This window comes from Curtobacterium sp. MCBA15_016 (assembly GCF_001865105.1).
Taxonomy (GTDB): Bacteria; Actinomycetota; Actinomycetes; order Actinomycetales; family Microbacteriaceae; genus Curtobacterium.
Genome location: NZ_MJGR01000045.1, coordinates 10,951 through 65,350, shown reverse-complemented (window position 1 = coordinate 65,350; position 54,400 = coordinate 10,951). Strand labels below are relative to the sequence as shown.

General features: G+C 72.2%; 55 protein-coding genes. 28 read left to right on the top strand and 27 right to left on the bottom strand.

Annotated features, from left to right (window positions below):
* Positions 1-43 precede the first annotated feature (43 nt).
* Genes aztD through aztB form a run of 4 tightly spaced genes read right to left on the bottom strand, consistent with a single transcriptional unit; the run spans position 44 to position 4,213 of the window.
* A complete protein-coding gene (gene aztD, locus BIV03_RS16425) occupies positions 44-1,228 on the bottom strand; it encodes a zinc metallochaperone AztD (protein WP_071296461.1) in 1,185 nt (394 codons plus the stop codon).
* A 26-nt stretch (positions 1,229-1,254) separates the two neighbouring features.
* Entirely contained in the window at positions 1,255-2,169 is a 915-nt protein-coding gene (locus BIV03_RS16420; protein ID WP_083403496.1) for a metal ABC transporter substrate-binding protein, read from the bottom strand.
* Positions 2,166-3,338, bottom strand: coding sequence for a hypothetical protein (locus tag BIV03_RS16415; protein WP_071296460.1), 1,173 nt, complete (start codon positions 3,336-3,338; stop codon positions 2,166-2,168). Before BIV03_RS16415 ends, BIV03_RS16420 begins: the two co-directional genes overlap by 4 nt.
* The gene (gene aztB, locus BIV03_RS16410) at positions 3,335-4,213 is read right to left on the bottom strand and encodes a zinc ABC transporter permease AztB (RefSeq protein WP_071296459.1); all 879 of its coding nucleotides are present in this window, start codon (positions 4,211-4,213) and stop codon (positions 3,335-3,337) included. The genes BIV03_RS16415 and aztB overlap by 4 nt, the downstream gene beginning before the upstream one ends.
* 50 nt (positions 4,214-4,263) lie before the next feature.
* Between aztB and aztA the strand changes: the two genes are divergently transcribed.
* Entirely contained in the window at positions 4,264-4,890 is a 627-nt protein-coding gene (aztA, locus tag BIV03_RS16405) for a zinc ABC transporter ATP-binding protein AztA (protein ID WP_071296458.1), read from the top strand.
* A gap of 27 nt (positions 4,891-4,917) precedes the next feature.
* On the opposite strand, the gene BIV03_RS16400 is transcribed toward aztA, so the two are convergent.
* From BIV03_RS16400 to BIV03_RS16385, 4 genes are read right to left on the bottom strand one after another with little or no spacing between them, the layout of a single operon-like run.
* Positions 4,918-6,183: an MFS transporter gene (locus BIV03_RS16400; protein ID WP_071296457.1), complete on the bottom strand. Its 1,266-nt coding sequence runs from the start codon at positions 6,181-6,183 to the stop codon at positions 4,918-4,920.
* A 51-nt stretch (positions 6,184-6,234) separates the two neighbouring features.
* The gene (locus BIV03_RS16395; RefSeq protein WP_070417284.1) at positions 6,235-6,978 is read right to left on the bottom strand and encodes a copper homeostasis protein CutC; all 744 of its coding nucleotides are present in this window, start codon (positions 6,976-6,978) and stop codon (positions 6,235-6,237) included.
* On the bottom strand, positions 6,975-8,519 hold the full coding sequence (locus tag BIV03_RS16390; protein WP_071296456.1) for a M81 family metallopeptidase: 1,545 nt from the start codon (positions 8,517-8,519) through the stop codon (positions 6,975-6,977). Before BIV03_RS16390 ends, BIV03_RS16395 begins: the two co-directional genes overlap by 4 nt.
* Positions 8,512-9,696: an ROK family protein gene (locus BIV03_RS16385; RefSeq protein WP_083403495.1), complete on the bottom strand. Its 1,185-nt coding sequence runs from the start codon at positions 9,694-9,696 to the stop codon at positions 8,512-8,514. Before BIV03_RS16385 ends, BIV03_RS16390 begins: the two co-directional genes overlap by 8 nt.
* 215 nt (positions 9,697-9,911) lie before the next feature.
* On the opposite strand from BIV03_RS16385, the gene BIV03_RS16380 reads away from it, so the two are divergent.
* From BIV03_RS16380 to BIV03_RS16360, 5 genes are all read left to right on the top strand, one after another.
* Positions 9,912-11,708 (top strand): peptide ABC transporter substrate-binding protein, encoded by a 1,797-nt coding sequence (locus tag BIV03_RS16380; protein ID WP_071296454.1) that lies wholly within the window; start codon positions 9,912-9,914, stop codon positions 11,706-11,708.
* Positions 11,709-11,798: 90 nt separating this feature from the next.
* Positions 11,799-12,758, top strand: coding sequence for an ABC transporter permease (locus BIV03_RS16375; RefSeq protein WP_071296453.1), 960 nt, complete (start codon positions 11,799-11,801; stop codon positions 12,756-12,758).
* On the top strand, positions 12,755-13,654 hold the full coding sequence (locus BIV03_RS16370; protein ID WP_071296452.1) for an ABC transporter permease: 900 nt from the start codon (positions 12,755-12,757) through the stop codon (positions 13,652-13,654). The genes BIV03_RS16375 and BIV03_RS16370 overlap by 4 nt, the downstream gene beginning before the upstream one ends.
* Positions 13,654-15,414 carry an ABC transporter ATP-binding protein gene (locus BIV03_RS16365; protein WP_071296451.1) on the top strand — a complete coding sequence of 587 codons (1,761 nt, stop codon included), beginning with the start codon at positions 13,654-13,656 and terminating at the stop codon, positions 15,412-15,414. Before BIV03_RS16370 ends, BIV03_RS16365 begins: the two co-directional genes overlap by 1 nt.
* Entirely contained in the window at positions 15,411-16,337 is a 927-nt protein-coding gene (locus BIV03_RS16360; RefSeq protein ID WP_071296450.1) for an ROK family protein, read from the top strand. The genes BIV03_RS16365 and BIV03_RS16360 overlap by 4 nt, the downstream gene beginning before the upstream one ends.
* Positions 16,338-16,446: 109 nt before the next feature.
* On the opposite strand, the gene BIV03_RS16355 is transcribed toward BIV03_RS16360, so the two are convergent.
* Complete coding sequence (locus tag BIV03_RS16355; RefSeq protein WP_071296449.1) at positions 16,447-16,905, bottom strand: DUF4383 domain-containing protein; 459 nt, start codon at positions 16,903-16,905, stop codon at positions 16,447-16,449.
* Positions 16,906-17,091: 186 nt separating this feature from the next.
* On the opposite strand from BIV03_RS16355, the gene BIV03_RS16350 reads away from it, so the two are divergent.
* Both BIV03_RS16350 and BIV03_RS16345 read left to right on the top strand, forming a co-directional pair.
* Entirely contained in the window at positions 17,092-17,979 is an 888-nt protein-coding gene (locus tag BIV03_RS16350; RefSeq protein ID WP_071296448.1) for an SDR family oxidoreductase, read from the top strand.
* 9 nt (positions 17,980-17,988) lie between these two features.
* On the top strand, positions 17,989-18,288 hold the full coding sequence (locus BIV03_RS16345; protein ID WP_083403494.1) for a Dabb family protein: 300 nt from the start codon (positions 17,989-17,991) through the stop codon (positions 18,286-18,288).
* Positions 18,289-18,315: 27 nt separating this feature from the next.
* Here BIV03_RS16345 and BIV03_RS16340 read toward each other — a convergent pair whose 3' ends face one another.
* Together BIV03_RS16340 and BIV03_RS16335 are read right to left on the bottom strand one after the other, a co-directional pair.
* A complete protein-coding gene (locus BIV03_RS16340) occupies positions 18,316-18,948 on the bottom strand; it encodes a Pr6Pr family membrane protein (RefSeq protein WP_071296446.1) in 633 nt (210 codons plus the stop codon).
* Positions 18,949-18,989: 41 nt separating this feature from the next.
* Positions 18,990-19,835, bottom strand: a complete 846-nt coding sequence (locus tag BIV03_RS16335; protein ID WP_071296445.1) for a helix-turn-helix transcriptional regulator — start codon at positions 19,833-19,835, stop codon at positions 18,990-18,992.
* Positions 19,836-19,936: 101 nt separating this feature from the next.
* Between BIV03_RS16335 and BIV03_RS16330 the strand changes: the two genes are divergently transcribed.
* Both BIV03_RS16330 and pcp read left to right on the top strand, forming a co-directional pair.
* Complete coding sequence (locus tag BIV03_RS16330; RefSeq protein WP_071296444.1) at positions 19,937-20,635, top strand: SDR family NAD(P)-dependent oxidoreductase; 699 nt, start codon at positions 19,937-19,939, stop codon at positions 20,633-20,635.
* 73 nt (positions 20,636-20,708) lie between these two features.
* Positions 20,709-21,356 carry a pyroglutamyl-peptidase I gene (gene pcp, locus BIV03_RS16325; protein WP_071296443.1) on the top strand — a complete coding sequence of 216 codons (648 nt, stop codon included), beginning with the start codon at positions 20,709-20,711 and terminating at the stop codon, positions 21,354-21,356.
* Positions 21,357-21,378: 22 nt separating this feature from the next.
* Here the strand turns inward: pcp and poxB are convergent, their stop codons facing one another.
* Entirely contained in the window at positions 21,379-23,103 is a 1,725-nt protein-coding gene (poxB, locus tag BIV03_RS16320; RefSeq protein WP_071296442.1) for a ubiquinone-dependent pyruvate dehydrogenase, read from the bottom strand.
* Positions 23,104-23,213: 110 nt separating this feature from the next.
* Here poxB and BIV03_RS16315 point away from each other — a divergent pair, with 110 nt between their 5' ends.
* Complete coding sequence (locus BIV03_RS16315) at positions 23,214-23,939, top strand: phosphatase PAP2 family protein (RefSeq protein WP_071296441.1); 726 nt, start codon at positions 23,214-23,216, stop codon at positions 23,937-23,939.
* Here the strand turns inward: BIV03_RS16315 and BIV03_RS16310 are convergent.
* Positions 23,929-25,182 (bottom strand): multidrug effflux MFS transporter, encoded by a 1,254-nt coding sequence (locus BIV03_RS16310; RefSeq protein WP_071296440.1) that lies wholly within the window; start codon positions 25,180-25,182, stop codon positions 23,929-23,931. The genes BIV03_RS16315 and BIV03_RS16310 overlap by 11 nt on opposite strands.
* A 45-nt stretch (positions 25,183-25,227) precedes the next feature.
* Here BIV03_RS16310 and BIV03_RS16305 point away from each other — a divergent pair, with 45 nt between their 5' ends.
* On the top strand, positions 25,228-25,674 hold the full coding sequence (locus BIV03_RS16305; RefSeq protein WP_071296439.1) for a MarR family winged helix-turn-helix transcriptional regulator: 447 nt from the start codon (positions 25,228-25,230) through the stop codon (positions 25,672-25,674).
* A gap of 63 nt (positions 25,675-25,737) precedes the next feature.
* Here BIV03_RS16305 and soxR read toward each other — a convergent pair whose 3' ends face one another.
* The gene (soxR, locus tag BIV03_RS16300; RefSeq protein ID WP_070417265.1) at positions 25,738-26,226 is read right to left on the bottom strand and encodes a redox-sensitive transcriptional activator SoxR; all 489 of its coding nucleotides are present in this window, start codon (positions 26,224-26,226) and stop codon (positions 25,738-25,740) included.
* Positions 26,227-26,351: 125 nt separating this feature from the next.
* Between soxR and BIV03_RS16295 the strand changes: the two genes are divergently transcribed.
* A complete protein-coding gene (locus tag BIV03_RS16295) occupies positions 26,352-26,585 on the top strand; it encodes a hypothetical protein (RefSeq protein ID WP_071296438.1) in 234 nt (77 codons plus the stop codon).
* Positions 26,586-26,612: 27 nt separating this feature from the next.
* On the opposite strand, the gene BIV03_RS16290 is transcribed toward BIV03_RS16295, so the two are convergent.
* Positions 26,613-27,641: an aldo/keto reductase gene (locus BIV03_RS16290; protein ID WP_071296437.1), complete on the bottom strand. Its 1,029-nt coding sequence runs from the start codon at positions 27,639-27,641 to the stop codon at positions 26,613-26,615.
* A 188-nt stretch (positions 27,642-27,829) separates the two neighbouring features.
* On the opposite strand from BIV03_RS16290, the gene BIV03_RS16285 reads away from it, so the two are divergent.
* On the top strand, positions 27,830-29,074 hold the full coding sequence (locus BIV03_RS16285) for an MFS transporter (RefSeq protein WP_071296436.1): 1,245 nt from the start codon (positions 27,830-27,832) through the stop codon (positions 29,072-29,074).
* A gap of 60 nt (positions 29,075-29,134) precedes the next feature.
* On the opposite strand, the gene mnhG is transcribed toward BIV03_RS16285, so the two are convergent.
* The 7 genes from mnhG to BIV03_RS16250 all read right to left on the bottom strand — a co-directional run bounded on the left by mnhG (position 29,135) and on the right by BIV03_RS16250 (position 36,459).
* Complete coding sequence (mnhG, locus tag BIV03_RS16280) at positions 29,135-29,491, bottom strand: monovalent cation/H(+) antiporter subunit G (protein WP_070417261.1); 357 nt, start codon at positions 29,489-29,491, stop codon at positions 29,135-29,137.
* Positions 29,488-29,832, bottom strand: a complete 345-nt coding sequence (locus BIV03_RS16275) for a hypothetical protein (protein WP_070417260.1) — start codon at positions 29,830-29,832, stop codon at positions 29,488-29,490. Before BIV03_RS16275 ends, mnhG begins: the two co-directional genes overlap by 4 nt.
* Positions 29,829-30,416 (bottom strand): Na+/H+ antiporter subunit E, encoded by a 588-nt coding sequence (locus tag BIV03_RS16270; protein ID WP_070417259.1) that lies wholly within the window; start codon positions 30,414-30,416, stop codon positions 29,829-29,831. Before BIV03_RS16270 ends, BIV03_RS16275 begins: the two co-directional genes overlap by 4 nt.
* A complete protein-coding gene (locus BIV03_RS16265; protein WP_071296435.1) occupies positions 30,413-32,113 on the bottom strand; it encodes a Na+/H+ antiporter subunit D in 1,701 nt (566 codons plus the stop codon). The genes BIV03_RS16270 and BIV03_RS16265 overlap by 4 nt, the downstream gene beginning before the upstream one ends.
* Positions 32,110-32,520: a Na(+)/H(+) antiporter subunit C gene (locus BIV03_RS16260; protein ID WP_022907807.1), complete on the bottom strand. Its 411-nt coding sequence runs from the start codon at positions 32,518-32,520 to the stop codon at positions 32,110-32,112. The genes BIV03_RS16265 and BIV03_RS16260 overlap by 4 nt, the downstream gene beginning before the upstream one ends.
* Complete coding sequence (locus tag BIV03_RS16255; protein ID WP_071296434.1) at positions 32,517-35,405, bottom strand: Na+/H+ antiporter subunit A; 2,889 nt, start codon at positions 35,403-35,405, stop codon at positions 32,517-32,519. Before BIV03_RS16255 ends, BIV03_RS16260 begins: the two co-directional genes overlap by 4 nt.
* A 109-nt stretch (positions 35,406-35,514) precedes the next feature.
* Complete coding sequence (locus BIV03_RS16250; RefSeq protein ID WP_071296433.1) at positions 35,515-36,459, bottom strand: zinc-binding alcohol dehydrogenase family protein; 945 nt, start codon at positions 36,457-36,459, stop codon at positions 35,515-35,517.
* Positions 36,460-36,532: 73 nt separating this feature from the next.
* On the opposite strand from BIV03_RS16250, the gene BIV03_RS16245 reads away from it, so the two are divergent.
* The 5 genes from BIV03_RS16245 (at position 36,533) to BIV03_RS16225 (ending at position 39,925) form a co-directional block, all read left to right on the top strand.
* Positions 36,533-36,949, top strand: a complete 417-nt coding sequence (locus BIV03_RS16245; RefSeq protein ID WP_071296432.1) for a MarR family winged helix-turn-helix transcriptional regulator — start codon at positions 36,533-36,535, stop codon at positions 36,947-36,949.
* 99 nt (positions 36,950-37,048) lie between these two features.
* Positions 37,049-37,684, top strand: coding sequence for an SIS domain-containing protein (locus BIV03_RS16240; RefSeq protein WP_083403493.1), 636 nt, complete (start codon positions 37,049-37,051; stop codon positions 37,682-37,684).
* Complete coding sequence (locus tag BIV03_RS16235; RefSeq protein WP_071296431.1) at positions 37,659-38,177, top strand: HAD-IIIA family hydrolase; 519 nt, start codon at positions 37,659-37,661, stop codon at positions 38,175-38,177. The genes BIV03_RS16240 and BIV03_RS16235 overlap by 26 nt, the downstream gene beginning before the upstream one ends.
* 24 nt (positions 38,178-38,201) lie before the next feature.
* Positions 38,202-39,242: a D-alpha-D-heptose-7-phosphate kinase gene (locus BIV03_RS16230; RefSeq protein WP_071296430.1), complete on the top strand. Its 1,041-nt coding sequence runs from the start codon at positions 38,202-38,204 to the stop codon at positions 39,240-39,242.
* A complete protein-coding gene (locus BIV03_RS16225) occupies positions 39,215-39,925 on the top strand; it encodes a sugar phosphate nucleotidyltransferase (protein WP_139199417.1) in 711 nt (236 codons plus the stop codon). Before BIV03_RS16230 ends, BIV03_RS16225 begins: the two co-directional genes overlap by 28 nt.
* A gap of 28 nt (positions 39,926-39,953) precedes the next feature.
* Here BIV03_RS16225 and BIV03_RS16220 read toward each other — a convergent pair whose 3' ends face one another.
* Positions 39,954-40,754 (bottom strand): SDR family NAD(P)-dependent oxidoreductase, encoded by an 801-nt coding sequence (locus BIV03_RS16220; RefSeq protein ID WP_071296428.1) that lies wholly within the window; start codon positions 40,752-40,754, stop codon positions 39,954-39,956.
* A gap of 61 nt (positions 40,755-40,815) precedes the next feature.
* Between BIV03_RS16220 and BIV03_RS16215 the strand changes: the two genes are divergently transcribed.
* Both BIV03_RS16215 and BIV03_RS16210 read left to right on the top strand, forming a co-directional pair.
* Positions 40,816-41,538, top strand: coding sequence for an SDR family oxidoreductase (locus BIV03_RS16215; protein WP_071296427.1), 723 nt, complete (start codon positions 40,816-40,818; stop codon positions 41,536-41,538).
* Complete coding sequence (locus BIV03_RS16210) at positions 41,535-42,188, top strand: FadR/GntR family transcriptional regulator (protein ID WP_071296426.1); 654 nt, start codon at positions 41,535-41,537, stop codon at positions 42,186-42,188. Before BIV03_RS16215 ends, BIV03_RS16210 begins: the two co-directional genes overlap by 4 nt.
* Positions 42,189-42,191: 3 nt before the next feature.
* Here BIV03_RS16210 and BIV03_RS16205 read toward each other — a convergent pair whose 3' ends face one another.
* Positions 42,192-43,154 (bottom strand): glycosyltransferase, encoded by a 963-nt coding sequence (locus BIV03_RS16205; RefSeq protein WP_071296425.1) that lies wholly within the window; start codon positions 43,152-43,154, stop codon positions 42,192-42,194.
* Positions 43,151-44,119 (bottom strand): GDP-mannose 4,6-dehydratase, encoded by a 969-nt coding sequence (locus BIV03_RS16200; RefSeq protein WP_071296424.1) that lies wholly within the window; start codon positions 44,117-44,119, stop codon positions 43,151-43,153. The genes BIV03_RS16205 and BIV03_RS16200 overlap by 4 nt, the downstream gene beginning before the upstream one ends.
* A gap of 81 nt (positions 44,120-44,200) precedes the next feature.
* Between BIV03_RS16200 and BIV03_RS16195 the strand changes: the two genes are divergently transcribed.
* The 5 genes from BIV03_RS16195 (at position 44,201) to BIV03_RS20265 (ending at position 49,684) form a co-directional block, all read left to right on the top strand.
* A complete protein-coding gene (locus BIV03_RS16195; protein WP_071296423.1) occupies positions 44,201-45,349 on the top strand; it encodes a glycosyltransferase family 4 protein in 1,149 nt (382 codons plus the stop codon).
* 61 nt (positions 45,350-45,410) lie between these two features.
* Positions 45,411-46,289, top strand: a complete 879-nt coding sequence (locus BIV03_RS16190; RefSeq protein WP_071296422.1) for an SMP-30/gluconolactonase/LRE family protein — start codon at positions 45,411-45,413, stop codon at positions 46,287-46,289.
* Positions 46,290-46,360: 71 nt separating this feature from the next.
* Positions 46,361-47,506: a glycosyltransferase gene (locus BIV03_RS16185; protein WP_071296421.1), complete on the top strand. Its 1,146-nt coding sequence runs from the start codon at positions 46,361-46,363 to the stop codon at positions 47,504-47,506.
* Between the two features lie 7 nt (positions 47,507-47,513).
* Positions 47,514-48,665 (top strand): 23S rRNA (uracil(747)-C(5))-methyltransferase RlmC, encoded by a 1,152-nt coding sequence (gene rlmC, locus BIV03_RS16180; protein ID WP_071296420.1) that lies wholly within the window; start codon positions 47,514-47,516, stop codon positions 48,663-48,665.
* Positions 48,666-49,000: 335 nt separating this feature from the next.
* Positions 49,001-49,684, top strand: coding sequence for a transglycosylase family protein (locus BIV03_RS20265; RefSeq protein ID WP_071296419.1), 684 nt, complete (start codon positions 49,001-49,003; stop codon positions 49,682-49,684).
* Positions 49,685-49,748: 64 nt separating this feature from the next.
* Here the strand turns inward: BIV03_RS20265 and BIV03_RS16170 are convergent, their stop codons facing one another.
* Together BIV03_RS16170 and BIV03_RS16165 are read right to left on the bottom strand one after the other, a co-directional pair.
* Positions 49,749-50,963, bottom strand: a complete 1,215-nt coding sequence (locus BIV03_RS16170; RefSeq protein WP_139202030.1) for an LCP family protein — start codon at positions 50,961-50,963, stop codon at positions 49,749-49,751.
* 63 nt (positions 50,964-51,026) lie between these two features.
* On the bottom strand, positions 51,027-51,449 hold the full coding sequence (locus tag BIV03_RS16165; RefSeq protein WP_070417245.1) for a MarR family winged helix-turn-helix transcriptional regulator: 423 nt from the start codon (positions 51,447-51,449) through the stop codon (positions 51,027-51,029).
* Positions 51,450-51,525: 76 nt separating this feature from the next.
* On the opposite strand from BIV03_RS16165, the gene BIV03_RS16160 reads away from it, so the two are divergent.
* Both BIV03_RS16160 and BIV03_RS16155 read left to right on the top strand, forming a co-directional pair.
* Positions 51,526-53,652, top strand: a complete 2,127-nt coding sequence (locus BIV03_RS16160) for an efflux RND transporter permease subunit (protein ID WP_071296418.1) — start codon at positions 51,526-51,528, stop codon at positions 53,650-53,652.
* A gap of 12 nt (positions 53,653-53,664) precedes the next feature.
* The gene (locus tag BIV03_RS16155) at positions 53,665-54,315 is read left to right on the top strand and encodes a GntR family transcriptional regulator (protein ID WP_083295114.1); all 651 of its coding nucleotides are present in this window, start codon (positions 53,665-53,667) and stop codon (positions 54,313-54,315) included.
* Positions 54,316-54,400: the final 85 nt, after the last annotated feature.

Sequence of the window (54,400 nt, the reverse complement as noted above, 5' to 3'; positions counted from 1 at the left end):
ACCGCGCCTCCCGTCCGCCTGTCCGTTCGTCGGGTCCGCGTCGTTACGCGATCGCCATCTCGTTGGGCACGCCGGGCAGCACGTCGCTCGAGGCGATGGTCTCGCCGGTCGTGAGGTCGACCGCGTGGACCCGCCGCTCGGCAGGGTCGGTGACGTAGGCGACGTCGCCGGCGACCTTCAGTGCCGGGTGGGCGTCCTGCCACTCGGCCGGTCCCTCCCACGGGTCGATCACCGGGAAGGAGTCGAGCAGCTCGCCGGACGTCGTGTCGAAGGTGTGCAGCGCGCCGTCGTCCCCGAGCACGACGGCCTCGTCCTCGGGACCACGGGCGAGGTCCCGGAACGTGTAGCCGACGCCGTCCGGCACGTCGGCGACCCGGTAGGAACCGGATGCCGCGTCGATCAGGGCGATCTGGTGGAGGAGGTACCCCTCGCTGTCCGGGTCGTCGTTGTAGTCGCCGAGTGCGATCGAGGACGTGTCGGTCGTGAACAGGTTGCCGGTCCGGCCGTACTCGGTGGGGGCGTCGAGCTTCGTGAACGCGCCGTCGTCGTACACGAGTGCCCCGTCGGTGCACCCGAAGACCGCGACGTCGCCCTGGACCGCGCCCTCGCCGTGCACGTTCGGGCACTCCTCGGAGCGGGTGGTCTCGTTCCCGTCCGCGTCCAGCGCACGGACCCCGCTGCGGGACTCCTCGTCGCCGATGGTGGTGAGCAGCGTGCCGTCCTCCAGCACGATCGCGACGCCGTGGTGCGCGGCCTCGGACTCGGTCGTCTCGGTGTCGGGCAGTTCGGCGCCGTCGAGCTCGGTGTTGTCGAACGTCGTCACCTGGCCGGTGCCGTCGGCGAAGAGCGCCGTCCGGTCGCCGTGGACGACCGCGTGGCCCCCGGTGTCGGCGGGGAAGACCGCGTCGGTGAGGGCCGGATCGGCCGCGGTGTCGAGCACCCGGAAGCCGCTCGGCACCGTGACGAGCACGTGCCGTCCGTCACCTGCCGGGTTGACGCGGGTGAACCCGTCGACGGCGTCGTCGGTCAGGACGCGCAGATCGTCGTCGAGCACGAGGAGGCCGCCGTCGTACGTGAGCGTGATCCGGGTGCCGTCGGCGCGCTCGGTCGCGGTGCTCGTCGGCTCGGAGGGGGAGGGGTCGGCGGCGCAGCCGGTGAGGGCAAGGGCGGCCGCGCTGAGCAGGGCGGCAGGCAGGGCCGCGGTGCGCAGGGACTTGGTCGTCGTCATGCAGATCACTGTACTGATTCTCATTCTCAATTACGAACGGACAGTCCGTCGACGATCGCCTCGGTGTTCGACCGCATCATCCCGAGGTAGGTGGACGCGGGTCCGTCGGCCGTGAGCGACTCGGTGGCGAGGGAGCGGATCTCGACGTGGACGTCGACCTCGTCGGCCAGCACCTGCGCCAGGCGTGCGGGCTGGGACGCATCGGCGAAGACGGTCGGGACGCCCGCGCCCTCGATCGCATCGGCAAGGTCCCGCAGGTCAGCCGCGCTGGGCGAGGCGAGCGTCGTCCCGCTCGGGATGACGGCTCCGACGACCCGGAACCCGTACCGGTCGGCGAGGTACCCGAAGACGTGGTGGTTCGTCACGAGGGCCCGCTGCCCGGGGCTGAGCGCGCCGAAGGCCTGCTCCATCTCCCCGTCGAGCGCGTGCAGGGCGTCGAGGTAGTCCGCGGTGCCCGTCGCCCGGACGCCCACGTCGCGGAGGTCGTCGTCGAGCGCCTCGACGACGTCGACCATCCGTGCGGGGTCGGTCCAGATGTGCGGGTCCGGGCCGCTGTCGTCCTCGGTCGTCCACTCCAGGGCGTCGACCGCGTCGCCGGCGGTGAAGGCCGGGACGCCGTCGTCGGCCGCGGCCCGGACGTGCCGGGACACGCCCTCCTCGAGGCCCAGCCCGTTCTCCACCACGAGGTCGGCGGTGCGGAGTCGCGCGGCCTCCTGCGCGGAGACCTCGAACGAGTGCGGGTCCGCTCCGGCGGGCATGAGCACCATCACCTCGGCCGCGTCGCCGACGACCTCCGAGACGACGTCGCCGAGGATGTTCGTGGTGACGGCGACGAGTGGCCGGTCCTGCCCGGGAGCAGCGGTGCACCCGCTCGCGCCGAACGCGACACCCACGACGGCGAGGACCGTGACGACGACGGCCCGTGTGCGTGCCCGCGTCACAGTCCGACCTCCGCGAACGCGGCCGGGGCCACGCCGAGGTCGATGGTCCGGGCGACCCGCGCGCCGTCGGCGAAGTCGATCTCGTGCACGGTCCCCGTCCCGCGGTCGGCCAGGTAGGCGCGGTTCGCGTCGAGCTGCAGCAGGGGCGGGGCGTCGTCGGCGACGAGCGGGTCGGTCGCGACGATCGCTCCGGTGGCGAGCGTGTGCACCACCACCCGCCCGGTGTCGTCGACGCCGATCACGTGCTCGTCGGCGTCGTCGACCGCGGCGACGGCGCGGAGCGGGCGCTCGGTCGGCACCAGGCGCCACGAGTGTTCGCGGCTGTCGAGCAGCCAGAAGCCGGCGTCACCGGCCAGGCCCGCGACCGTCGGTCGTCCGGCGCGGGCGGCGAACGAGGTCGGCCGTTCGGCGCCGTCGGGCAACGGCACCGCCGTCGCGCCGTCGTCGTCCACGACCACCGCGCCGTCGGAACAGCCGACGACCGAGCCGGCCCGGGTGACGATGCCTCCGGCCGGGTCGGTGCACGCCGCCTCGGTGCCGGTCGGCGAGCCGTCGGCGTCGAGTACCCGGACGACGTCGTCGGTCGCGGCGACGAGGCGGTCTCCGTCGGGGAGCAGGACCCGTGCGTCGATCCGGGTCCGTTCCTCGACGGTCCCCTGGCCGAGCGCGGCCCGGTCGAGGACGACCGCCTCGTCCCGCTCCGGCCAGGTGATCGTCGTGGTCGTCTCGGAGGAGTGCACCTCGACCGGACCGCCCCCCGCCATCGTGCCGACGACCCGCGGCTCCGCCGCGTAGTAGTGGGTGTGGTCGCCGTGGTCGACCGTCCAGGCGCCGCCGTCCACGATCGTGGTGCGGCTGTCGGAGCTCGTCACGAGGAACCGGCCGTCGGTGGCGGAGTACGTGGGCACGTCGACGTCGTCGAGCGCCGTCGTCTCGCTGCTGAGCAGGTCGTGCAGCGCGGTCTCGCCCGTCCCGGAGACGGCCAGGAGGCGCAGCTGCGGTTCCCGGGATTCGCTCGCCCCCTCGACGAAGCCGTGTGGCCGGGCGGTCGCGCTGGGGTCGCCGGGGGCCGTGCCCGACGAGCAGCCCGTCGTCGCGACGGTGAGTCCGACGACGAGGCTCGTGGTGAGCAGGGTGCGCGTGGGAGCGCGCCGGGTGGAGTGGGTCATGCTGCCTCTCGAGGTGCTGGTACTGCTGTCGGTGGTTCTGTCCCGGGGGTCCGGTCGCGGACCCGGGTGCTGAGCGACGCGGCCGTGCGCGAGAGGCCGACCCCGGCGACGGCGACGGCGGCGATGCTCGCTCCCGCGGCGGTGCCGAGGTGCCACGAGACGAGCAGCCCGACGAGGACGGCCGCGATGCCGATCCCGGCGGCGAGCACCATCGTCGAGCCGACGTGCCGGGTCCACGCACGGGCGGCGGCTGCCGGGGCGAGGAGCAGTCCGACGACGAGCAGCGTGCCCACCGCCCGGTACGAGGCGACGACCGCGAGCGTGACGAGCCCGACCAGCACGATCTCGGCGGCCCGTGGGCGGAGGCCGAGGGTCGCGGCCTTCCGGACGTCGAACGCCGCTGCCGTGAACGGACGGTGGAAGAACACCGCGGTCCCGAGCGCCACCGCGACGGCGATCGTCAGGCCGGTGAGATCCGCACGGGTGACGGCGAGGACGTCACCGAACAGGATCGCGGTGACGTCGGTCGCGAAGGACCTCGAGGAGGAGACGATGATCACCCCGAGAGCGAGCATGCCGACGAACAGGAGCCCGATCGACGTGTCGTACGAGAGCCGGGCCCGACGGCGGAGTGCGCCGACCCCGAGCACCATCACCGCGGCGCTGGCGGCGGCGCCCAGCGCGACGGGGAACCCGGTCAGCGAGGCGATCGCGACGCCGGGGAGCATGCCGTGCGACAGCGCTTCGCCGAGGAAGGCCATGCCGCGGACGAGGACCCACGTGCCGACGACCGCGCAGAGCACCGCCGCCAGTCCGCCGCCCACGAGGGCACGGACCATGAAGTCGACGGAGAGGGGATCGGTCAGCCAGGTCACGGTCGGAGACGCTACATGAAAATGACTATCGATACTGATAGTGTCCTCAGGTGCCCACGACGACCGACGCTGCCACCCTCGACGTCGCCGGACTCGTCGTCCGACGCGGCGACCGGACCGTCCTCGACGGGGTCGATGCGACCTTCCCCGCCGGTTCGGTCACAGCGCTGACCGGGCCGAACGGCTCCGGAAAGTCGACGCTGCTCGACGCGCTCGCCGGGGTCGTGACGCCGGATGCCGGCGCGGTGACGCGCCGCACCTCCGTCGGCGTCGCCTACGTGACCCAGTCGGTTCCGCCGAGCGCGCTCCCGCTCACCGTCCGTGCCACGGTCCGCATGGGCCGGTGGTCCGGCCGTCCGTGGTGGCGACCGCTCGTGCGTGCCGACCGCGACGTGGTCGACGAGCAGCTCGACCGGATGGGGATCGCTTCCCTGTCGGACCGGCCGCTCGACGAGCTGTCCGGTGGGCAGCGTCAGCGGACCCTCGTCGCGCTCGGACTCGCGCAGCGGGCGGGGGTGCTCCTCGTCGACGAGCCCACGGCCGGGGTGGACGCCGAGTCGGGTCGCCTCGTGGTCCGCGCGCTCGCCGACGAGGCAGCGTCCGGGGTCGTGGTCGTGCACGCCACGCACGACCCGACGGTCATCGCCGGAGCGGACCGGGTCGTCCGGCTCGGCTGACCGTGGCGGCGCCGTCCGTCGGGACCATCAGGGGCAGGCGACGGCGACGGAACCGGTCGCGGTCGTCTCCGCCGGAGCGGTGGCACCTGCCGGATCGGGGACCGCGGGAGCGGTGACCTGCGCCGGGGCGGCGCTCGAGCGGCGCGCACCCAGCGTCACGAGCACGATCGCCCCGACGACCGCGACCCCGCCGGCGAGCCAGAAGTCGACGGCCAACCCGAAGGACGACACCGCGGCGCCGCCGAGCACCGACCCGGCCGCGATCGCCAGCTGGATCGTCGTCACGAACAACGCGAGCCCGGTCTCCGACCCCGCGGGCGACGACGTGGACATCCAGGTCTGCATGCCGAGCGGCAGTGCTCCCCACACGAGGCCCCACACGACCAGCAGGACGAACACCCCGACGACCGAGTGTGCGAGCAGCGGGAGCAGGACGACCGCGCCGGCGAGGACGAACTTCGCGGAGCCGATCGTGCCGAGGACGCTCCGGCCGAGCGTGAACCCGGCGACGAAGTTCCCGACGATGCCCGCGATGCCGAAGACCAGCAGCGCGATCGTCACGGTGTCCGCGCCGACCCCGACGAGGTCCTGCAGGTACGGCGCGATGTAGGTGTAGGCGGCGAACTGCGCGGTGAAGAGGAACGCGGCACCGATCAGGCCGACCCGGGCCCTGCGCACACCGAGCAGCGACACGAGCGTGCCGAACCGGACGCGCTGCTGGGCGGGGATCCGCGGGAGCATCGCGAGCTGCAGGCCGAGCGCGACGAGCCCGAGCACGCCGCCGATCACGAACGCCAGCCGCCACGTGGCGAGGGACGACACGAGTGCGCCGAGGGGCAGGCTGACGACGGTCGCGACCGAGACGCCCGCGGTGATGAGGGACGTGGCGCGGATCACGGACTCGGGGCGGACGAGGCGTCCGGCGATCCCGGCGCCGATCGCCCAGAAGCCGCCGATGCCGACGCCGAGGAGCATCCGGGCCACGAGCAGTACCCAGAACGAGGGCGCCACCGCTGCGAGCGCGTCCGCGACGACGAGCAGCACCGTCAGGCCGACCAGGACGACCCGGCGGTCGAGCGCGGACGTCCACACGGTGACGACCGGCGCGGCGACCGCTCCGACGAGGCCGGTCGCGACGACCATGAGCCCCGCGGTGCCGACACCGACGTCGAGGTCGGCGGCGATGGCCGGCAGCAGGCCGATCGGGAGGAACTCGGACAGGACGAGGACGAACGATCCGAGTGCGACGGATGCGACGCTGAGCCACCCACGGCGCGTTGCTGACGAGGTCATGCGGGCGTCAAGCACGCGCCCGCGCGGTCCATTCCCGCGTGACGGGTTGGGTCAGGCGTCGAGGGCCCGGCGCGCGGCGGCGACCACCTCGGCGTCGGTGACGAAGTGCGCCGAACCGTCGTCCGCGCCGCCCATCGGCACGCCCGCGTGGGCGCTGTCGGCGGCGGGTCGCTTCGCCGAGAGGTGCACGGCGGCGGCCCCCGTCGCGACCAGGGCGGGGACGTCGGCCGGGGTGACACCGGCGCCCGCCATGACCTGCACGGGCCCGGCGGCGTCGACCATGCGCGTGATGGTCGCGGCACCGGCCACCGCGGTGGGCGCTGCCCCCGAGGTCAGCACCCGGGTGAACCCGAGGTCGGCGAGGGTGGCCGCGGCGGCGACGGGGTCGGCCGCGTGGTCGATCGCCCGGTGCAGGGTGACCTCGGCGGTCGCGCTGACCGAGCGTGCGGCGTCGACGAAGCGCCGGAGGGCGTCCTCGTCGAGCGTGCCGTCCGGACGCAGGGCACCGACCACGACGCCCGCTGCCCCGGAGCGCAGGACCGTGCGGACCTCGCGCACCATGAGCTCGACCTCGTCGGGGGTGTGCACGAAGCCGCCGGGACGGCAGCGGACGAGGGCGTGCGCGGGGATGCCGGTCTCGTGGGTCGTCTCGACGAGCGCCTGGGACGGCGTGAGGCCACCGAGCTCGAGCCCGACGCAGAGCTCGACACGGTCGGCGCCGCCGTCCCGTGCGACGATCGCGCCGGCGGGTGAGGTGACGGCGATCTCGAGGGCGACGGGGGCGGCGGTGGTCACGCGATGGCTCCGAGCGGTTCGTTCGACGGCGGGATGATCCGGGCGCCGAGGTCCGGCGCCGACGGGAACACTCGATCGTAGGGGAACATCGGCCGGACGATCCTGTGGTGTCCGAGCCGCTCGAGGTCCTGGTCGACCCCGCCCGGCGTCAGCGCGAGCATCCAGTCGGCAGCCATGTCGAAGAGCTCCGGCTCGAGGTACCCGATCTTCACGATCACCACGTCGGCGTCCCGCGGGGCGAGGTCGAGGTCGGTGAAGTCGTGCTCGTGGTGGTACGGCTTGCGGAGCGTCGTCAGGATCGCGAACACACTGCCGACCTGCAGCACCACCTCGGTCTCGGCGTCGCGGTCGCCGTGCTTGATCGCGTGCACGCGGCCGGTCATCGTGATCGGCCCGGCGTGGACGGCGTCGACCGACGCCCCCGCCGTCACGGTGACCGTCGCACCGACGCCGGCCTCCACCGCCGCCGCGACGGCCGCGGGGCCGGGAACGCTCGCGTAGATCACCGTCGGGCCGTCGGGCTCCGCGAAGGCCGGGTTCGCCAGCACCTGCGTGAGCCCCCACGTCATGTCGCCCGAGCCACCGGCGGTCGGGTTGTCGCCGGAGTCGGACACGAAGAACGGCCTCGCGGCGCCCGGCGCGAGCGCAACGGCGAGGCACTCGTCGAACGTGCCGGTCGGTGCGACGAACACGAAGTCCTCACGCACGTCCCAGAAGGCCCGCGCGAGTCGTTCGGCACCCGCGGCGACGGCGTCGGCGTCCCAGCCCGTGACCACGGTGACCGCGCGGTCGCGGGGCTGGTCCGCCCAGGCGTAACCGACCCAGATCGCCGCGTCGAGCACGCCCTCGGTCTGTTCGACGAGCGGCACCTGCGCGTACAGCGACGCCGCGGGCTCGATGCGCGTCGAGGTCTGCTCGCCGGGCAGGAGCACGGGGATCGGCACCCAGGCCTTCACCGGGCGCTGCTGCCCGACCGCTCGGGTGGTGAGCACGTCGACCAGGTTCCGGACGGCGCGCTCCTTCGTCTCGAGGGCGTCCTCGTGCGGGGCCATCCGGTAGCAGGTGACGAGGTCCACCTGGTGCGCGAGCTCCGCCGTGACGTTGCCGTGCAGGTCCATCGACGCCGACACGATGACATCGGGACCGATCACCGCGCGGATGCGGCCGAGCAGGTCGGCCTCGGCGTCGTCCAGGCCCTCGACCACCATCGCGCCGTGGATGTCGTACCAGAGCCCGTCGACGTGCTCGGCCTCGACGATCGCTTCCAGCCGCGAGACGATCTCCGCCGCGAGCGACTCGTACGAGTCACGGTCCACGATCCCGCCCGGCAGCGCGTGCCCGATGAGCGCCCCGCGGAAGTCGGCGTGCGCCGACAGCGGCCCGAGGAAGTCGTAGCGGGCCACGACCTCGTCCCCGCGGTCCGGGTGGAACGCCGGTGCGTGGGTGCGCGTCGGCGTGAACGTCGAGGTCTCGATGGCGAGACCGGCGATCGCGATGACCGGGCGGTGGGTGGCGGGTGCGGTGGACACGGGCTCAGACACGGACGTTCCTGTTCCTGGTGGTGGACTGGGGGATGGGCGCGGACAGTTCCTCGAGCGACGCGGCGAGACCTCGCTGCAGGGCGAACTGACCCGCCCCGACGAGCCCTGCGTCCGCGCCGAGCGAGACCGGCTCGATGACGAGGTGCTGCGTCATGAGCGGGTGGCAGCTCTCGTACAGCTGGCTCCGCACGGCGGCGATGAACGGGTCGAGGGTGGAGAGGATGCCGCCGAGGTACACGGCGTCCGGGTTGAAGAAGTTGACGTTCGCGGCGAGCACCTCGCCGAGGTACCGGCCCGCGAGCCGCACGGCCCGGGTCGCCTCGGGGTGGGCGTCCGAGGCCAGGCGGACCACGTCGGCGGTCGAGGAGACGTCGACCCCGGCGTCCGACAGGATCCGCACCAGGGCGGCTCCGGACGCGACGGTCTCGAGGCACCCGGTGTTCCCGCACGAGCACGGGGTGTCCCCGGCAGCGTCGATCCGGACGTGCGTGATGTCCCCGGCCGAGCCCGTCGCCCCGCGGTACAGCCGTCCGTCGATGACGATCCCGGCCCCGATCGCCGAGCCGGCCTTGATCGTGATGGTCTGTCGCCGGCCCGGGTCCTGCACGGTCTGCTCGCCCGCCGCCATGCAGTTCGCGTCGTTGTCGACGACCGCCGGCAACCCGAACCGCTCGGTCAGCCACGACGCCACCGGGAACCCGTTCCACCCCGGCATCCGGCTCGGCAGGTCGACCACGCCGGCCTCGACGTCGACCGGGCCCGGGAGGCTGAGGCCGACGCCCCGCAGCCCGTCGCGACCGCGCTCGTCGGCGAGCCGCTCGAGCAGGGCGGCCAGCCGCTGGAGTCCCGCGGTCGGGCCGTCGGAGAGCGCGAACGGGACGTCCGCGACGGACTCGAGCGCGCCTCCTGGCAGGACGATGCCGATGCGCGCGTGCCCGCCGCCGACGTCCGCGGCGACCGCGTACTCGTCGACGCCGCCGATGCGGAGCACCTTGCGGGGGCGGCCGCCGGTCGAGACGTCGGTGCCCTCCTCGGCGAGCAGCCCGTGCGACAGGAGCTGCGCGACCACGTGGGACACGGTCGAGGGGGCGGCGCCGAGCAGCGCGGCGATCTCCGTCCGACTGGAAGCCTGCCCGGACGCGACGAGCTCCAGGACGCGGGCGCTGAGGTCCGGCACGACTTTCTCCAATCCGGGCGGAACGCGGCGGGTGACCACCGACTGCCGCGAGCCTAACCGGCAGATCGACCGGTCCACCCTTTCGTCCGAACGGCAGAAACGAACTATTTACACGGAGATGTTTGTTTTTCCAACGGCTTTGGACATTGACTGTCCCCGTGCCGCTCGGCACGCGTGCTCCACACCCCGAACCTCCCACGCACCAGGAGACACACATGACCAAGCCCCGTCGCTGGGCGCTCCTCACCGGAGCCGCGATCGCCGTGAGCGCGCTGCTCGCCGGCTGCTCCGGGGGCGGCAACGCCTCGTCCGGCAGCAGCTCCGACACGATCGACTACGCACTGCCGGCCAACTTCACGCCGAACTGGATCCTCCCGATCGGCACCGCAGCGCACCTCAACACGAACAACGGCTCGATCGCGCAGTCGCTGTACGAGCCGCTCGTCGCCTACGACGGCTCCACCGGCAAGATCGCGTGGAACAAGGCCGGTTCGGTCGCGACGGACGCGACGTTCGCGAGCGACTCGAAGAGCGTCACGGTCACCCTCGGCGACCGGCACTGGTCCGACGGCAAGCCGATCACGAGCCGGGACGTCGAGTTCTGGTTCAACCTGATCAAGGCGAACAAGGACGAGTGGGGCTCCTACTCGAAGGGCAAGGCGCCGGACAACTGGACCTCCTTCACGGCCGACGACGACACGCACTTCACGATCACGTTCGACAAGGCGTACAACCCGGACTGGATGCTCGCCAACCAGCTGAGCCACATCATCCCGCTGCCGCAGCACGCCTGGGACAAGACGAGTGCGAGCGCGAAGGTCTCCGACGCCGACGAGACCGCGTCCGGTGCGAAGCAGGTGTGGAAGTACCTCAACACCGCCGCCGGCAAGATCTCCGACTACGCCAGCGACGACCTGTGGAAGACCATCTCCGGGCCCTACGGCGTGAAGACGTTCACCACGGCGGGCAAGGTCACCCTGACGGCGAACACGAAGTACGACGGCGGCGAGAAGCCCTCGATCACGACGGTCAACCTGCTGCCGTTCACCACGACGGACGCCGAGGTGAACGCGGTCCGCTCGGGGGAGGTCGACTACGGCTACATCAACGCCACCGACATGGACCAGAAGTCGTCCTTCACGTCGAAGGGCTACGACGTGCAGCCCTGGACCGGCTGGGCGATCACGTACATGCCGTACAACTTCAACAACCCGGACATGGGCGCCGTGTTCAAGCAGCTGTACGCCCGCCAGGCCGTGCAGATGTCGATCGACCAGACCTCGCTGTCCAAGGTCGTCTTCAACGGCACCGCCACCTCGACCTACGGGCCGATCCCGCAGGCGCAGGAGTCCGACTACGTGTCGAGCACGCAGAAGGACAACCCGTACCCGTTCAGCACGAAGAAGGCCAAGGCGCTGCTCGAGTCCCACGGGTGGGCGGAGCAGGGCGGCACGATGGTCTGCACCGACCCCGGTACGTCCGACAGCCAGTGCGGCGAGGGCGTGAAGCAGGGCACGAAGTTCACCATGAACGTCCTCTCGCAGTCCGGCTCGACCGTCACCGACAACATGATGAGCGCGATCCAGTCCTCGCTCGCGAAGACCGGCATCGGCTTCACGATCAAGACCGCGCCGGTGTCGAGCGTCCTGTCGCAGACCCCGACCTGCACGAGCGACGAGGCCAGCTGCGACTGGGACCTCTCCTTCTTCGGCACCGCGGGCAGCTGGTACTTCCCGGCCTACCCGACCGGTGAGTCGCTCTTCCAGACCGGCGGTTCGGCGAACTTCGGCTCGTACTCCAACGCCGACGTGGACAAGCTCATCGACGCGACGACCACGTCGCCCGACGCCACCGCCGTGCAGGACTACAGCGCCGCGGTCGCGAAGGACCTGCCGGTGATCTGGCTGCCGAGCCCGGACTACCAGATCTCGGTCGTCAAGCAGGGGCTGACCGGGTTCGACCAGGACTCGCTCGCCAACTTCCACCCGGCCCAGTGGAAGTGGTCGAAGTAACCACCTGACACCCCCGGGAGGCGCGGTGCGGGTCCGACCCGCACCGCGCCTCCCGGGGCCCACCGCACCAACCCAGACGACGGAAGCCGCATGACCACAGCTCTCTACCTCACCAGGCGCGTCCTGCAGGCGCTCGCGGTGATCCTCATCGTCACGATCGTCGTGTTCTGCCTGCTGCACGCCCTGCCGGGCGGGCCCGCCCGCGGCGTCCTCGGCGTCTCCGCGACGCCCGCGCAGATCGCCGCGTTCAACACGGCGCAGGGGCTCGACCAGCCGCTGCCCGTGCAGTACCTCCGGTTCCTCGGCCGCCTCCTCACCGGCGACCTCGGCACGTCGTACACGCTCAACGAGCCGGTCTCGCAGCTCATCACGGAGCGGCTGCCGAAGACCCTCGTCCTCACCGGGATGTCCGCGGTGCTCGGCATCGTGCTCGCGATCCCGGTCGGCATGTGGCAAGCGGTCCGGCGCAACGGCGCGGTCGACTACGCGGCCACCGCCCTGGCCTTCGTCTTCTACTCGACGCCCGCGTTCTTCCTCGGGCTCGTCCTGATCATCGTCTTCAGCCAGCAGCTGCCCTGGCTGCCGTCCCAGGCGCCGAGCGGGAACACCCTCGCCGAGGTCTTCCAGGACCCGGCCGGGCTCGTGCTCCCCGTCGTCACCGGTGCCCTCGCCATGATCGCCGTCTTCAGTCGGTACATGCGGGCCTCGACGCTCGAGAACCTGCAGGAGGACTACGTCCGCACCGCCCGCGCCGGCGGTGCCTCGACCGCGGCGATCCTGCGCCGGCACGTGTTCCGGAACTCGCTCACCCCGGTGGTGGCGATGCTCGGGTACTACCTGCCGGTGCTGTTCGGCGGGGCGCTCGTCACGGAGCAGCTGTTCAACTACCCCGGCATGGGGCTCCTCTTCTGGAACGCCGCGCAGACCTCGGACTACCCGACGCTGCTCGGCTGCGTCCTCGTCATCTCGATCGCGACCGTGGTGGGCACGCTGCTCGCCGACGTCGCGCAGTCCTTGATCGACCCCCGAGTGAAGGCAGGCCGCGCATGACCGCACAGCTGGCACCCGAAGCCCCCGGAGCGGCGTCGCTCGTACAGCCCGTCGCCGCCACCGGCTGGCGCCTCGCCGTCCGCCGCTTCCGCCACAACACCCTCGCGGTGATCGGCCTCGTCGTCATCGTCGTCATCGTGCTGTTCTGCTTCGTCGGCCCGTTCCTGTACCCGACGGACCAGACGCACACCCAGCTCTCCCAGGCGAACCTCGCCCCCGGCGCCGCGCACCTGCTCGGCACCGACGCCGTCGGGCACGACGTGCTCGGCCGGCTGATGTTCGGCGGCAAGGTGTCGCTCATGGTGGGCATCGCCGCCGGCGTCCTCGCCACCGTCGTCGGCACCCTCTGGGGCTCGATCGCCGGGTACGTCGGCGGTTGGGTCGACGCGGTGATGATGCGCGTGGTCGACGCCGGCATCGCGATCCCGGCGCTCTTCATCCTGCTCGTCATCTCGGCGATCACGACGCCCGGCGTGTGGGGACTCATCGTGATCCTCGGCTTCGTGTCGTGGCTCGTGCCCTCCCGGCTCATCCGCGCCGAGACGCTGACGCTGAAGAACCGCGACTACGTGCTGACCCTCCGCGCGATCGGCGGGTCGCACGCCCGCGCCATCGGCCGCCACCTGCTGCCGAACTCGGTGTCCACGATCGTCGTCGCCGCCACGTTCCAGGTCGCCGACGCGATCCTCCTCGTCGCCTACGTCTCGTACCTCGGGTTGGGCGTGCAGGCACCCGCGACGGACTGGGGTGGCATGCTCTCGGCAGGACTCACCGCCGCCTACTCGGGGCGGTGGTGGCTCATCGTGCCACCGGGTCTCGCCGTGATCCTGGTCGTCTGCGCGTTCAACGCCGTGGGCGACGGGCTCCGGGACGCCTTCGACGTGAGGGGCCGTTGATGTCCATCCTGACGACCACCGACCTCGGGGTCTCCTTCAGCACGGAGTCCGGCACGGTCGACGCCGTCCGCGGGGTCTCCCTGCACGTCGAACCCGGTGAGACGCTCGCGCTCGTCGGGGAGTCCGGTTCCGGCAAGTCCACCGTCGCCCTCGCCGCGATGGGGCTGCTGTCCGGCAACGCCGCCGCCACCGGCAGCGCGGTCGTCGACGGCCACGAGATCGTCGGCGCCGCCGAGCCCGCCCTGCGGTCGCTCCGCGGCAGCACCGTCTCGATGGTCTTCCAGGAGCCCGCGACCGCCCTCGACCCCCTCACCCGCGTCGGGGCGCAGATCGCCGAGGTCATCCGGAACCACGGCGACGTCTCGGCAGCGGACGCCGCGGCACGAGCCGTCGACCTGCTCGACCGGGTCGGCATCCCCTCGCCCGCGCAGCGCGCCAGGGCGTTCCCGTTCCAGCTGTCCGGCGGCCAGCGGCAGCGCGTGGTCATCGCGATGGCGATCGCGAACTCGCCGAAGCTCCTCATCGCCGACGAGCCGACGACGGCCCTCGACGTCACCGTGCAGGCGGAGATCCTCGAGCTCCTGCGTCGCCTGGCGGCCGACACCGGCACGGGAGTCCTGCTCGTCACCCACAACATGGGCGTCGTCGCGGACTTCGCGGACCGGGTCGCGGTCATGCTGCAGGGGTCGATCGTCGAGACGGGCTCCGTCGAGGACGTCCTGCTCCGGCCGGAGCACGAGTACACGAAGCGGTTGCTCGCGGCGGTGCCGCGGCTGGCCGTGGCCGAGGCCGGTGCGGCCGTCGCGTCCGGTGCGTCCGGCGTGGCCGTCACGTCCGGTGCGGCCGTCGCGTCGGGTGCGTCCGGCGTCGCCGTCGCGTCCGGTGCGTCCGGTGCGTCCGTCGCGGGCGGTTCGGACGGGAGGCGCGGCGCGGCCCCGGTGGTCGACCTGCGGGACGTCTCGGTGACGTTCGGGCGCGGGGCGCGCGCCGTCCACGCGCTGCAGGGCATCGACATCGCCGTGCACGCCGGCGAGACCGTCGGCCTGGTCGGGGAGTCCGGTTCCGGCAAGTCCACCGCGGCCCGGGTCGCGCTCGGCCTCGTCAAGCCGACGTCCGGCAGCGTGCACCTGTTCGGCTCCGACCTGCGGACGGCGCGTGGTCGCGACCGCCGAGCGCTCCGGTCGGGCATCGGCGTCGTGCTGCAGGACCCGGTGGCGTCGCTCGACGCCCGGATGTCGGTCGCCGAGTGCATCGCCGAACCGCTCGCCGTGCACCGTCGCGGCATGTCCTCCGCCGACCGTCGGAAGCGCATCGACGAGGTCCTCGACGCCGTCCGGCTGCCCCGGGCCCTGGCGTCGCGTGCACCCCGGGAGCTCTCGGGCGGGCAGCGGCAGCGCGTGTCCCTCGCCCGGGCGCTCGTGCTCTCGCCGCGGTTGCTCGTCGCTGACGAACCGACCAGTGCGCTCGACGTCAGCGTGCAGGAGACGGTGCTCGAGGTCCTCCGCGAGCTGCAGGACGACCTCGGGTTCGCGTGCCTGTTCGTCTCGCACGACCTCGCCGTCGTCCAGCAGTTCGCCGAGCGGGTCGTCGTGATGCGCCAGGGCGTCGTCGAGGAGCAGGGCACGACCGGTGCCACCCTCATGCACCCGACCACCGACTACACCCGACGGCTGCTCGCCGCCGTGCCCGTCCCCGACCCGGTGGTGCAGCGGCAACGCCGGGTCGAGCGACTCGCGACCCTCGGGGCGGTGACCGCGTGAGCGAGGTCGTCGCCGGCGTCGACGTCGGCGGGACGAACACGAAGGTGGTCCTCGCGACCCCGGCGCTCGAGGTGATCGACCGCATCGACCTGCCGACGCCCGCCCACGCGGGTGGCGCCGCGATCGTGACGGCCGCCCTCGGTGCCGTGACGGACCTGCTCGACCGGCACCGCGCCTCCGTGACCGGTGTCGGGGTGGGCGCTGCCGGCGTCGTCGACGCGAGCACTGGGACGGTGCTCGTGACGGGCAACTCGTTCACCGGCTGGGCTGGTTACGGCGTGACGGACGCGGTCACGTCGGCCCTCGGCGTCCCCGCGACGCTCGACAACGACGTGAACGCGTTCCTCCTCGGCGAGGTTGCCGCCGGTGCCGTGGCGGGGGAGCCGGACGTGCTCGGCATGACGCTCGGGACCGGGGTCGGCGGCGCGCTCGTGCTCGGCGGCTCGCTGTTCGCCGGGCCCCGCGGTGCGGCGGGCGAGATCGGCCACGTCCCGGGCTTCGGCGACGCGGTGTGCACCTGCGGGCAGGTCGGCCACCTCGAGACCATCGCCGGGGCGCGCGGCATCGCCGACCGCTACGCCGAACGGACCGGGCGCCGGGCCACCGTCCGCGAGGTCGCCGACGCCGCACGCGCCGGGGACCCCGACGCCGCCGCGGTGTTCGAGACCGCCGGCTGGGGGCTGGCGCGTGCTGCCCTGCTGACGGCGGGGATCCTCGACGTGACGACCATCGTCATCGGCGGGGGGATCGCGCGGTCATGGGACCTGCTCGAGCCGGCCATCAGCGCCGCCATCGCGCTGGAGCCCCCGGTGAGCGGGGCGCCGATCCGGCTGGCCCTGTCGTCGCTGGGGTCCGACGCCGTGGCGCTCGGGGCCGCTGCGCAGGTGCGGGACCTGGTGCTCGGGAGTGCGCCCGCGCGCTGAGGCGACCGCTTCCCGGAACGACGAGGAGCCGGCCTGGACCACCTGATCGCGTGGCCCAGACCGGCTCCGGTCGTGGGTGCTGTCGGCGGGAGGACCGCCGACGGCCGGGTCAGACCCGACGGGCCCCGACGCGGGGGAGCAGCAGCCCGAGCACGATCATCGCGACGGCGAGCACCAGGTGCAGGACGTTGTCGGCGCTGTTGAGCGGCACGAAGTTCGCCGGGTCGGCCATGCCGGCGGTGAACAGGCCGTAGACGAACAGGACCGCGTAGACGATCCCGCCGACGAGCAGGTAGAGCCGGGCGCCGCGGGCGCTGCGGGCCGCGAGGAGCCCGACGACGCCGAACAGCAGGTGGACGATGTTGTGGAGCACGGACACCTGGAACGTGCCGAGCAGGAGTGCCATCGAGCCGTGGCCGGCCACCGACATCGTGCCCATGTCCATCGTGAGACCGGGGATGAACCCGGCGATGCCGACGATGAGGAAGACGATCCCGAAGACCAGGGCGCCCTTCTGTGTCCAGGTGGAGCCGTTGGCGGTGCGGTTCGTTGCTGCGTTGCTGGTCATGATGCGACCTCTCTCTCAACGAGGGCCGGAACGCCGGTGCGCCGGTCCGGGCGCTCATGACGCCCACAGTGCATTCGGAGCATGTGCCCGGTCGGTTTGCAGGTACTTCGCGACCCACACATCCGCGCGCTGGCCGTGCCTGGGGCCTGAGCCGTCGCGGAGGGGACGCCGGGCATCGTGGAGCGCATGAGCCAGTACGACAAGCGCGATCCCAAGACCCTCTACCCCGCCCCGCCGTACCCGGAGCAGGAGCAGTCGCTCCCCGGGGCCGCGTGGAAGATGGACCCGAAGCCCGACCACGGCGAGGAGAGCTACGTCGGGCTCGGTCGCCTGAAGGGCTTCCGGGGCATCGTCACCGGCGCCGACTCGGGCATCGGCCGCGCCGCCGCCATCGCACTCTCCCGCGAGGGCGCCGACCTCGTCCTCTCCTACCTGCCCGACGAGCAGGAGGACGCCGAACAGGTGCGCGACCTGCTCGAGGGCGAAGGGCGTCGTGCGGTGCTCTTCCCCGGCGACATCTCCGACGAGCAGTACTGCACCGACCTCGTCCAGAAGGCCGTCGACGAGTTCGGTGGCCTCGACACCCTCGTCATGGTCGCCGGGCGGATGGACAGCAACGACGACATCCTCACGCTCACGACCGAGCACTTCGACTCGACCTTCAAGACGAACATCTACTCGCTCTTCTGGCTGACCAAGGCCGCCGTGCCGCACCTCGAGCCGGGATCCACGATCGTCACCACCGGGTCGATCCAGGCGAGCACGCCGTCGCCGGACAAGATCGACTACGCGGTGTCGAAGGGCGCGATCAAGCTCTTCACCGAGGCCGTCGCGCAGCAGCTCGCGCCGAAGGGCATCCGCGTGAACTCGGTCGCTCCCGGACCGGTGTGGACGCCCCTCCAGCCGGGGTCCGACGACGCCGAGACCGTGGCGCACTTCGGCGAGCAGTCGCCGTTCGGCCGCCCCGGTCAGCCCGCCGAACTCGCTGCCGCGTACGTGCACCTCGTCAGCCCCGAGTCCAGCTACCAGTCCGGGTCGACGATCACCATCGCCGGCGGCACCCCGGCCTTCTAGGAGGACACGATGAGCGGGACGACACACGTGGTCCTCGTCGCCTGGGACGGCGACGCAGCCGACCGGTCGGCGCAGGCCGATGCCATCGTGCGCGAGCACCTGCCGCGGATCGACGGCGTCGAGTCCGTGCGGTCAGGCGAGAGCATCAGCACCGAGGGGCTCGAGGGCGGTTTCGACTGGATGCTCGTCGTCCGGTTCCGGGACCGCGCGGCGCTCGCCGGGTACCTGCCGCACGAGGAGCACCAGCCCGTCGCCGCGTACATCCAGGGCGCGAGCGAACGCGTGGTGGTCTTCGACGTCGAGGACTGACGTCGGGGTGGTCGTCGGGCGTGCCGATCAGCGCGACCCGACGACCGCCGTCCGCCGGGCCATGGCGTTGCCCGATGCGCGCACGAGCACGGCGATCACGAGGAAGCCGACGAGCAGTGCCGCGCAGTACAACGCGACGCCGCCGTACCCGCCGACACGGGCCGGGTTGAAGAACGGGTAGGGGTAGAACCCGACGACCGCGCCGCGGACCAGCGTGTACGCGGTGTAGACGGCGGGCACGATCGCGGCCGCCCAGACCATGGTGAACGGCTGCCGGTGGCGGGGACGGTCCACGAACCAGTCGACCACGACGGCCGCCGGGATCACCATGTGGTGCACGACGTTCACCCACGGCAGGAGTTCGCCGAGGTCGGCACCGGCCAGCAGCGTGTTGAACACGATGCCGACGAACGCCAGGTAGACGACCGCGGCGCCGCGCGCGACCTCCCACCCGCGCGACGACGGGACACCCCGCAGGAGCCGGACGGCGCCGATCACGAACACGGTGCTGGCGTAGAGGTTGCCGAGGATCGTGAAGTAGCTGAAGACGCTCACGAGGCTGAAGTCCACCCGCACGCTCAGCACGACCTGGGTGACGACTCCGGCGACGGACGCGGCCGCGAGCGCGAGGCGGACGGCAGCCAGGACGGTCGTCTTCATGGCGCCACCCTACCGATCGCCGGCACTCCCGGACGGATCGGTCACCCGACGAGCGACTGCGTCCCGAGCACGACCGCCAGCGCCAGCCGCTCGGCATCGGCACTGCCCGGCTCCGCGGTGTACGCGAGCACCGTCAGGTCATCGGTCGCGATCCTCAGGGTGTCGCAGTCGAGGGCGATCCGGCCCACCGCCGGGTGGTCCACCACCTTCCGCCGGCCGGAGCTCTGCGGCGGTGCGGTGTCGCCGGTGTCCCACAGCTCGACGAACCGTTCGCTCGCGGCACGGAGGTCCCGCACGAGCTGCCGCAGCCCGCGGTCGAGCGGGTACCGGGCGACCGTGAGCCGGAGCTCGGCGACGACCGAGGCCTCGAACGCCCGCTGCTCGGCGTCCGAGTGCACCGCCCGGCTGCCCGGTCCGACGAGGTGGCGCCACGCGGTGTTCCGCTCGTGCCCACGGAGCGCACCGACCGGCCCCATCAGCGCGTCGTACGGCCCGTTCGCGGTCAGGATCGTGCCAGCGGCGTCGAGCACCGCGACCGGGGTGTCCGACAGCCGGTCGAGCAGCCGCTGCACGCTCGGCGGGATGCGCGAGGGCACGACGTCGGCGCCCGGGGCGGCGTGCCCGGCGAGCCGGAACAGCAGCTCGCGCTCCGCGTCCGCGACCCGGAGCGAGCGGGCCAGCGCCTCGACCACCTGCGCGGACGGCGAGGTCGCCCGCCCCTGTTCGAGCCGGGTGAGGTAGTCGGCCGAGATCCCGGCGAGGGCGGCGAGCTCCTCGCGACGGAGGCCGGTCGCGCGCCGACGGCTCCCCGCGACGACGCCGACGGTGTCCGGCGCGACGTGGTCGCGCAGCCGACGGAGGGTGCGGCCGAACTCGGTGTGTTCCACGGCTCCAGTCTGCGACCCGTCGCGCCCGCTGTCCTGGGTCCAGCAGTCCTACGACAGCGGGACGGCTCCCCGAGGGCGCTCGCCGGAGCGACGCTGGGGCCATGACAACGACATTCGTCACCGGGGCCACACGCGGCCTCGGCAAGGAGACCGCCCGCCAGCTCGCCGCCGCCGGCCACACCGTGTGGATCGGCGCCCGCGACCTCGACACCGGCCACGCGGTGGCCGACGAGATCAGCAGGGGACCGAACGCGGTCCGAGCCGTGCAGCTCGACGTCACGGTCGACGCCTCGGTCGCCGCGGCGTTCGCGACCATCGGCGCTGCCGGCGGGCTCGACGTGCTGGTGAACAACGCCGGCATCGGCAAGCTCGGGCTGGACGGACCGGAGGCGCTCGAGGTGTTCGACACGAACGCCGTGAGCGTCGTCCGGACCACCGAGGCCGCGCTGCCGCTGCTGCGGTCCTCGGCCGCCCCGATCGTCGTGAACATCTCGAGCGCGCTCGGTTCGTTCGCGGCCAACCACGACCCGGAGAAGCCGGCGTCGCAGTACCAGGCGATCGTCTACGGCGCGAGCAAGGCGGCGGTGTCGATGCTCACCGTGCAGTACGCCCGTGCCGTGCCGGAGGTCCACTTCGTCGCGGTCGAGCCCGGGTACACCGCGACCGAGTTCGGGGGTGTGCCGAACCCGCACGGCCGTCCGGTCGAGGTCAGTGCGGCGACGGTCGCCGCGGCGGCCGCCGCGGGCCCCGACGGTCCGACGGGCGTCTTCCTGGAGGACGGTGCGCCGCTCGGATGGTGACCATCCGACGAACGGGAGGCGCAGGGCGGCTGCGCACCGCGCCTCCCGGCCCGCAGGTCCCTACGATGAGGACGTGGCTGACGCGACCGAACCGACCGTCCTGCTGACCGCCTTCGAACCGTTCGGCGGCGACGCCGTGAACCCCTCGTGGGAAGCCGCGCAGCGGCTCGCGGCCACGTGGGACGGACCGGCGACCCTCGTCGTCGAGCAGCTGCCGGTGGTCTTCGCCGAGGAGCGGTCGCGGCTCGCCGCAGCGATCGCGAAGCACCGTCCCGCCGTCGTCATCGCGACCGGGCTCGCTGCCGGACGGGCCGCGGTGACACCGGAGCGCGTCGCGATCAACGTCATGGACGCCCGGATCCCGGACAACGCGGGCGCGCAGCCGGTGGACGAGCCGATCGACCCGTTCGGTGCCCCGGCAGCGTTCAGCGGACTGCCGATCAAGCGGATCGTCCGGGACGTCCGGGCAGCCGGTGTCCCCGCTGCGGTCTCCAACACGGCGGGGACGTTCACCTGCAACCAGGTGTTCTACGAGCTCATGTCGTTCGCCGACCGCGAGGGCTTCCGAGCCGGCTTCGTGCACGTCCCGGCCACCCCGGACATCGCCGGGGACGGCCCCTCGCTCGACCTCGACCGGATCGTCACCGCGCTCGACGCCGTGGTCCGCGCCTCGCTCGACCCGGCGCCGGACATCGTCGCCGAGGGCGGCGCGGAGTCCTGACCCGCGCCGCCCTCGTCGTCGGTCAGATGAACTGGCGGAAGTTCGTCGACGCGAGGTCGAGCAACTCGTCGCCGCGACCGGACAGCACGGTGCGGATCGCGTAGAGCGTGAAGCCCTTCGCCTGCTCGAGGGTCACCGCCGGCGGCATCGAGAGCTCCTGACGGTCGGCCTTGACCGACACGAGCGCGGGGCCGTCGTGCGCGAGGGCGGCGGCGAGCGCGTCCTCGAGCTGGTCGGACTCGTCGACGCGGAAGCCCGCGATGCCGATCGCCTCGGCGACCTTCGCGAAGTCGGGGTTCTGCAGCTCGGTGCCGTAGGTGACGAACCCGGCCGCCTTCATCTCGAGCTCGACGAAGTTCAGGGACGAGTTGTCGAACACGACGATCTTCACGGGCAGCTTGTTCTGCACGATCGTGATGAGCTCGCCGAGCAGCATCGCGAGGCCGCCGTCGCCGGCCATGGCGATGACCTGCCGGTCGGGGAACGCCGCCTGCGCACCGATCGCCTGCGGGACGGCATTCGCCATCGTGCCGTGCACGAACGACCCGATCAGCCGCCGGTCGCCGTTCATGGTGAGGTACCGCGACGCCCACACGACGGGGGAGCCGACGTCGGGGATGAACACGGCGTCCTGGTCGGCGAGCCGGTCGAGCGCGCGCGCGACGTACTGCGGGTGCAGCGGCTTGTGCTTGCCGGCCGGCACGGCCAGGTCGTCGAGCTTCGCGCGGGTCTTCGCGTAGTGCTTGCGCGCGTCCTCGAGGTGCTTCGTGGGGTGCGACCCGGTGAGCAGCGGGATGAGGGCGAGCGCCGTGTCCTTGACGGTGCCGACCAGGCCGATGTCGACCGGGTGCCGCTTGCCGAGCTGTTCGCCGCGGATGTCGACCTGCACGTGCTTCGCCTTCGCGGGGAAGAACTGCTGGTACGGGAAGTCGGTGCCGAGCATGAGGACCACGTCGGCGTCCTCCATCGCGCGGTACCCGGAGGCGAAGCCGAGGAGCCCGGTCATGCCGACGTCGTAGGGGTTGTCCCACTCGATGTGCTCCTTGCCGCGCAGGGCGTGCACGATCGGGGCCTGCAGGCGTTCGGCGAGGGCGATGACCTCGTCGTGGGCACCCGCGACGCCGGCGCCCGCGAGGATGGTGACCTTGTCGGCGCCGTTGAGCAGCTGCGCGGTGCGCTCCAGCTCGGCCTGTGCGGGGATGATCCGCGGCTCGGCGCGCTCGATGGTCGTGACGCGGGGCGCGACGGCCTCGGCGAGGAGCACGTCGCCCGGGATGACGAGCACGGCGACACCGCGCTTCTCGACCGCGGCGCGCATCGCGATCTCGAGCAGGCGCGGCATCTGGGACGGGTCGGCGACGTACTCGACGTAGACCGAGCACTCGCGGAAGAGCTCCTGCGGGTGGGTCTCCTGGAAGTAGCCGGAACCGATCTCCGCCGTGGGGATGTGCGCCGCGATCGCGAGGACCGGCACGCGGGAGCGGTTCGCGTCGTAGAGGCCGTTGATCAGGTGCAGGTTGCCGGGACCGCAGCTGCCCGCACACACGGCGAGGTTCCCGGTCAGCTCGGCCTCGGCGGAGGCGGCGAACGCGGCCGCCTCCTCGTGGCGGACGTGCTCCCACCGGATCGTGCCGTCCTTGCGCAGCGCGTCGGTGAAGCCGTTGAGGGAGTCCCCGGGGAGACCGTAGACCCGTTCGACGTCGTTCTGACGGAGGGTGGCGACGATGTTCTCGGCAACGGTTGTCATGGCTTCGTGTCTAGTCCTGGCGGCTGATCCCCGCCGTTCACTGAGCGACCTCTGATCGTCCGACACCGAACTCGGGGCCGTCCGGACGCCGCACCTGCGACGATGGGCGGATGTCCGACCACGATCTCCGCCCCCGCCGACGAGCGTCCGACGAGTACGGGATCCTCGACCGGAGCCGCTACCCGCTGGCGTCGGTGGCGATCGCCGTCGTCGCCGTCGTCCTCATCACGATCGTCGGGTTCACCCTCGGCACGGTCGACCTCGGGCTCTCGAAGGCGCTCAACGGGCTGCACACCGGCGCCCTCGGGGCGTTCACGACGGCGGTCTACCACGTCATCAGTCCCGCACCGGCGATCGGGATCACGGTCGTGGTCGTCGCGGTGATCTGGTGGCGGACCCGCGACCTCCGCCCGGCGCTGGCGTTCGGGGGCACGATCGCGATCACGTGGGTGCCGTCCGCCGTCGTCAAGGAGATCGTGCACCGGGCACGTCCGGACGTCGCCGTGCTGCCGCACCCGTTCCCGGTGCAGCCGGACCCCGGCTACCCGAGCGGGCACACGGTCTACATCACCGCGTTCGTGATCGCGCTCATCTGGCTGCTCCGCGACACCCGGTGGCACCGCCTCGCGCTGGGACTCGGGGTCGTGGCGATCGTCGTCGTGTTCTTCGCGGTGTCGATCGACGCCGTGCACTACCCGACGGACGCCGCCGCGTCGATCCTGTGGGCGCTCGCCGTCGCGCCGGGCGTGCGGGTGGTCTGGGTCGACTGGCTCATGCCGAAGATCCCGTTCCTGCGGCCCCGGGGTCCCGCGGCGCAGCGCGAGGTCACGCGCTGACGCCGCGCCGACCGCGCGCGGCCAGCAGCGCCACCACGGCGACCACCGCGGCCGCGAGCATCACGACCGCGAGCGGCGCCGCCGTGCCCTCGCCGCCGATGCTCACGAGCGGCGACACGAGCGCCGCGAGCCCGAACTGCAGGGCACCCAGCACCGCCGAGGCGCTCCCGGCAGCCTGCGGCACCGCCCCGAGCGCGAGCGCGGTCGCGTTGCCGAGCACGAGGCCGAGCGACCCCACGGCGGTGAACAGCGGGACGGCGAGCCAGAACACCGGTGCGGACGTGACGACGAGCAGCGCGAACGCGACGGTCGAGGCCAGCACGAGGACGATGCCGAGCGCGAGCACCCCGGTGACCGAGCGCGTCGCCGTGAGCTTCGCCGAGAGGATGCTCACGCCCATCAGTGCGAGGGCGTTGCAGCCGAACGCGAGACCGTAGCCCACCGTGCCGAGCCCGAGCATGTCCTGGTACAGGAACGGTGACGCGGAGATGTACGCCATCATCACGGCGAACGCGAAGCCGAACACCGCGGTGTACCCGACGAACGTCCGGGAGCGGAGTGCCCGCAGCGGCGAGCCCGTCGTGCCGGACGCCCGTCGCTCGGCACGCAGGGCATCGCGGCGCGAACGCAGGTGCGTCTCGCGGACCACGGCGAGCACCGCCACGAGCATGAGGACCGACAGGCCGAGCACGATGGTGAGGAGCCCGCGCCAGCCGATCGGCCCCGTCAGGAGCCCTCCGAGCAGCGGCGCGACCACCGGGGCGACCCCGCCGACGATCATCATGAGCGAGAACGCCCGCGCCGCCGGCTTGCCCGTCGCGAGGTCGGAGATCACCGCGCGACCGATCACCATGCCGGCCGCGCCGCCGAGGCCCTGCAGCAGGCGGGCGACGACGAGCACACCGACGTTCGGCGCGAGCACGGCCGCGGCGCTCGCGAGCACGCACAGTGCGGCACCGGCGAGGAGCGGCGGCACCCGGCCGAACCGGTCGGACAGCGGCCCGAAGACGAGCTGTCCCGCGGTCACGCCGACGAGGAACGCGGTGAGGGTGAGCTGCACGGTCGTCGCCGACGCCTGCAGTTCGGTGGTCATCTGCGGGAAGGCCGGCAGGTAGAGGTCGGTCGCGAAGGGCGCGACGGCGCTCAACAGGCCGAGCACGAGCAGCAGGCCGGTGGTGATGCCCTGCTGTCGGGTCGTGGGTGTCGCGGCGTGCGCGCGGATGGAGCCGGTGTCCGTGGTCATGATTATGAAAGCATAACTGATGCGGGACGTCGGTAGGGTGACGGCATGGGATCCGCGCCGTCCGACGACCTCCTCGCCGAGCTCGCCGACGTCGTGCTCCGGATCTCGCGCGAGATCGACCCGCACGGTGCGAGGTCGCTCGACATCGTGCCGCTCACCGGCACCGAGGCCCTCGTGATGCGCTGGGTCGACCGGAACCCCGGGTCGACGCCGAGCGCGGTGGCCGAGGCGACGGCCCTCAAGCGCAGCAACCTCAGCGTCGCGGTCGGGTCGCTCGTGGCGAAGGGGATGGTCGAGCGTCGGCCCGACCCGGACGACGCCCGGACCGTGCAGCTGTACTCGACCGAGCTCGCCGCGGGCAGCATCGAACGGCTGCACGCGCACTGGGCCGGCATGCTCCGGCAGGCGCTCGGGGGCGACGACGAGGGTGTGGCGGCGACGTTCGCCACGCTCACGCGCATCGACGACCACCTGCGCGACGCGACGCGCTGACCGCGACGCGACCGGTCGACGGCCTGGAGGCGCGGGTCGGGCCCGCACCGTCCCTCCCGGCCGTCAGACGGTCCGGTCCGGCACCTCGTCCGCGATCGGCAGCAACCGACGGGCTCCGTGCCCCTCGGCACCGAGCTCGTCGCCCGGGTTCATCACGAGGCAGGCGTTCAGCGACACGCAGCCGCAGCCGATGCACTGCGTCATCTCCTCCTGCAGGCGCTCCAGTTCGAGCTGCCGGGCGCGGAGTCGCGCCCGCCACCGTTCGTTCAGGCGGTTCCAGTCCCGCAGTGAGGGCATGCGGTCGGACGGCAGCGTCTCGAACTGCTCCGCGACCTCGCTCAGCGGGATCCCGAGCCGTTTGGCGACCTGGATGATCGCGATGCGCCGCTCGACGTGTCGTGGGTAGAGGCGGGTGCCGCCGGCGGTGCGCTCGGGGTGGATGAGGCCCTTGCGCTCGTAGAAGTGCAGGGCCGACGCTGCGACCCCGGTCCGGGCGACGACCTCGCCGATCGTGAGGAGGTCGGTCGGGCTCGGACGCGGGATCTCCACCATGGTCGAGATCCTACGACGCGGGAGTCGTCGAGACCGCGTGACATAGCAGTTGACATGAGAACTGATGTCCAATATGTTGTGTACCACGAGCCGCGAGGGGCGGCTCCCGACCCGGAGGTCCGACCATGACCACGATCCTGCAGCCCCGCACCGCCCGCACCACGACCGCCCGTCCGGTCGCTCCCGCACGCGCCACCGGCACCGCCGACGCGACCGACGCGACCGGCGCCACCCGCCAGCCGCTCGCCCTCGACGGCGTGCTCGGTCGGCTCGAGCGCGCCGCCGCTCGGCTCCCGCACGCACTGGCCCTGCCGGTCATGGTCGCGCACGCCGCGGTCAGCACGGTCGCGTACCGCTGATCGCCTCCCGCTGACGCGGTCCTCGCGTCAGTGGGTGAGGACGCGGCCGCGGAGCCGCTCCCGGCTGAGCCCCGGCAGCTCCACCCCCGTGTCGCGTTCCAGCACGTGCGTCCCCGGCGGCACGACCCGGTCGATGGCGTCGAGCACCTCGTCGTCGAGCACCACCTCGGCCGCCTGCGCGTACGCGTCCACGTGCGAGACCGTCCGCGGACCGATCACCACGCTCGACACGTCCGGGTGGGTGAGCGCGAACCCCACCGCGAGCTCGAGCAGGGTGAGCCCGGACTCGTCCGCGAGGTGCCCCAGGCGGTCGGCGACGTCGAGCTTCCGACGGTTCGCCGGGGCGCCGATGTCGTACGCGTGCGGCTGCTCCACCACCCGCGGCGACCGGGGCTGCACGGTACCGTTCCGGTACGCACCCGCGAGCCAGCCACCCGCGAGGGGCGCGGCCGCGAGCACACCGAGCCCGAACCGTCGGGCGACCGGGAAGGTCGTCCGCTCCGCCGTCCGGGTGAGGATCGAGTACGGGGCGTGCGTCGCGCTGGCACTCTTCCCGCCCGACCGGAGCCACTGCGCCTCGACGAGCTCCTCGGCCGGGAAGCCCGGGATCCCGAAGGCGCGGATCTTGCCCTGCGTGACGAGGTCGGCGAGCGCGTCGAGGGTCTCGTCGAGCGAGGTCGCCGGGTCCGGGTGTGCCGGCTGGTAGAGGTCGATGACGTCGGTGCCGAGCCGTTCGAGACTCCGTTCGACCGCGCGGAACATCCACCGCCGTCCGTTGCCGTGGTGCGACGGGTCCCGGTCGACCGGGTCCCCGAACCGCACCGCCAGGAACACGTCGTCGCGGCGGTCGCCGAGTGCGGCACCGAGGACGGTCTCGGCGAGGCCCGCCCCCTCCGCGTCGGACACGTCCACCGCGGTGACCCCGCGCACGAGCGCCTCGTGGACGAGTCGGACGGCGTCGTCCACGTCCCGCTCGGCGACCGTCGACACGGCACGGCTCCCCAGGGTCAGCGCGCTGACGGGAGCCCCCGTCCGCCCCATGCGTCGCTGTTCCATGGCGGCCACGATAGGAGGACGCCCGTGACACCGGGCCCCGGGTGACGAACCGTTACCGCTGGTACCCTGGGGCCGTTCCACCAACACGCAGTGTGTATCTACCGGCCGTCGACACCCCGACGGACAACGGCGGCACCCGATGGGTCCGCCCCAGGAGATCCCCGGCCGGGCCGAGAAGGCACACCTCCATGCTCCACACCCGTTCCACCGCGCCCGCGCCCGCCACCACCGACGACCGCTCGCTCGTCGCCCACGCCGGACGCTGGTACTTCCCCGTCGCGTTCGTCGCCCGGCTCCCCTTCGCGATGATGGTCGTCGGCGTGCTGACGCTCGTCGTCTCCGCGCGCGACTCCGTGGCGCTCGGCGGCGTCAACTCCGCGTCGGTCGGCATCGGCGCCGCGGTCTTCGGCCCGCTGGTCGGTGCCGCCGCGGACCGCTTCGGCCAGCGGAACGTGCTCGTCCCCGTCGGGCTGGTGAACGCCGTGCTGCTCGGGGTGTTCCCCTTCGTGGTGGACGGCACCGCTCCGGACGTCGCCGTGCTCGCACTCGCGTTCTGCATCGGGGCCTCGGCGCCCCAGGTCGCCCCGATGTCCCGGACCCGGCTCGTCGCGATCATCGGGCAGCGGATGGCCCCGGCACGTCGCGGCAAGGTCCTCAGCGGCACGATGGCCTACGAGTCCGCGGCCGACGAGACCGTGTTCATCATCGGCCCGTTCCTCGTCGGGATCCTCGCGAGTGCGATCGCGCCGTGGGTCGCCGTCGCCGGTGCCTCCGCGCTGACGTTCGTCTTCGTCACGGCGTTCGCGCTGCACCCGACCGGCAAGCTCGTCGTCGGCCGGCACGAGGAGCTCGAGCAGGCACCGGCCCGTCAGCTCCTGCGGCCCCGGCTCGTCGTGGTGGTCCTCGGGATCCTCGGCGTCGGCCTGTTCTTCGGCTCGACGCTCACCGCGCTGACCGCCTTCATGGAGACCCACGGCGAGCCCTCGCAGGCGGGATTGCTCTACGGCCTGATGGGCATCGGCTCCGCGGGGCTCGCCCTCGGCTCCGCGGCGTTCCCGCGCGGGTTCGCCCTCGGGTGGCGGTGGCTCGTGTTCGGCGTCGTGCTGCTCGGCGGTGCCGTCTGGTTCTCGCAGGCCGGTTCCGTCGTCGCCGTGGGGGTCGTGCTCGCGGTGATGGGGATCGGGATCGGTCCGACCCTGGTCGCGCAGTACAGTCTCGGTTCCGACCGCTCACCCGTCGGGCGCTCGGCGACCACCATGACGATCCTCGGTTCCGCCGTGATCGTGGGGCAGTCCATCGCGTCGGCGATCACGGGCGACGTCGCCCAGCAGCACGGGGCCGACGCCGCGATGCTGCTGCCGGCCGCGTCCGCGGCGGTCGTCGTGCTCGCCGCGGTGGCGAACCTCGTGCTCTCGCGTCGCGCACACGCGTGACCGCTTGACGGCCTGGAGGGACGGTGCGGGCCCGCACCGTCCCTCCATTCCGTCACCTGGTCACGACTCCGTGTCGTCGACCAGCAGGTCCTCGTGGCGGTAGTCGTCCGCCCGCAGCCCCGCGCGGGCGATCATGTGCGTCGACACCGGCACGAGGAACAGCTGGAACACCATGATCGGCAGGACGACCCACAGCGCCGTCCACGTCCACACGGCGACCACGATCGCGGCGAGGGCGAACGCCAGCCCGAGCACCTGCGGCTTCGCCATCGCGTGCAGCCGGACGAGCGGGTCGGGGAACCGGACGATCCCGACGCCGGCGCCGAGCGACAGCACCGCCCCGACGAGCAGCAGCCCGACGGCGATCCACGCGCGGACCCCGGCGCCGTCGATGAACCCCTGGATGATGTCGATCACTGGGGACGCTCCTGGTCGTCGGCGTGCTCGGGCGTGGTCACGGTCAGCCCCTCGTCGGACGGATCGGAGGACGGGGTGACCGCACGGGCGACGGCGATCGTGGCGAAGACGCTCGTCGCTGCGATCACCACGAGGACGGGTACGGCCGTCAGGTCCCGCCGGATCACCATCGCGGCGCCGATCACCACGAGCGCGGTCGTCAGCACCATGTCCGAGCCGATCATCCGGTCGAGGATGGTCGGGCCCCGCACGATGCGGAGGACGGCGAGCACGAGGGTGGCCCCGAGCAGCGCGAGCACCAGGGCGATCGCGATGCCCATGACGACGACTGCGGCGCTCATCGCGTGACCTCCGGCAGGGGTTCGGACAGTTCGGAGAGGTCCTGCTTCGACCCGAGCGCCCGGATGACGAGCGTCTCGATGCCGAGGGCCTCACGGCGGGCCGCGTCGACCTGCTCGACCCGCTCGGTGTCGAGGACGTGCAGGAGCAGCCGGCGGCGTCGCAGGTCGACGTCGGCGACGTACGACCCCGGCACGAGGGAGATCGCGAGCGTCGCCAGGGTGAACGTCATCTCGGAGGTGGTGTGGAGCTGGACGAGCGTGATCGAACTCCGCCGGACCCCGCGGGGGCGGAGCGCGACCCAGGCGACCCGGAACGAGGCGAGCACGACCAGCCCGGACCACACCACCAGGAACCACGCGGCGTGCGGGATCGAGAACCGGGCGGACAGCGGCACCGGCGGCAGCGGGAGCAACTGCGTCACGAGCAGCGCGACGACGATCCCGCAGAGCAGGGTCAGCGGCGTCCACGAACCCCAGAGCAGCGCCCAGAGCACGGTCAACCCGGCGACGAGCGGGACGTCGTAGCGCCACGCGACGGCGATGCGCCGCGCGTTCGTGATCCGACGGGTGCTGTCCGCGGTCATCGCGTCCCCCCGAGCACGGCCTGCACGTAGCGGTCCGGGGACTCGAGCGACTCCGCCGCGCGGGTCGCGTAGCCGTACAGCGGGCCGGCCACGACGGTCAGGGCGACCGACCCGAGGACGGCCACGGTCGTCACGCCGACGAGCATGCGCGGCAGCTTCACGCGCGCGGGGGCTTCGCCGACGCCGTCCTGCGTGGCCGTCGGTGCGGTCTCCGGACTGGAGGCGCGACTCGCGTGCGGTGCGTCGGTGACCGTCACCGAGCCTCCTGGGTGGAACGCCTTGCCCGTGTCCTCGGACACGGTCAGCGGCGCCGGTTCCGGCGACCGCAGGTGGGCGTGCGGCTCTGCGGTGCTCGCGTGCGGGGCGGCTGCCTCGGCCGCGGGCTTCGGACGCCAGAACGCGGCGTCCCAGACGCGCATGAGCGCGTACAGGGTCAGGAGGCTCGTCACGACACCGGCGGCGATCGTCGCGTAGGCGAGGGGCGAGCCGTCGATCGCCGCGGCACGGAAGAGGCCGAGCTTGCCGATGAAGCCGGAGAACGGCGGGATGCCACCGAGGTTGAACGCCGGCACGAGGTAGAGCGCGGCGAGCAGCGGGGCGGCCTTGAGCAGCCCACCGAGCGATCGGGTCGAGGTCGTCCCGCCGACGCGTTCCATCAGCCCGGAGACCAGGAAGAGCGTCGTCTGCACGACGATGTGGTGGACCGTGTAGAACACCGCGGCGGCCGTCCCGGCGACCGAACCGAGGCCGACACCCATGACCATGAACCCGATGTGGCTGATGAGCGTGAAGGACAGCAGTCGTTTCACGTCGGTCTGCGACACCGCACCGAGCACGCCCACCACCATCGTCAGGATCGCCACGATGAGGAGCACGGTGTTGAGCTGCGGTCTCGGGAAGATGATCGTCTCGAGCCGGATGATCGCGTAGATGCCGACCTTCGTCAGCAGGCCCGCGAACACCGCCGTCACCGGGGCCGGCGCGGTCGGGTAGGAGTCCGGCAGCCAGAACGCCAGCGGGAACACGGCGGCCTTGATGCCGAACCCGATGAGCAGCATCGTGTGGAGGAGCAGCTGCACGTGCTCGGGCAGGGCAGCCATCCGCTCGCTGATCTGGGCGATGTTGACCGTGCCGGTGGCGCCGTACACGAGGCCGATCGCCGCGAGGAAGATCGCCGACGCGATGAGGCTCGTCACGATGTACGTGGTGCCCGCCCGCACGCGCTGCTCGCTGCCGCCGAGGGTGATGAGCACGTAGCTCGCCACCAGCAGCATCTCGAACGCGACGTACAGGTTGAAGAGGTCCCCGGCGATGAAGGAGTCGAGCACGCCGGCGGCGAGCACGAGGTACGTCGGGTAGAAGATCGTGACCGGCGCCTCGCCGTCGTCGGCCGCGAGACCCTGTCCGATCGAGAAGAGCAGGACGACGAGGAGCACGCTCGCGCTCACGGTGAGGAGCAGCGCGCTCAGCCGGTCGACCACGAGCGAGATGCCGTACGGCGCGTCCCACCCGCCGACCTGCACCACGATCGTGCCGTGCTGGTCGACGAGCACCATGAGTGTCGCGGCGACGGCCAGGGCGACGACGAGCACCACGACGGTGATCGCGCGCTGCAGCTTCTGGTGGTTGAGGAGTCCGAGCGCGACCGCGGCGCCGAGCAGCGGGACGAGGACGAGGAGCGGGACGAGCCAGGTCATCGGGTCGCCTCCTGTTCTGCGTCGGTGGTGGTCTCGGGGTCTTCGTCGGCGGGTTCGTCGCGTTCCCGACCGATCGCGACGTCGGCCTCGTCGACCTCGACCTCGTCGGCGCGGGAGAGCTTCCACGAGCGGTGGATGAGGGCCAACAGGAACGCGCTCACGGCGAAGGTGATGACGATCGCGGTCAGGGCGAACGCCTGGGGGAGCGGATCCGTGATGCCCTCGGAGCTCTTGCCGATCGGCGGGTTGCCGGCAGCACCGGACATCACGAGGAGCAGCAGGTTGAGGGCGTTGCCGAGCAGGAGGAAGCCGAGCAGCATCCGGGTCAGCGAGCGTTCGAGGAGCAGGTAGACCCCGCAGGAGAACAGCACCGCCATCGCGATGACGAGCACGAGGGTGACGGTCACGTGGCGCTCCCTTCCGGGGTGGGGGCTTCGGTCATGTCCTGCACGGGCGTCGAGGCGTCCTCGAGGCGCTGCCGGTCGACCTCGGCGCCGAGGCTGCGGAGGACGTCGAGCACGAGGCCGACGACCACGAGGTACACGCCGATGTCGAAGAACGTGGCGGTGACGAACTCGACGTGGCCGAGCACCGGGACGGTGGCCTCGAAGAACTCGGAGTACAGGGCTTCCCTGCCGAAGAACATCGGCACGAGGGCGGTGATCGCGGCCGTGGCCACACCGAGGCCGAGCAGCCGTCCGGCACGGACCGGGGCCGCGGCGCCGAGCTCGGCCGGGCCACCCGCGAGGTACCGGGCCGCGAGGGCGATGCCCGCGACGAGACCACCGGCGAACCCGCCGCCCGCCGCGTTGTGCCCGGCGAAGAGCAGGTAGACCGACAGGACGATCAGGCCGTGGAACAGCAGGCGGACGACGACGTCGAGCAGCGCCGAACGGCCGGTCGGGATCGCGGCGCTCGTCGGCAGCCAGGCGCGGGGCTCGCCGTCCGTGCGCTCGTCGCGGTCGGCGGTCAGACGGGCCGGCAGGTCGCGGAGGCGGGGGAGCGTGTCCTCGCGGGAGTTCACGAAGATCAGGCTCGCGACGCCCGTCGCGGCGGCGACCACGACGGTCAGCTCGCCGAGGGTGTCCCAGCCTCGGAGGTCGACGAGGGCCACGTTCACGACGTTCAGGCCGTGCCCGAACGAGCTCGTCAACGCCGGCAGGTCCGGCCAGAGCGGCTCGGCCGTCCGTGCCGATGCGGCGACGACGACCACGATCGCGAGGGTCAGCCCGGCGAGGCCCGCGAAGAGCGCCCGCACGACCCGGAAGCGGGACGGGTTCGCGGTGGCGATCCGCGGGGGGAGCCGGCGCAGCACGAGCACGAACGCGATGAGCGTCACCGTCTCGACCACGAGCTGGGTCAGCGCGAGGTCGACCGCTCCGTGCAGCACGAACAGGACGGACATGCCGTACCCGGTCACACCGACCAGCACCGCCGCGGCGAAGCGGGTCTTGGCGGTGAGGACGGCGATCGCGGCGATCGACATGACGAGGACGACGGGGATCTGTCCCCACGAGTCGGCGAACCGGACGTGGAACGCCCACGGTCCGCCGATGACCAGGTTGACGAGCGCCCCGGCGACGAACACCGACAGGATGACGGTCAGGTAGTAGGGGAGCGAACCGCGCTGGACCCCGGCGGTGAGGCCCGTCGCCACCCGGTCGAGCCCGCGCATGAGGTGCCGGTAGATGCTCGACGCGCTGGGGGAACCCGCGAGGCGGTGCTGGAGCGCCTCGACCGGGCGGCGCAGGGCGAACAGCGCGAGCCCGCCGACGAGCGTCACCGCGGAGAGGCCGAGCGCCGGCTCGAGACCGTGCCAGAGCGCGAGGTGCGGGACCTCGCCGGGGAGGGCGGCGGCGTGCGCGGCGGGCTCGATGCCGTGCGCCACGAGGGGCGTCGCGAGGCCGAGCGCGAGACCCGTGAGCGCGAGGACCGACGGGACGACGCCGAGGCCGTGCAGGCCGTGCGGTTCGGTGTCGGGCACGCCGGGCTTCCGGGCGAAGGCGCCCCACAGGAACCGCAGCGAGTAGGCCACGGTGAGCACTGAGCCGATCGTCACGCCGACGAGCGCGAACCACGCCCACCCGGCGTCCGGGCCGTGCAGCGAGTCGATGAAGCCGGTGAGCACGGCCTCCTTCGCGACGAAGCCGATCGTCGGCGGGATGCCCGCCATCGACAGCAGTGCGAGGACGGCCACGACCGTCAGCCAGGGCATCCGGCGTCCGAGACCGCTCAGGCGCGCGAGGTCGCGGGTGCCCGTGACGTGGTCGATCGCCCCGACGACGAGGAACAGGGTCGACTTGAACGCCGCGTGGGCCACCAGCAGCGCCACCCCGCCGAGGGCGACCTCGGGCGCGCCCCACCCGGCCGCGAGCACGAGGAAGCCGAGCTGGGCGACCGTGCCGTAGGCGAGCAGGAGCTTGATGTCGGTCTGCCGGAGCGCACGGTACCCACCGATGAGCATGCCGAGCACCCCGAGCACGGTGATGGTCTCGCGCCACCCGCCGAGGAGCGCGAACGCGGGGGCGAGCCGGGCGACGAGGTAGATGCCGGCCTTGACCATCGCCGCGGCGTGCAGGTACGCGCTGACCGGGGTCGGGGCGGCCATCGCGGCGGGGAGCCAGAAGTGGAACGGCACGATGGCGGACTTCGTCAGCGCGCCGAGCAGGACGAGCACGACGGACACCGAGACGATCGTCCCCGACGGAGGGTCCTGGACGATCCCGGAGAGCGACGTCGTCCCGGCGGTCACCGACAGCACCACGAGACCGGCGAGCATCGCCAGACCACCGGCGGTGGTGACCACGAGCGCCTGCATCGCCGCCGCGCGACTGGCACGCTTCACCGAGTCGTGGCCGATCAGCAGGTACGAGAAGACCGTCGTCGCTTCCCAGAGGACGAACAGCACGATGACGTCGTCGGCGACCACGAGCCCGTACATCGACCCGGCGAAGGCGGTGAGGACCCCGGCGAACCGACCGAGTCCGGGTTCGTCCGGCCCGAAGTACGTGGCGCAGTACACGAGCACGAGGGCACCGACCACGCTCACCACGAGGGCGAGGACCCACGAGAGGGCGTCCATCCGCAGGGCGATCGCGAGGTCGAGCTGCGGCACCCACTGGAACCGCTCCGTGACCGCGCCGTGCAACGCCGGACCGGTCTGCGCGACGGTCAGGACCGCGGCTGCTGCCGGTGCGAGGGCCGCCACGTAGAAGACGCGGCGGCCGAGGACGGGGGTCAGGGCGGGGACGATCAGGGCGACGATCGCGAACGCGACGAGGACGATGACCATCGGGCACCTCCTCGGGGTCGGGCTGCAGTCCGGCTCACTGGGCCCTCACAGCCTACGGAGAAGGGGATGTGGAGTTCCTGAGTGGGCGGACAGGGAGGCCGATCGAGGATCAGGCTTCCAGCACCACTCTGCCCGCCGAAGCACCGACCTGTCCGGCCCAGGCCGCCTCGACCTCCGCCATGCGCACCGCCGTCGCGTCCACCCGGATGGTCCCGTCGGCGATCGCCGCCACGATCCCCGGGAGCTCCGCGACGAACGCCGCCCGACCGACGGAACCCTGGCCGCTTCCGACGATGGTCAGGCCGGACGCACGGAGCGCTGCGGAGGGGATCCGCGCCTCCTGGCCCGCCGTGGAGCCGATCGCCACCCAGTCGAGCCGGCGTCCGCGCTCCTGTCGCGCCGTGACGAGTGCGCGCATGACGTCCGCGGCGGGCTGGCCCCACACGTAGTCGATCACGACGTCGACGTCCGCGGCTGCCGTACCGACGGCGTCGACGTCGTCGAGCGGGACCACGACGTCCGCGCCGAGTGCCGGCAGCGCTCCGAGTCGTGCCGCGTCCCGTCCGCTCGCGACGACGTGCTCGGCGCCGAGGTGCTTCGCGACCTGCACCGCCGCGGAGCCGGAGGCGCCCGTCGCGCCGAGTACGAGGACGCGGCTGCCGGCGGCGAAGTCGATGCGGCGTCGGAGCGCGACCCACGAGGACATGACCGGGTTCGCGCCGGCGGCGACCGCCACCGGGTCGGCGCCCTCGGGCAGGACGACGCTCGCCCGCGGATCCACGGCGACCCGCTCGGCCATCGTGCCGCGGGTGTCGCTCGCGACGGCGAAGTAGCGGAGCGTCCCGTCCGGGAACCGCCCGACCGCGTCGACGCCCGGGACGAGGGGGAGCGCCCCCTCGCTGGTGTAGTGCGACCCGTCGGCCTGGGACCGCACCCGTGGGTGGAGTCCGGCGGCGACGACGTCGACGACCACCTCGTCGGCGGTGGGGACGGGGTCGGTGAACTCCTGCCAGACCGGGGTCCGGCCGAACTCGGTGACGACGGCTGCGTGCATGACTGCCTCCTGAAAGGTTCGTGTTACGAACAAAGTAGTTCGTAACACGAAGTGAGTCAAGTAGGCTGACGGCATGCAGGAGATGACGGAGGACGAGCGGCTCGTCGACGCCCTCGGCGAGAGTGCGTTCCGGACGATGGGTGCCCTGACCGGCATCGCGGCGGATGCCGGGCTGTCGCTGACGCAGCTGCGGGTGCTCGCGATCCTGCGTGACCGGCGGATGCGGATCGGCGACCTGGCGCAGTACCTCGGCCTCGAGAAGTCGACGATGACCGGGCTGGTGGCGCGCGCGTCGGCCAAGGGGCTGCTCGGGCGGGTGCCGAACGCGGAGGACGCCCGGGCGGTGGACGTCGTCATCACCGATGCCGGGCTCGACGTCGCCCGATCGCTCGAGGCGGCGATCCGGGAGTCGCTGCTGCCCCTGACCACCCGGTTGTCCGTGGGGGAGCGGGGGGAGCTGCGGGTGTTGCTGGAGCGGATGCTGCGCTGAGTCTTCGAATATGAAATGCTTGCGTGTGATATTTCGACAAGGTAGCATGGTTCCGCACCCACCTCCGGTGCGCGAACGAGAGGCAGCCCGATGCGCAGCATGGAACGAATCTTCCGCGACACCATCGCAGTGAAGGAGCGAGTGCTCCAGGATCGAACGCTGCTCGACGCGGCCGATGCAGTGGCGGACGCCATGATCGCCACCTACCGCAGCGGCGGCCGCGTCTACTTCTGTGGCAACGGTGGCAGCGCCGCCGACGCGCAGCACTTCGCGGCCGAACTGAGCGGTCACTTCATCTTCGACCGACCGCCCCTCGCAGCCGAAGCGCTGCACGGCAACGCCTCTCACATGACCGCGGTCGCCAACGACTACGACTACGAGAGCGTCTTCGCCCGGGCGCTGACCGGCTCCGCACGTCGAGGCGACCTGCTGGTGGCCATCAGCACCTCGGGTGACTCCGCGAGCATCGTCCGCGCAGCCGAGGCCGCACGGGTCCACGGGGTCTCCGTCGTCGCCATGACCGGTGCCGGTGGCGGCGCACTCGCAGCCCTGGCCGACATCGCGCTCCGCATCCCGTCGAACGAGACCGGCCGGATCCAGGAGTCGCACATCGTCTTCGTCCACGCGATCTCGGAGCGTGTCGAGCACGTGCTCTTCGCCGACGAGTACAAGCTCCCCGCCGAGCGCCCCTGCGCCTTCGAGTCCGCCGATGTGGCCGCTCTTCCTCGACCGTGACGGCGTGGTCAACCGGCGGATCGCCGGTGACTACGTCCGGAGCGTCGAGGAGTTCGAGTTCCTCCCGGGGGCGCTCGACGCGCTCGTGTCCCTCGCGTCCTGGGCACCTCGGATCGTCATCGTCACGAACCAGCAGGGCGTCGGGCGCGGGATCATGTCGGCCCGTGCCGTCGACGAGGTGCATGCCGAGATGACCGCTCGGGTCGCCGCCGCGGGTGGGCGCATCGACGACGTGCTCGTCTGCCCGCACCTCGCCGGTACCTGCCGGTGCCGCAAGCCGCTCCCCGGGATGCCGCTCGGCTGGCTCGCCGACCACCCTGAGGTGGACCCCAGCCGGTCGACCATGGTCGGTGACTCCGACTCCGACATCGCGATGGGACGAGCCCTCGCACACCATACCGGCGGGTGCCGCACCGTCCGCATCGGGGTCGGGGACCCCATGGCAGACCAGTCCTTCCCCTCCCTCGCCGCGTTCGCCGCGTCGATCGCCTGACACCCGCCCGAACGGAGACCAGCCATGCACACCATCCGCAGTCGCGCACCCCTCCGCCTCGGTCTCGGCGGTGGCGGCACCGATGTGTCGCCCTACTCCGAGGACTTCGGCGGGCGTGTCCTCAGCGTCACCATCGACCGCTACGCCTACGCGACGGTCTCCCCGGCAGCGTCCGGTGTCGAGTTCCACTCGCCGGATCGACAGTGCACCGGCCGTGCCGCGCACGCGGACCTCGACGCGCTGCTCTCCGACTTCGGGCTCCACGTCGCCGTGTACCGCCGCATGGTCCGCGACCACAACGGCGGCCACGACGTCGCGCTTCGCCTCGCCACCGAGGTCGATGCGCCACCGGGGTCCGGGCTCGGGTCGTCCTCGGCGCTCGTCGTCGCGATGGTGCAGGCGATGGCAGAGTTCCTCGGCGTGAGCCTCGGCCAGTACGAACTCGCCCGCACGGCCTGGGAGATCGAGCGCGTGGACCTGGGGCTCGCCGGCGGTTGGCAAGACCAGTACAGCGCAGTGTTCGGCGGTTTCAACTACATGGAGGCCGACCGTGAGCGCGTCGTGGTGAACCCCTTGCGGATCCCGCGTGAGGTGCACGCGGAGCTCGAGGCGTCGCTCCTTCTGTACTTCGGTGGAGTGTCCCGAGACTCCGCCGTGGTCATCGAGCAACAGCAGGGGAACGTCGTCGCCGGTCGCGAAGACGCCCTCGCCGCGACCCACACCGTCCGGGCCGAGGCTGAGCGGATGAAGAACGCGCTCCTCGTCGGCGATGTCCCGGAGTTCGCCGCGAGCCTGAACGACGGCTGGCTCGCGAAGAAGCGGACGGCGGCGAGCATCAGCAACGCCGCCATCGAGCGAGCCCACGAGGTCGCCTCACGGCACGGGATGATCGCCGGCAAGGTCTCGGGAGCCGGAGGAGGTGGCTTCATGATGCTCGTCGTCGATCCGGAACGCCGGCTCGAGGTGGCTCGTGCGCTCGAATCAGAGTGCGGCGGCACCGTGACGGGAGCCCACGTGACACACCACGGCGTCGAGTCGTGGCCCGTCACGAAGGCGGTGCGCTGATGCAGGTGGTGGTGCTCGCCGGGGGCCTCGGGACCCGGCTCCGCGGAGTGATCCCGGACAGCACCCCGAAACCGATGGCGACCGTTGCCGGTCGGCCGTTCCTCGAGTGGCTGCTCGAGGACTGTGCGCGAGCGGGCGCGACCGAGTTCGTCCTGCTCGTCGGGCACCACGCGGACGTCATCCGTGACCACTTCGGCTCCGCGTTCGCCGGCGTCCCGGTCCGGTACTCGACGGAGACCGGCCCTCGGGGGACCGGCGGAGCGGTCCGGGACGCCCTCCCCCTGCTCCGCGATCGCTTCGTCGTGATGAACGGCGACACGTACGGCGCCGCCGAACTCCCGATGCTCGTCGCCGCCCTTGACGACGCCGACTTCGCGATGACCCTCGCCACCGTCCCCGACGTCGGGCGTTTCGGCGGGGTCGACACGGACGGCGCGCGCGTCGTGGCGCTCCGCGAGAAGGGATCGACGGGGCGGGGGCGGATCAACGCGGGTGTCTACGGCATGCGCAAGCGGTTCGTCGAGACGTTCCCGGCCGACCCGTTCGTCTCGTTCGAGCGCGACGTGATGGAGGTCAGGATCCCGGAACTCCGGCCGCCCTTCGTCGTCGGGGGTGCGACCTTCTTCGACATCGGGGTCCCGGACGACCTGCGCGCGGCCGACGCCTGGTTCCGCGAGCGCTGACGGACGAACGGGCCGTGGGACAGCGCCCTCAGCGCCCGTGCGCCCGCGCCGGGATCTGGGTGGCCAACTTGCCGCCGGACACGTCCAGCAGCGTCCCCGTGATGTACCCGGCGGCGTCGCTCGCCACGAACACGAGCAGGTCGGCCACGTCGTCGGCCGTCTCCCACCGACGGAGCGACAGGGTGTCGAGCAGGCGGTCCTGTGCCTCGGCGGGCATCGTCGCGAAGCCGTTCATCGCCGTCGGCACCATCCCCGGGGCGTACGCGTTCACGGTGATGTCCCACGGGCCGAGCTCCGATGCGAGCACCCGGGTGAACGCGACGACCGCCGACTTCGACGCGGCGTAGGCAGCGCTCCCGACACTCGGTACGATCGCCGCGAACGACGCCGCGTTGATGATCCGTCCGCGCCCGGCGGCCTGCATCACGGGTGCCACGGCCTGGCTCATCAGGAAGGTCCCGCCGAGGTTCACGTCCATGCAGCGGCGCCAGTCGTCCCACTGCAGGTCGGCGACGACACCCTCGACGTTGATGCCGGCGTTGTTCACGAGCACGTCGATCGTGCCGTGCCGGGCGACGACCTCGTCCACGGCGGCGCGGACGGAGTCGGCGTCGGCGACGTTGCAGCGCACCCGGTCGACCGGCAGCGCGGCGCCGGCGGCGGCCTCGTCCCCGGAGGCGGGCGCGTCCGCGGCAGCGGGTTCGTCGAACGCCAGGTCGAGCGCGACGACCCGGCACCCCTCAGCGTGGAACCGCGCGGCGATCGTGGCACCGATGCCGCGCGCGGCTCCGGTCACGACGACCACGCGGTCGGTCAGGTCGAGGTGCATCGTCGCTCCCGTCGTCGGTGCGGCCGTGGTCCGGTCGCAGCAATAGGCATACTATTCCCCCATGAACGACGCACGCGTGCTCTGGATCACCGGCGGCGGCAGCGGCATGGGAGCGGCGAGCGCTCGTGCGGCGGCCCGCGACGGCTGGACGGTGGTGCTCAGCGGACGCCGGGCGGACCGGCTCGCCGCGGTCGCGACCGAGATCCGCGACGAGGGTGGGACGGCGGACGTGCTCCCCCTCGACGCGAACGACCCGGAGGCCGTCGCCGCTGCCCGCGACACCCTGCTCGCGCAGTACGGGCGGCTCGACGGACTCGTCCTCGCCGCCGGGCTCAACAGCCCCGAGCGTCGGTGGGACGACCAGTCGCTGCCGGACTTCCGCGCCATCGTCGACACCAACCTCACCGCCGTCGTCACGGTCGTCGACGCGGCGCTGCCCGCGCTGCGCGAGTCCGGCGGGATCGTCGTCGTCGTGTCCTCGTACGCGGGCTGGTCGTTCCAACCCGGGGCCGGGGTCGCCTACTCGGCGTCGAAGACCGCGCTCGGCTCCGTCGTCCGGACGCTCAACCAGCAGGAGGCCGGGCACGGCGTCCGAGCGACCCACCTGTGCCCCGGCGACGTCGCCACCGACTTCCTCGACCAGCGCCCCTCGGTGCCGGACGCGGCCGCACGCGCGGTCATGCTCCAGCCGGAGGACATCGCCCGCTCGGTCTCGTTCGTGCTCGAGGCCCCGTCGTACATGCGCGTCGACGAGCTCGTGGTCAGCCCGGTCTCCCAGCGGTGATCTTCGACCGGGTGCTCGACGGGCTCGGCGCCGCGATCGTCGACGGATCGCTGCCGACGGGGCACCGCGACAGCATCGACGGGTTCGTCACCCGCACGGGCTCGAGCCGCAGCATCGTCCGCGAGACCGTCCGCGTCCTCGTCGGTCTCGGCCTCCTCAGCGCCGGTCGTCGCGTCGGGCTCCGGGTCCTGCCCGCGTCGGAGTGGGACGTCCTCGACCCGCGCGTCATCGGCTGGCGGCTCGCCGGTCCGGAGCGTGGGGTCGTCCTCGGGGAGTTGCGCGCGCTGCGCCGCGCGGTCGAGCCGGTGGCCGCTGCGGCAGCCGCCGGGCGCGCGTCCGACGCGTCGCACCGTGCCGACCTGGAGGCGCTGCTCGCCGCCGCCGACCGCCTCGCCGCCGCCACGGGTCCGGACGACGCGGCCACGTTCCTCCAGGCAGACCGCGAGGTCCACCGACTGGTGCTGGAGCTGTCCGGGAACGCGATGTACGGACGGCTGCACCGCGTGGTCGCGCGCGCACTCGACGAACGTGCGGGCATCCGCCCCGACGCGCACGACGTGGGCCTCCACGCGGCCGTCGCGCGCGCGGTCGCAAGCGGCGACGAGAGCGGTGCGTCTCGCGCCATGCAACAGATCGTCGACCGAGCGTGAGCGTCAGCGAACCACGCGCCAGCTCTCCGTGCACCGGGCGAAGTAGTCGCTCTGTACGGTTTCGAGTGACGGGCCTTCGCCGTCGATGACGGCCTCGATCGCACGTTCGTACGCGGCGGCGTCTCCGTCCGTCGCGACGAGACCGGGGTGCCCGGCACCGAACAGCCCGCGGAGGAAGTCGGTGTCTTCGCCGACCGTCGGCGTCCCCATCTCGACGGCTCGCAGTGAGACGCCGGACTGGAAGTACTGCCGGTACGTCAGCAGGTGCACCCACGAGCGGCCCAGGAGGTGCTCGAGCTCGTGCTCCGCGACGAACCGGTTCTCGACGGTCCAGCCCTCGATCTCCGGCCAGCCTCTCCCGACGATCGTCGTCTCCCACCCCCGCGCTCGGAGCCGCGGACCGAGAGCGGCGAGCAATTCGACGTTCCGGGCCGGCTTGTACTGACCGGCGACGAGGATCGACGGTCGGGCTGTCTTGTCGACGTGGCGTCGCGTGCTCAGCATCGGGTGCAGGACACTCTCGATCCGGTGGTGCGGAAGTGCCTGGCGCGCGATGGCGAACGCGTGGTCGTTGGAGACGAGGACGGTCGGGCGGTGCTCCGCGGGGGCGGCGGCTGCCCAGCGACGTGAGCGCTCGGAGTGCCCGTACTGGCGTCGGAGCGGAGCCGGGTCGTGCAGCATGACGTAGCGAGGGCCGTTCGGCGACGACCAGAGCCGGGTCTCGAGGAGACCGAGGCTCGGCCACGCCTGGAGGACCGGTCGCCGCTCGGCGCGCTGGCGCCGGAGGTTGTGGACCGCGTTCGCCAACATCCGCGCCTTGCCGAGGGCTCCGGGGAAGCCCTCGACCGGACGAGACCAGTGGGCCTGCGTCGCTGAGCCCCCGCCGCTCGCGAAGACGTCGTGGAGCTGTCGCTGGTAGTGGTGCTGCACGACCGGGATCGGGTCGGAGAACAGGAGGTCGATCACCGCGCACCTCGGGCGTACTGGACCTGCTCGAACGCGAGGACGTCTGCGATCGTCGTTTCGAGGCCGATCTCCGGACGCCAGGCCGTGTGCGACCGGATCTTCGACGTGTCACCGAAGATGATCGCCTCGTCCGACGGGCGGAGGAGGAGCGGGTCGACCTCCGTCGGCAGGCGACGTCCGGCCGCACGGAAGTACATCTCCAGTACCTCCGAGATGCGGTAGGCGCGGTCTGCGCAGATGTTGTACACCTCGCCGGGGCGGCCGGTCAGCGAGAGGTCACGGAGCGCCCGGACCATGTCGCGCACATCGATGATCGCGCGCTGGGTCTCGAGGTTGCCGTGGCGGACCGGTGTCCCCTCGTGCAGCGCTCGGACGACTGCACGGCCGAAGTCCGAGACCACGTCGTTGCGCTTCCGGGTGCCCGTGCAGTTGAAGATGCGCGCACGGACGGCTCGGATGCCGTGGTTCGCGTGGTACTGGTACGCGAGGAGGTCTTGGCTGACCTTGCTGACGCCGTAGGGGTGCAGCGGGAGCAACGGGGTCTCCTCGGTCACCGGGACGTTCGCGGGTGTGAGGCTCGCCCCGTACTCCGCCGACGAGCACGCCACCACGACGGTCGGGTCGTACTCGGGATCCAGACGGCGGACGTCGAGGACCGCTTCGAACACGTTGATCGTGCCCTCGGAGTTGACCCGCATCGTGGTCCACGGGTCCGTCCACGACACCGTTGGCAGGCTCTGCGCAGCGAGGTGGTGGATGACGGAGGGCCGGTGCGCCGCGATGGACCCCGTCACGGCATCGCGATCGAGGACGTCGAGTTCCCGGAACCGCACGGAGGGGTCGACGGTCGAGAGGTCGATGGTCGGGTGGAGCGAGGTCGCGACCACGTCGTCCCCGGCACTCATGAGGAGTTCGGCGAGGTGGGAACCCATCATGCCGCCGGCTCCGGTGATCAACACAGTCATCTCTGCTCCTTCGTTCCGTTCCAGTGTATTGTATATCAGTAGATATGTCATCAGCCGGTATCGCGACAGGGAGACGAAGTGATGGTCGACAAGGAACCGCGGGTCCGAACCACTCCGGCCGCGAGCATGCGGATCGTCCCGGAACTCCGGGCCGCGCACATCGAGCGACACCGACTCGGGACCCCTGCCGAGCTGCTCTACCTCGACACGAACTACGACCTCGCGGGCACGCCGCTCGTCGCGGGCATCCGACGCGTCACGATGCCGGGCGCGCTGCGGCGGTTCCTGCGCACCGGCGCCACCACGCTCGAGGTCCCCGAGCCGTACTGGATGCGCTTCTGGCCGAAGCACCTCGGGCTCGTGCTCGGCTTCAAGGCCGCGGGCGTGCTCCGGCGCCGCCGGCACCGCGTCGTCACCTACGCGATGGAGAACAACGCCCTCGCGACCCTGGTCGGCGGGCGGCGTCGGGTCCCCGGGTGGGCCGTCCGGGCCGTCGCACTCCTCATCGGCGGTGTCGCGCGCCTCACCCTGGACCGCATCTGCTTCGCGAGCGACGCCGCCCGGGTCGCGTACGCACGACTCCCGTTCCTGTCGGGGGTCGACCAGCGCACGACGCTCGAACTCCCGCGGGCGAACGACACGTCGGTGTCCGCCGAGCCGCTCTCGTGCGTGTTCCTCGGGGTGCTCGAGGAACGCAAGGGGCTGCGCGGGCTGACGATGGCGTGGAGTGCCGTCGAGGAGGCGCTCCCGGACGCGCGGCTCTCGATCGTCGGCCCCGGGCCGCTGCAAGCCGAGCTCGAGGCGTGGGCAGCGCGCCGTCCGGACAGCCGGACGGTGCTCGGACGGTTGCCCCACGGCGAGGCCGGCGCGCTGCTCGCGTCGAGTTCCGTGCTGGTGGCCCCGTCCGTGCCCGACGGTCGGTGGATCGAGCAGATCGGCCTCCCGATCAAGGAGGCCCTCGCCGCTGGGCTGACGGTGGTCACGACGGACCAGACCGGTCTGGCGCCCTGGCTCGTCGCACACGGGCACGAGGTCGTCGACGTCGATCCGTCCGGGCTCCCGGAGCGGCTCGCAACGGCGCTCGTCCGGGCGCTGCGGAACCCGCTCGATCGTGACGAGGTCCGCGCCGCCCTCCCGGACCGTGACGGACGACTCGTGGCCGACGCGTGGTTGCACGAGCTCGTCGGTGGCACCTCGTCGGCAACCGGTGCACCCGAGGCCGACGGGTAGGGTCGATCCGCGGCCGAACTCCGACCGCGCCGCACCGCGGATCGTGTTCGAAGGAGAGCACATGTCGTTCACCGATCTCGTCCCCGACCCCGGCGCCGTCGAGCGCATCGCGACGGGCAGCACCTGGGCCGAGGGGCCGTGCTGGATCCCCGCGAGCCGGACCCTGCGGTGGTCGGACATCCCGGGCGACCGCATCCTGCAGTGGCACGCCGGCTCCGGTGAGACGTCGGTGTACGCCGAGGGGGTCGAGTTCACGAACGGCCGCACCCTCGACCGCGACGGCAGCGTCGTGCAGTGCTCGCACGGGAACCGACGGGTCGAGCGCGACCGGGACGGGGTCGTCACGCCGATCGTGGACGCGTGGGACGGCGTCCGGTTGAACTCCCCGAACGACGTCGTGGTCGCGCGGGACGGCAGCGTGTGGTTCACCGACCCGGCGTACGGCATCACCCAGCCGCGCGAGGGGCACCCGGGCGAGCGGGAGTACGGCGACCACTGGGTGTTCCGGTGCGGCCCGGACGGTGCGGACCTGCGGCCGGTCGCCACCGACCTCGACGAACCGAACGGGTTGGCGTTCGACCCGACCGAGCAGGTGCTCTACGTCGCGAGCTCGTCCGGCGACGACCCGGTCATCCGGGCGTACGACCGGCGGGGCGGCCGGGGCGACCTGCTCAAGAACGGTCGGGTGTTCGCGCGGTTGGAGCCCGGCGAGGGCGCCCCGGACGGCATCCGCGTCGACGTGCACGGCAACGTGTGGTCCTCGTCGCACCGGGGCGTGGTCGTGTTCGACCCGGACGGCACCCGGCTCGGCGACATCGCCGTCCCCGAGGTCACCGCGAACCTGTGCTTCGGCGGCGACGACGGCACGACGCTGTTCCTCGCCGCGACGACGTCCGTGTACCGGATCGCGACCACGACCCGGGACGCCGCCGCCGAGTAACCCGCTCTTCCGTCACCTGGAACTGCAATGTAGAATATCATTGCAGTCATCAGGTGAACGAGGGAGCGGGTATGTCCAAGCGTGTGGCGATCATCGGGACGCGCGGGTACCCGTCCTACTACGGCGGGTTCGAGACGGCCGTGCGGCACATCGCACCGCACCTGGCCGACGCCGGCTGGGACGTCACGGTCTACGGCCGTCCCGGACAGGAACGGGTGGACGACCCGTCCCTCGACCACCGGGTGACCCGACGCACGACCCGTGGCCTCGAGTCGCGGTCGCTCTCGACCCTCACGTACGGCATGACCGCCGTGCTCGACACGATCCGACGACGGCCGGACGTCGCGCTCGTGATGAACTGCGCGAACGGGTACTGGCTCCCGCTCCTGCGGCTCGCCGGCATCCCCACCGTGGTCAACGTCGACGGGATCGAGTGGGAGCGCGCGAAGTGGGGGCGGCTCGCCAAGGCGGTGTTCAAGACCGGCGCCCGGGCCACCGCACGGTTCGCCGATCGGCTCGTCTTCGACGCCGATGCCATCGGGGACTACTGGCGTCGCGAGTTCGGCCGCTCCGGCGTGATGATCCCCTACGGCGGCACGGAGTCCGACGTCCTGCCGCTGCACCCCGACGACGCGCACCTCGCCGGGCGACCGTTCGCCCTCGTGGTGGCGCGGTTCGTGCCGGAGAACACGGTGGCCGAGTTCCTCGTCGCCGCGGAGCGCATCGCCGAGCGCCACCCGGTCGTCATCGTCGGGTCGACGGGCTACGGCGGGGAGCTCGACACCGCCGCGCAGGACCTCGCCGACCGGAACACGGGCGTGTCCTGGCTCGGCCACGTGTCCGACGACGACCGGCTCTTCGCACTGTGGCAGCATGCCGGCGCCTACTTCCACGGGCACAGCGTCGGCGGCACGAACCCGGCCCTCGTGCAGGCGATGCACTGCGGGGCGCCCACCGTGGCCCGCGACACCGTGTACAACCGCGAGGTCCTCGCCGGCACCGGCGTCCGGTTCGTCCAGCCCGACCCCGGCGCGATCGCCGATGCCGTCCTCGACCTGCTCGCCGACCCCGTCGAGCAGGAGCTGCTCCGGGGCAGCGTGCGTGACCGGGCCCGCTCGGCGTACACGTGGTCGGGCGTCTGTGGCGCGTACGAAGACGCCCTCGAGCAGCAGACCCGCGGCGTCACCGTCCGGAAGGCGGCCGCTGCCGTATCCTGACTCGGCCATGCAGTGCGACTACTTCGACCGCGGGGTGTGCCGCTCGTGCACGCTCATGGGGCAGCCGTACGCCGAGCAGGTCCTCGACAAGGAACTCCGCACGCGCGAACTCCTGCACGACGCGGTCGAGGCCGCCGGGGGTCCGGGCTCGGTCGAGTGGCTGCCCGCGATCACCAGCCCCGAGTCCGCGTACCGCAACAAGGCGAAGATGGTGGTCGGCGGGACCGTCCAGCACCCGACGGTCGGCATCCTCGACCACCGGCAGCGCGGGGTGGACCTGCGGCACTGCGGCATCTGCACGCCCGGGATCCAGCACGCGCTCCCGATCCTCGCCGGGTTCATCGCGGACGCCGGGCTCATCCCGTACGACGTCGCCACCCGCCGGGGCGAGCTGAAGTTCGTGCTCGTGACGGAGTCGCCGGACGGGGAGCTCATGGTGCGGTTCGTCCTGCGTTCCGAGGGACAGCTGGCGCGCCTCCGGCAGCACCTCGACGCGCTCCACCGGGTGCTGCCGAACGCCGTCGTCGTCACCGTGAACCTGCTCCCGGAGCACAAGGCCGTCACCGAGGGGGAGCAGGAGATCGTGCTCACCGAGCGGGAGACGCTCTCGATGCGACTCGGTGACGTCACGATGCACCTCCGCCCGCAGAGCTTCTTCCAGACGAACACGCACGTGGCCACCGAGCTGTACGCCCAGGCCTCGGCGTGGATCGACGAGGTGGCGCCGGCGTCGATGTGGGACCTCTACTGCGGCGTCGGCGGCTTCGCCCTGCACGCCGCCCGCCCCGGTCGCGCGGTGACGGGCATCGAGACCAGCCGCGAGGCCGTGCGATCGGCGGGGCAGTCGGCGCGCGAGGCCGGCCTCGAGGGCGTCCGCTTCGCCGCGGACGACGCGACCGAGCACGCGCTCCGTGCCCGTCCCGACGCCGTCCCCGAGCTCGTCGTCGTCAACCCGCCGCGGCGCGGGATCGGCGAGACGCTGTCGACCTGGCTCGAGGAGTCGGACGTCCGGCACGTCGTCTACTCGAGCTGCAACCCGGTGACCCTGGCGAAGGACCTCGCGCGGATGCCGTCGCTGCGCCTGCGGCGCGCGCGGGTGCTCGACATGTTCCCGCAGACGGGCCACCTGGAAGCGGTGACGCTGCTGTCCCGAGGGTGACCGACCGGCGGACGGGAGGCGCGGGTCGGCGCCGCCACGTGCCTCCTGGCCGTCATTGCCAGGGAATTGCCAAGGTGACGTACCCGGGTCCGCCGCGATGACCATGCCCATGGGGATCCACGCGTACAGGTTCCGTCCCCGGAGACATAGCACCAACGGGTAGAACCGTTTGTCTCGGTTTGATAACGGTGAAGAGTTTCCTATGGTGGCCGACCGAGGCGCCACCGGCACGAGACCACTGCCCCCGGCGGCGCACCCCACGACACGACCGCGATCGGTCGGGACGGGCAGTGGCGATCGGCTCTCGATCCGTGGTCCCGGTGGAGCAATCAACCATGAAGAAGCTTTCTCGTACCCGCACCATCGTCGGTGGCCTCGCCTTCGCAGGCATCGCCGCGACGGGTGTCGGCCTCGCGGCGGCGCCCGCGAACGCAGCATCCGGCTCGACCTGGGACGCCCTCGCGCAGTGCGAGTCCGGCGGCAACTGGGCGATCAACACCGGCAACGGCTACTACGGCGGCCTCCAGTTCAACCTCGGCACCTGGCAGGCGAACGGCGGCACGGGCAACCCGGCCTCCGCGAGCCGTGCGACCCAGATCGCCGTCGCCGAGCGCGTCCTCGCCTCCCAGGGCTGGGGCGCATGGCCGGCCTGCTCCGCCCAGCTCGGGCTGAGCGGCACGACCGGCGCCGCCCCGCAGGCCGCCGCTCCGGCTCCCGCCGCCCCGACCCAGCAGGCTGCCCCGCAGCAGCAGGCGCCGGTGCAGCAGGCCGCCCCGCAGCAGGCCGCGCCGTCGACCCCGGCCCCCGCGACCGAGGCGGCTCCGGCTGCCCCGAGCAAGCCCGCGGCCGTCAAGACGAGCGGCAAGACCTACACGGTCGTGTCGGGCGAGACCCTCGACAGCATCGCGACGAAGCTGCGCATCGACGGCGGCTGGAACAAGCTCTGGGCCGCGAACACGTCGACCATCGACGACGCGAACCTGATCTACGCCGGCCAGGAGCTCCAGCTCCCCGCCTGATCGTTCCTCCGATCGACAGGACGCCCGGTGACCGTGTGGTCACCGGGCGTCCTGCTGTGTCCGGCTACTGCGGGTTGTCGGCCAGCCACCCGGCGACGTCGTTCGAGCGGAGCGCCTGGGACAGCGACTGCACGGCGATGGTGTTCACCGCGACGTAGGACTGTCCGTCCGCCGAGGTCCCGCCGCCCGCGGTCGGCATCGTGAACGTCCGCAGGTCCGACGGCCGGACGTCACGCAGGGACCAGCCGAGGTCGACCATCGTGCCGGCGGTCAGGCCGGCGTCCACCGACAGGTACTCGCTCGTCGCCCGGACGAAGTCCTGCACGCGCCCGGGGTTCGTGAGGGTGTCGCGCGAGAGGAGTCCGTCGATGATCCCGCGCATGAACGCCTGCTGGTTCCGGACGCGGGTGTGGTCGGCGTCGGCGAAGGCGTACCGCTCGCGGACGAACGCCAGGGCCGCGTCGCCGTCGAGGTGGTTCGCGCCGGCGGTGAACTCATGGCCGCGGGCCGAGAACGCCGTCCGTGACTGCACCGTCACCCCGCCGAGCGCGTCGGTCATGCCCGAGAAGCCGGCGAAGTCGATCTCGGCGACGTGGTCGATGCGCACGTCGAGCAGGCGTTCGACCGTCTGGACCGTCAGCGGGACCCCGCCCCAGGAGTACGCCGCGTTGATCTTCGCGGTGCCGTGGCCGGGGACCTCGACCCACGAGTCGCGCATGATCGACATGAGGTACACCGCCCGCTTGTCGGCCGGGACGTGGGCGAGCATCAGGGTGTCCGAGCGACCACCGGCAGCGCGGTCGCCGTCGGGGTCGGCGCCCTGGCGGGAGTCCGATCCGATGAGCAGGATGTTCTGCGCGCCCTCGGTCGGAGCGGGGCGCGCGCCGGTCGGGAACGGGTCGGCGAGGACGTCGGCGTCGAAGCTGCGGACGAGGCCCGCGATGAAGAGGCCGGCGACGACGGCGAGCACCGTGGCGACGGCGACGAGCGAGCCGGCGGTGCCGAGGACGGCGACGAGGAACGGGCGCTTCCGGCGGCGTCGGCGCCGCTTCCGGCCGTTGCTGCTCCGGCTCCCGCTCCGGCTCGAGCCGCTGCTGTGGGGCCTGCGGGCGCTCGATCCGCTCCGGGGTGCCCGCGGTGCGGAGGCGTCGGTGCCCGCGTCGGCGCCAGCGTCGGCGGCGGCGATCGATGCTGCCTGCGCTGCCGCCTCGGCCAGTTCGGCCGCATCGGCTGCTTCGGCTCGTTCGGCGGCCTGACGGGCTGCTCGGCGCTCGGACATCGGGTCTCCTGCGGGTCGGGTCGGTCGTGCTACCGACTCCGCGAGTCTACCGTATGTGGTATATCAACCGCTAGGTGTTCGGTTCGGCCGGTGCTTCTCGAGCAGCAGGGTCAGGGCGCCCCGCAGTGCGGCGTCGTCCGGCAGGACGTCACGCTCGATGTGCCGGGCGGTCTCCCATGCCTCGCGCCCGTGCTCCGTCACGGTGACGATCCGCCGTCGCCGGTCGTCCGGGTGCGGTGAGCGTTCGACGAGCCCGTCGCGCTCCATGCGCTCGAGTGTGCGGGACATCGTCTGCGGCTGCACGCGTGCCGTCCGGGCCAGGGTGTCCGCGCCCGTCGGGCCGGTCCGCACGAGGATGTCGATCGCGATGAGCGCCGCGTGCGGGAGGCCGATCGCACGCAGACGCTCGTCCCAGTCCCGTTCGATCGCCCGGGCAGCGGCGGAGAGGAGACGCCCCAGCGGCCATGCGTCGGGGGTGTCGTCCATGCCCCGAGTCTACGGATCCCGTTCCTTCGATCTCTCTAGTAATCAGCATGCTGACGATTGGAGTACGCTCACGGACGTGTCCCGCTTCCTCCGCATCGTCCTCCCCGCGCTCGTCATCGTGGTCTGGCTCGCGATCGCCTCCGTCGGCGGTCCGTTCTTCGGCAAGATCTCCGAGGTGTCCACGAACGACCAGACGTCGTTCCTGCCGGCATCGGCGGACGCCACCAAGGTGCAGGAACGCGCGTCCGAGTTCCGGCAGGCGTCGGGCGCACCGGCGATCATCGTGCTCGAGCGCGACGGCGGCCTGACGGCTGCGGACCAGCGCGCCGCGACCACCCTGGCCCAGCGGCTCGGGGACCGCGACGACGTGCAGGGCGTCAGCCCGGTGATCCCGAGCGAGGACGGCGACGCGGTCGAGATCGTCGCCACGCTGACCCAGAGCGCGGACACCGGTGACGCCGTCGAGGCCGTCCGCGCCGACGTCGAGGACGCGCTGCCGTCGGGGGTGCAGGGCTACGTCACGGGTCCGGCGGGCTTCACCGCCGACCTCACCGAGGCCTTCGCGGGCATCGACGGGCTGCTGCTCGGTGTGGCGCTCGCCGCGGTCTTCGTGATCCTCATCATCGTCTACCGCTCACCGCTCCTGCCGATCCTCGTGCTCGGTACCGCGACGTTCGCCCTGTGCGCGTCGATCCTCGTCGTGTGGTGGCTCGCCAAGGCCGACATCGTGACCGTGAACGGCCAGGTGCAGGGGATCCTGTCGATCCTCGTCATCGGCGCCGCGACCGACTACGCGCTCCTCTACACCGCACGCTTCCGCGAGGCACTGCGCGACCACCGCACCGGGTGGGACGCGACGAAGGCCGCCCTGCGGGGGAGTCTCGAGCCGATCCTCGCCTCGGGCGGGACCGTGATCGTCGGCGTGCTCTGCCTGCTGCTCTCCGACCTCAACTCGAACAAGGCACTCGGTCCCGTCGCGGCCATCGGCATCGCGTTCAGCCTCCTCGCCGCGCTCACCCTGCTGCCCGCGCTCCTGCTGGCGTTCCGGCGCGCGGCGTTCTGGCCGCTCCGCCCGAAGTACGGCAGCGCGCACCCCGTCCTCACCGGGCCCGATGCCCGTGGGCTCTGGGCACGGGTGGGTCGGCTCGTGGCGCGCCGCTCCCGTGTGGTCTGGATCGTGTGCACCGTCGGGCTCCTCGCGATGGGCACCGGCCTCGTCGGACTCAAGGCCGACGGCGTCCCGCAGAGCGACCTGGTCATCGGGAGCTCGCAGGCGCGCGACGGTCAGGACGTGCTCGCGGACCACTTCCCGGGCGGGTCCGGCAGCCCGGCACAGGTCATCGGCGCCGCGTCGAGGACCGACGAGCTCGCCGCTGCGATCACGGGCGTGGACGGCGTGGACAGCGTCGTGGCGGCCGCGAAGGACGCCCCGTCCGGCACCGTCCCCGTGACGACGAGCGGCAACCCGGGCGGCGCCGCCGGTGGGACCCCGACCGTCTCCCGCGGCGACGTCCTGCTCGAGGCCACCCTGTCCGACCCGGCCGACTCCGACGCCGCCGAACAGACCGTGCGTGCCCTCCGCACGGCGGTCGAGCGGGTGGACCCCGGCGCGATCGTCGGTGGCGCGACCGCGACCGCCGTCGACACGAACGACACCGGCATCCGGGACCGCACGCTGATCATCCCCGTGGTGCTCGCGGTCATCCTGCTCATCCTGATGCTGCTGCTCCGGAGCATCGTGGCGCCGCTCGTGCTCATCGGCAGCGTCATCGTGTCCTTCGCCGCGGCGCTCGGCGTCGGTGCCCTCGTGTTCGACCACGTGTTCCACTTCCCCGGGGCCGACCCGAGCGTCCCGCTGTACTCGTTCGTGTTCCTCGTGGCGCTCGGCGTGGACTACAACATCTTCCTCATGACCCGGGTGCGCGAGGAGGCCCTGCAGCACGGTCCGCACGAGGGCGTCCTGCGCGGGCTCGGGGTCACGGGCGGCGTGATCACCTCGGCCGGGGTCGTCCTCGCGGCGACGTTCGCGGCGCTCGGCGTGATCCCGATCCTGTTCCTCGTGCAGATCGCGTTCGTGGTCGCCTTCGGCGTGCTGCTCGACACGATCGTGGTCCGCTCGTTGCTCGTCCCCGCGCTGGCGTACGACCTCGGGCGCCGGGCCTGGTGGCCGTCGCGCCTGTCGCGTCCGGCCCATCACATGTGACACGCTGGGCGCATGCCAGTTCCTTCGACGCAGCCCGCCGCCGAGCGGAAGCTCCTCCGTGACACCGTGCAGGACAAGATCCGGGACGCGATCATGGACGGCACCCTGGAACCGGGCGAACGGCTCAACGACGACGACCTCATCGCCTGGCTCGGTGTCTCCCGCACCCCCATCCGTGAAGCACTCGCCGAGCTCGCCCGAGCCGGACTCATCGAGATGGCGCCGAACCGGTACACCCGCGTCGCCGCCCCGACGAAGGACGAGCTCCTCGACGCCTACCGCACGCTCGGCGTGATCTACGGCGGTGTCGCCCGCCTCGCGACGCCGCGCTTCACGGACGCGCAGCGCAAGAAGGTCGTGAAGACCCTCGACGACGTCACGGCGCAGGTCGAGGCCCGGCACCAGGGCGAGGTCGCCCAGCACGGCGCGGACATCTACGCGATGTGGGCCGACCACTGCGGCAACCCGTCGCTCGAGCAGCTCTGCAAGGCGACGACGGACGGGCTCGCGTTCAAGCTGCGGGTGCCGGAGCTGGCCGAGCTGGTGCCGGCCGAGGTCGTGCTGCCGGAGCTCGAGAAGCTCAAGGCCGCCGTCGTCGCGAAGGACCCGATCGCCGCCGAGCTCGCCATGGAGGCGATCCACCTGCTGCCGTCGCGCGACTGACGCGACGAGCGCGACCGGCGCGACGAGCGCGACCGGCGCGACCACCTGACGGCCAGGAGGCGCGGTGCGGGCCCGCACCGCGCCT

Excerpts from the sequence above, each read along its gene's own strand:
- aztD (WP_071296461.1), bottom strand. The coding sequence starts at position 1,228 with ATGACGACGACCAAGTCCCTGCGCACCGCGGCCCTGCCTGCCGCCCTG.
- BIV03_RS16415 (WP_071296460.1), bottom strand. The coding sequence starts at position 3,338 with ATGACCCACTCCACCCGGCGCGCTCCCACGCGCACCCTGCTCACCACG.
- BIV03_RS16400 (WP_071296457.1), bottom strand. The coding sequence starts at position 6,183 with ATGACCTCGTCAGCAACGCGCCGTGGGTGGCTCAGCGTCGCATCCGTC.
- BIV03_RS16380 (WP_071296454.1), top strand. The coding sequence starts at position 9,912 with ATGACCAAGCCCCGTCGCTGGGCGCTCCTCACCGGAGCCGCGATCGCC.
- BIV03_RS16375 (WP_071296453.1), top strand. The coding sequence starts at position 11,799 with ATGACCACAGCTCTCTACCTCACCAGGCGCGTCCTGCAGGCGCTCGCG.
- BIV03_RS16370 (WP_071296452.1), top strand. The coding sequence starts at position 12,755 with ATGACCGCACAGCTGGCACCCGAAGCCCCCGGAGCGGCGTCGCTCGTA.
- BIV03_RS16365 (WP_071296451.1), top strand. The coding sequence starts at position 13,654 with ATGTCCATCCTGACGACCACCGACCTCGGGGTCTCCTTCAGCACGGAG.
- BIV03_RS16355 (WP_071296449.1), bottom strand. The coding sequence starts at position 16,905 with ATGACCAGCAACGCAGCAACGAACCGCACCGCCAACGGCTCCACCTGG.
- BIV03_RS16350 (WP_071296448.1), top strand. The coding sequence starts at position 17,092 with ATGAGCCAGTACGACAAGCGCGATCCCAAGACCCTCTACCCCGCCCCG.
- BIV03_RS16345 (WP_083403494.1), top strand. The coding sequence starts at position 17,989 with ATGAGCGGGACGACACACGTGGTCCTCGTCGCCTGGGACGGCGACGCA.
- BIV03_RS16340 (WP_071296446.1), bottom strand. The coding sequence starts at position 18,948 with ATGAAGACGACCGTCCTGGCTGCCGTCCGCCTCGCGCTCGCGGCCGCG.
- BIV03_RS16330 (WP_071296444.1), top strand. The coding sequence starts at position 19,937 with ATGACAACGACATTCGTCACCGGGGCCACACGCGGCCTCGGCAAGGAG.
- poxB (WP_071296442.1), bottom strand. The coding sequence starts at position 23,103 with ATGACAACCGTTGCCGAGAACATCGTCGCCACCCTCCGTCAGAACGAC.
- BIV03_RS16315 (WP_071296441.1), top strand. The coding sequence starts at position 23,214 with ATGTCCGACCACGATCTCCGCCCCCGCCGACGAGCGTCCGACGAGTAC.
- BIV03_RS16310 (WP_071296440.1), bottom strand. The coding sequence starts at position 25,182 with ATGACCACGGACACCGGCTCCATCCGCGCGCACGCCGCGACACCCACG.
- BIV03_RS16305 (WP_071296439.1), top strand. The coding sequence starts at position 25,228 with ATGGGATCCGCGCCGTCCGACGACCTCCTCGCCGAGCTCGCCGACGTC.
- soxR (WP_070417265.1), bottom strand. The coding sequence starts at position 26,226 with ATGGTGGAGATCCCGCGTCCGAGCCCGACCGACCTCCTCACGATCGGC.
- BIV03_RS16295 (WP_071296438.1), top strand. The coding sequence starts at position 26,352 with ATGACCACGATCCTGCAGCCCCGCACCGCCCGCACCACGACCGCCCGT.
- BIV03_RS16290 (WP_071296437.1), bottom strand. The coding sequence starts at position 27,641 with ATGGAACAGCGACGCATGGGGCGGACGGGGGCTCCCGTCAGCGCGCTG.
- BIV03_RS16285 (WP_071296436.1), top strand. The coding sequence starts at position 27,830 with ATGCTCCACACCCGTTCCACCGCGCCCGCGCCCGCCACCACCGACGAC.
- BIV03_RS16275 (WP_070417260.1), bottom strand. The coding sequence starts at position 29,832 with ATGAGCGCCGCAGTCGTCGTCATGGGCATCGCGATCGCCCTGGTGCTC.
- BIV03_RS16270 (WP_070417259.1), bottom strand. The coding sequence starts at position 30,416 with ATGACCGCGGACAGCACCCGTCGGATCACGAACGCGCGGCGCATCGCC.
- BIV03_RS16265 (WP_071296435.1), bottom strand. The coding sequence starts at position 32,113 with ATGACCTGGCTCGTCCCGCTCCTCGTCCTCGTCCCGCTGCTCGGCGCC.
- BIV03_RS16255 (WP_071296434.1), bottom strand. The coding sequence starts at position 35,405 with ATGGTCATCGTCCTCGTCGCGTTCGCGATCGTCGCCCTGATCGTCCCC.
- BIV03_RS16250 (WP_071296433.1), bottom strand. The coding sequence starts at position 36,459 with ATGCACGCAGCCGTCGTCACCGAGTTCGGCCGGACCCCGGTCTGGCAG.
- BIV03_RS16245 (WP_071296432.1), top strand. The coding sequence starts at position 36,533 with ATGCAGGAGATGACGGAGGACGAGCGGCTCGTCGACGCCCTCGGCGAG.
- BIV03_RS16240 (WP_083403493.1), top strand. The coding sequence starts at position 37,049 with ATGGAACGAATCTTCCGCGACACCATCGCAGTGAAGGAGCGAGTGCTC.
- BIV03_RS16235 (WP_071296431.1), top strand. The coding sequence starts at position 37,659 with ATGTGGCCGCTCTTCCTCGACCGTGACGGCGTGGTCAACCGGCGGATC.
- BIV03_RS16230 (WP_071296430.1), top strand. The coding sequence starts at position 38,202 with ATGCACACCATCCGCAGTCGCGCACCCCTCCGCCTCGGTCTCGGCGGT.
- BIV03_RS16220 (WP_071296428.1), bottom strand. The coding sequence starts at position 40,754 with ATGCACCTCGACCTGACCGACCGCGTGGTCGTCGTGACCGGAGCCGCG.
- BIV03_RS16215 (WP_071296427.1), top strand. The coding sequence starts at position 40,816 with ATGAACGACGCACGCGTGCTCTGGATCACCGGCGGCGGCAGCGGCATG.
- BIV03_RS16200 (WP_071296424.1), bottom strand. The coding sequence starts at position 44,119 with ATGACTGTGTTGATCACCGGAGCCGGCGGCATGATGGGTTCCCACCTC.
- BIV03_RS16195 (WP_071296423.1), top strand. The coding sequence starts at position 44,201 with ATGGTCGACAAGGAACCGCGGGTCCGAACCACTCCGGCCGCGAGCATG.
- BIV03_RS16190 (WP_071296422.1), top strand. The coding sequence starts at position 45,411 with ATGTCGTTCACCGATCTCGTCCCCGACCCCGGCGCCGTCGAGCGCATC.
- BIV03_RS16185 (WP_071296421.1), top strand. The coding sequence starts at position 46,361 with ATGTCCAAGCGTGTGGCGATCATCGGGACGCGCGGGTACCCGTCCTAC.
- rlmC (WP_071296420.1), top strand. The coding sequence starts at position 47,514 with ATGCAGTGCGACTACTTCGACCGCGGGGTGTGCCGCTCGTGCACGCTC.
- BIV03_RS20265 (WP_071296419.1), top strand. The coding sequence starts at position 49,001 with ATGAAGAAGCTTTCTCGTACCCGCACCATCGTCGGTGGCCTCGCCTTC.
- BIV03_RS16170 (WP_139202030.1), bottom strand. The coding sequence starts at position 50,963 with ATGTCCGAGCGCCGAGCAGCCCGTCAGGCCGCCGAACGAGCCGAAGCA.
- BIV03_RS16165 (WP_070417245.1), bottom strand. The coding sequence starts at position 51,449 with ATGGACGACACCCCCGACGCATGGCCGCTGGGGCGTCTCCTCTCCGCC.
- BIV03_RS16155 (WP_083295114.1), top strand. The coding sequence starts at position 53,665 with ATGCCAGTTCCTTCGACGCAGCCCGCCGCCGAGCGGAAGCTCCTCCGT.